The organism is Cohaesibacter intestini (assembly GCF_003324485.1).
GTDB classification, from domain to species: Bacteria; Pseudomonadota; Alphaproteobacteria; order Rhizobiales; family Cohaesibacteraceae; genus Cohaesibacter; species Cohaesibacter intestini.
Genome location: NZ_QODK01000001.1, coordinates 229,468 through 286,315, shown reverse-complemented (window position 1 = coordinate 286,315; position 56,848 = coordinate 229,468). Strand labels below are relative to the sequence as shown.

54 protein-coding genes (2 of these 54 running past the window's edge) are annotated in these 56,848 nt (G+C 57.0%); 32 read left to right on the top strand and 22 right to left on the bottom strand.

Translation table 11 applies throughout. From position 1 onward, the window contains the following. Positions 1-145 carry the start of a DUF779 domain-containing protein gene (locus DSD30_RS01300; protein ID WP_114007798.1) on the bottom strand. It extends 212 nt beyond the left edge of the window, so only the first 145 of its 357 coding nucleotides appear in the window; it begins with the start codon at positions 143-145; its stop codon lies beyond the left edge, outside the window. Between the two features lie 87 nt (positions 146-232). Then, the gene (gene adh / locus DSD30_RS01295) at positions 233-1,777 is read right to left on the bottom strand and encodes an aldehyde dehydrogenase (RefSeq protein ID WP_114007797.1); all 1,545 of its coding nucleotides are present in this window, start codon (positions 1,775-1,777) and stop codon (positions 233-235) included. Between the two features lie 298 nt (positions 1,778-2,075). Between adh and DSD30_RS01290 the strand changes: the two genes are divergently transcribed. Then, complete coding sequence (locus tag DSD30_RS01290) at positions 2,076-4,112, top strand: sigma-54-dependent Fis family transcriptional regulator (RefSeq protein ID WP_114007796.1); 2,037 nt, start codon at positions 2,076-2,078, stop codon at positions 4,110-4,112. A gap of 21 nt (positions 4,113-4,133) precedes the next feature. Here the strand turns inward: DSD30_RS01290 and trhA are convergent, their stop codons facing one another. After that, the gene (gene trhA / locus DSD30_RS01285) at positions 4,134-4,760 is read right to left on the bottom strand and encodes a PAQR family membrane homeostasis protein TrhA (protein ID WP_114007795.1); all 627 of its coding nucleotides are present in this window, start codon (positions 4,758-4,760) and stop codon (positions 4,134-4,136) included. Positions 4,761-5,265: 505 nt separating this feature from the next. Here trhA and rbsD point away from each other — a divergent pair. From rbsD to DSD30_RS01240, 9 genes are all read left to right on the top strand, one after another. Further along, positions 5,266-5,685 carry a D-ribose pyranase gene (gene rbsD, locus DSD30_RS01280; protein ID WP_114007794.1) on the top strand — a complete coding sequence of 140 codons (420 nt, stop codon included), beginning with the start codon at positions 5,266-5,268 and terminating at the stop codon, positions 5,683-5,685. A gap of 50 nt (positions 5,686-5,735) precedes the next feature. Continuing rightward, the gene (locus DSD30_RS01275) at positions 5,736-7,229 is read left to right on the top strand and encodes a sugar ABC transporter ATP-binding protein (protein WP_114007793.1); all 1,494 of its coding nucleotides are present in this window, start codon (positions 5,736-5,738) and stop codon (positions 7,227-7,229) included. A 17-nt stretch (positions 7,230-7,246) separates the two neighbouring features. Continuing rightward, positions 7,247-8,188, top strand: coding sequence for a ribose ABC transporter permease (gene rbsC, locus DSD30_RS01270; RefSeq protein ID WP_114007792.1), 942 nt, complete (start codon positions 7,247-7,249; stop codon positions 8,186-8,188). 31 nt (positions 8,189-8,219) lie between these two features. Next, on the top strand, positions 8,220-9,101 hold the full coding sequence (rbsB, locus tag DSD30_RS01265; protein WP_114007791.1) for a ribose ABC transporter substrate-binding protein RbsB: 882 nt from the start codon (positions 8,220-8,222) through the stop codon (positions 9,099-9,101). Positions 9,102-9,284: 183 nt separating this feature from the next. Then, positions 9,285-10,301 carry a LacI family DNA-binding transcriptional regulator gene (locus DSD30_RS01260; RefSeq protein WP_114007790.1) on the top strand — a complete coding sequence of 339 codons (1,017 nt, stop codon included), beginning with the start codon at positions 9,285-9,287 and terminating at the stop codon, positions 10,299-10,301. Positions 10,302-10,318: 17 nt separating this feature from the next. Next, positions 10,319-11,236 (top strand): ribokinase, encoded by a 918-nt coding sequence (rbsK, locus tag DSD30_RS01255; RefSeq protein WP_114007789.1) that lies wholly within the window; start codon positions 10,319-10,321, stop codon positions 11,234-11,236. Between the two features lie 145 nt (positions 11,237-11,381). After that, positions 11,382-12,062, top strand: a complete 681-nt coding sequence (locus DSD30_RS01250) for an HAD family hydrolase (RefSeq protein ID WP_157967507.1) — start codon at positions 11,382-11,384, stop codon at positions 12,060-12,062. A 159-nt stretch (positions 12,063-12,221) separates the two neighbouring features. Then, positions 12,222-12,929 carry an orotate phosphoribosyltransferase gene (locus DSD30_RS01245; protein ID WP_114007787.1) on the top strand — a complete coding sequence of 236 codons (708 nt, stop codon included), beginning with the start codon at positions 12,222-12,224 and terminating at the stop codon, positions 12,927-12,929. 161 nt (positions 12,930-13,090) lie between these two features. Beyond that, positions 13,091-13,939 carry an HTD2 family dehydratase gene (locus tag DSD30_RS01240; protein ID WP_114007786.1) on the top strand — a complete coding sequence of 283 codons (849 nt, stop codon included), beginning with the start codon at positions 13,091-13,093 and terminating at the stop codon, positions 13,937-13,939. Positions 13,940-13,950: 11 nt separating this feature from the next. Here the strand turns inward: DSD30_RS01240 and DSD30_RS01235 are convergent, their stop codons facing one another. The 7 genes from DSD30_RS01235 to DSD30_RS01205 all read right to left on the bottom strand — a co-directional run bounded on the left by DSD30_RS01235 (position 13,951) and on the right by DSD30_RS01205 (position 22,307). Continuing rightward, on the bottom strand, positions 13,951-15,234 hold the full coding sequence (locus DSD30_RS01235; protein WP_114007785.1) for an MFS transporter: 1,284 nt from the start codon (positions 15,232-15,234) through the stop codon (positions 13,951-13,953). A 277-nt stretch (positions 15,235-15,511) separates the two neighbouring features. Continuing rightward, positions 15,512-16,558, bottom strand: a complete 1,047-nt coding sequence (locus DSD30_RS01230; protein ID WP_114007784.1) for a dipeptidase — start codon at positions 16,556-16,558, stop codon at positions 15,512-15,514. 200 nt (positions 16,559-16,758) lie between these two features. After that, positions 16,759-17,538 (bottom strand): ABC transporter ATP-binding protein, encoded by a 780-nt coding sequence (locus tag DSD30_RS01225; protein ID WP_114007783.1) that lies wholly within the window; start codon positions 17,536-17,538, stop codon positions 16,759-16,761. Continuing rightward, positions 17,535-18,440: an ABC transporter ATP-binding protein gene (locus DSD30_RS01220; protein WP_114008556.1), complete on the bottom strand. Its 906-nt coding sequence runs from the start codon at positions 18,438-18,440 to the stop codon at positions 17,535-17,537. The genes DSD30_RS01225 and DSD30_RS01220 overlap by 4 nt, the downstream gene beginning before the upstream one ends. A 14-nt stretch (positions 18,441-18,454) precedes the next feature. Next, a complete protein-coding gene (locus DSD30_RS01215) occupies positions 18,455-19,384 on the bottom strand; it encodes an ABC transporter permease (protein ID WP_114007782.1) in 930 nt (309 codons plus the stop codon). Further along, on the bottom strand, positions 19,384-20,460 hold the full coding sequence (locus DSD30_RS01210) for an ABC transporter permease (protein WP_114007781.1): 1,077 nt from the start codon (positions 20,458-20,460) through the stop codon (positions 19,384-19,386). Before DSD30_RS01210 ends, DSD30_RS01215 begins: the two co-directional genes overlap by 1 nt. 239 nt (positions 20,461-20,699) lie before the next feature. Beyond that, complete coding sequence (locus tag DSD30_RS01205) at positions 20,700-22,307, bottom strand: ABC transporter substrate-binding protein (protein WP_157967506.1); 1,608 nt, start codon at positions 22,305-22,307, stop codon at positions 20,700-20,702. 223 nt (positions 22,308-22,530) lie between these two features. On the opposite strand from DSD30_RS01205, the gene DSD30_RS01200 reads away from it, so the two are divergent. From DSD30_RS01200 to DSD30_RS01190, 3 genes are all read left to right on the top strand, one after another. After that, a complete protein-coding gene (locus DSD30_RS01200) occupies positions 22,531-23,469 on the top strand; it encodes a LysR family transcriptional regulator (protein WP_114007779.1) in 939 nt (312 codons plus the stop codon). Positions 23,470-23,639: 170 nt separating this feature from the next. Then, positions 23,640-24,008: a hypothetical protein gene (locus DSD30_RS01195; protein ID WP_114007778.1), complete on the top strand. Its 369-nt coding sequence runs from the start codon at positions 23,640-23,642 to the stop codon at positions 24,006-24,008. A 235-nt stretch (positions 24,009-24,243) separates the two neighbouring features. Further along, on the top strand, positions 24,244-24,951 hold the full coding sequence (locus DSD30_RS01190) for a L,D-transpeptidase (protein ID WP_245418324.1): 708 nt from the start codon (positions 24,244-24,246) through the stop codon (positions 24,949-24,951). A gap of 27 nt (positions 24,952-24,978) precedes the next feature. On the opposite strand, the gene DSD30_RS01185 is transcribed toward DSD30_RS01190, so the two are convergent. Both DSD30_RS01185 and DSD30_RS01180 read right to left on the bottom strand, forming a co-directional pair. Next, positions 24,979-25,467: a MarR family winged helix-turn-helix transcriptional regulator gene (locus DSD30_RS01185; RefSeq protein ID WP_114007777.1), complete on the bottom strand. Its 489-nt coding sequence runs from the start codon at positions 25,465-25,467 to the stop codon at positions 24,979-24,981. Between the two features lie 102 nt (positions 25,468-25,569). Further along, on the bottom strand, positions 25,570-26,220 hold the full coding sequence (locus DSD30_RS01180) for an L-fuculose-phosphate aldolase (protein ID WP_114007776.1): 651 nt from the start codon (positions 26,218-26,220) through the stop codon (positions 25,570-25,572). A gap of 236 nt (positions 26,221-26,456) precedes the next feature. On the opposite strand from DSD30_RS01180, the gene DSD30_RS01175 reads away from it, so the two are divergent. Continuing rightward, on the top strand, positions 26,457-27,179 hold the full coding sequence (locus tag DSD30_RS01175) for a DeoR/GlpR family DNA-binding transcription regulator (RefSeq protein ID WP_198662766.1): 723 nt from the start codon (positions 26,457-26,459) through the stop codon (positions 27,177-27,179). 43 nt (positions 27,180-27,222) lie between these two features. Beyond that, positions 27,223-28,623, top strand: coding sequence for an L-fuculokinase (gene fucK, locus DSD30_RS01170; protein WP_157967505.1), 1,401 nt, complete (start codon positions 27,223-27,225; stop codon positions 28,621-28,623). A gap of 29 nt (positions 28,624-28,652) precedes the next feature. On the opposite strand, the gene DSD30_RS01165 is transcribed toward fucK, so the two are convergent. Next, complete coding sequence (locus DSD30_RS01165; protein WP_114007773.1) at positions 28,653-29,690, bottom strand: LacI family DNA-binding transcriptional regulator; 1,038 nt, start codon at positions 29,688-29,690, stop codon at positions 28,653-28,655. A gap of 215 nt (positions 29,691-29,905) precedes the next feature. Here DSD30_RS01165 and DSD30_RS01160 point away from each other — a divergent pair, with 215 nt between their 5' ends. The 6 genes from DSD30_RS01160 (at position 29,906) to DSD30_RS01135 (ending at position 35,973) form a co-directional block, all read left to right on the top strand. After that, complete coding sequence (locus DSD30_RS01160; RefSeq protein ID WP_114007772.1) at positions 29,906-30,895, top strand: substrate-binding domain-containing protein; 990 nt, start codon at positions 29,906-29,908, stop codon at positions 30,893-30,895. Between the two features lie 89 nt (positions 30,896-30,984). Beyond that, complete coding sequence (locus DSD30_RS01155) at positions 30,985-32,490, top strand: sugar ABC transporter ATP-binding protein (RefSeq protein WP_114007771.1); 1,506 nt, start codon at positions 30,985-30,987, stop codon at positions 32,488-32,490. Further along, positions 32,483-33,478, top strand: a complete 996-nt coding sequence (locus tag DSD30_RS01150; RefSeq protein ID WP_114007770.1) for an ABC transporter permease — start codon at positions 32,483-32,485, stop codon at positions 33,476-33,478. The genes DSD30_RS01155 and DSD30_RS01150 overlap by 8 nt, the downstream gene beginning before the upstream one ends. Further along, positions 33,475-34,470, top strand: coding sequence for an ABC transporter permease (locus tag DSD30_RS01145; protein ID WP_114007769.1), 996 nt, complete (start codon positions 33,475-33,477; stop codon positions 34,468-34,470). The genes DSD30_RS01150 and DSD30_RS01145 overlap by 4 nt, the downstream gene beginning before the upstream one ends. A gap of 2 nt (positions 34,471-34,472) precedes the next feature. Further along, positions 34,473-35,321, top strand: coding sequence for a sugar phosphate isomerase/epimerase family protein (locus DSD30_RS01140; protein WP_114007768.1), 849 nt, complete (start codon positions 34,473-34,475; stop codon positions 35,319-35,321). A 10-nt stretch (positions 35,322-35,331) separates the two neighbouring features. Next, complete coding sequence (locus DSD30_RS01135; RefSeq protein WP_114007767.1) at positions 35,332-35,973, top strand: nucleoside/nucleotide kinase family protein; 642 nt, start codon at positions 35,332-35,334, stop codon at positions 35,971-35,973. 93 nt (positions 35,974-36,066) lie between these two features. Here DSD30_RS01135 and DSD30_RS01130 read toward each other — a convergent pair whose 3' ends face one another. Together DSD30_RS01130 and DSD30_RS01125 are read right to left on the bottom strand one after the other, a co-directional pair. After that, positions 36,067-36,852, bottom strand: a complete 786-nt coding sequence (locus DSD30_RS01130; protein ID WP_114007766.1) for a DUF4198 domain-containing protein — start codon at positions 36,850-36,852, stop codon at positions 36,067-36,069. Between the two features lie 199 nt (positions 36,853-37,051). Continuing rightward, positions 37,052-37,366, bottom strand: coding sequence for a hypothetical protein (locus tag DSD30_RS01125; protein WP_114007765.1), 315 nt, complete (start codon positions 37,364-37,366; stop codon positions 37,052-37,054). Between the two features lie 252 nt (positions 37,367-37,618). On the opposite strand from DSD30_RS01125, the gene DSD30_RS01120 reads away from it, so the two are divergent. The 3 genes from DSD30_RS01120 to DSD30_RS01110 are packed head-to-tail and all read left to right on the top strand — an operon-like array spanning position 37,619 to position 40,637. Next, entirely contained in the window at positions 37,619-37,888 is a 270-nt protein-coding gene (locus tag DSD30_RS01120; protein WP_114007764.1) for a FeoA family protein, read from the top strand. Then, positions 37,885-40,380: a ferrous iron transport protein B gene (gene feoB / locus DSD30_RS01115; RefSeq protein WP_114007763.1), complete on the top strand. Its 2,496-nt coding sequence runs from the start codon at positions 37,885-37,887 to the stop codon at positions 40,378-40,380. The genes DSD30_RS01120 and feoB overlap by 4 nt, the downstream gene beginning before the upstream one ends. Then, the gene (locus DSD30_RS01110; protein WP_114007762.1) at positions 40,377-40,637 is read left to right on the top strand and encodes a hypothetical protein; all 261 of its coding nucleotides are present in this window, start codon (positions 40,377-40,379) and stop codon (positions 40,635-40,637) included. The genes feoB and DSD30_RS01110 overlap by 4 nt, the downstream gene beginning before the upstream one ends. Before the next feature lie 26 nt (positions 40,638-40,663). Here the strand turns inward: DSD30_RS01110 and DSD30_RS01105 are convergent, their stop codons facing one another. From DSD30_RS01105 to DSD30_RS01095, 3 genes are read right to left on the bottom strand one after another with little or no spacing between them, the layout of a single operon-like run. After that, entirely contained in the window at positions 40,664-42,352 is a 1,689-nt protein-coding gene (locus tag DSD30_RS01105) for an ABC transporter permease (protein ID WP_114008554.1), read from the bottom strand. Between the two features lie 14 nt (positions 42,353-42,366). After that, entirely contained in the window at positions 42,367-43,299 is a 933-nt protein-coding gene (locus tag DSD30_RS01100) for an ABC transporter substrate-binding protein (RefSeq protein ID WP_114007761.1), read from the bottom strand. 20 nt (positions 43,300-43,319) lie between these two features. Further along, positions 43,320-44,402, bottom strand: a complete 1,083-nt coding sequence (locus tag DSD30_RS01095; protein ID WP_114007760.1) for an ABC transporter ATP-binding protein — start codon at positions 44,400-44,402, stop codon at positions 43,320-43,322. A gap of 221 nt (positions 44,403-44,623) precedes the next feature. Between DSD30_RS01095 and DSD30_RS01090 the strand changes: the two genes are divergently transcribed. After that, positions 44,624-45,430, top strand: a complete 807-nt coding sequence (locus DSD30_RS01090) for a metallophosphoesterase (protein WP_114007759.1) — start codon at positions 44,624-44,626, stop codon at positions 45,428-45,430. Positions 45,431-45,460: 30 nt separating this feature from the next. Here DSD30_RS01090 and DSD30_RS01085 read toward each other — a convergent pair whose 3' ends face one another. Beyond that, positions 45,461-46,165, bottom strand: a complete 705-nt coding sequence (locus DSD30_RS01085; RefSeq protein ID WP_114007758.1) for a MurR/RpiR family transcriptional regulator — start codon at positions 46,163-46,165, stop codon at positions 45,461-45,463. A 318-nt stretch (positions 46,166-46,483) separates the two neighbouring features. Here DSD30_RS01085 and DSD30_RS01080 point away from each other — a divergent pair, with 318 nt between their 5' ends. The 6 genes from DSD30_RS01080 to DSD30_RS01050 all read left to right on the top strand — a co-directional run bounded on the left by DSD30_RS01080 (position 46,484) and on the right by DSD30_RS01050 (position 53,655). After that, positions 46,484-47,968, top strand: coding sequence for an FAD-binding oxidoreductase (locus DSD30_RS01080; protein ID WP_245418323.1), 1,485 nt, complete (start codon positions 46,484-46,486; stop codon positions 47,966-47,968). A 214-nt stretch (positions 47,969-48,182) separates the two neighbouring features. After that, entirely contained in the window at positions 48,183-49,502 is a 1,320-nt protein-coding gene (locus DSD30_RS01070) for an MFS transporter (RefSeq protein ID WP_114007755.1), read from the top strand. Further along, positions 49,502-50,314, top strand: a complete 813-nt coding sequence (locus tag DSD30_RS01065) for a hypothetical protein (RefSeq protein ID WP_114007754.1) — start codon at positions 49,502-49,504, stop codon at positions 50,312-50,314. The genes DSD30_RS01070 and DSD30_RS01065 overlap by 1 nt, the downstream gene beginning before the upstream one ends. 1 nt (position 50,315) lies before the next feature. Then, on the top strand, positions 50,316-51,269 hold the full coding sequence (locus DSD30_RS21705; protein ID WP_198662765.1) for an electron transfer flavoprotein subunit alpha/FixB family protein: 954 nt from the start codon (positions 50,316-50,318) through the stop codon (positions 51,267-51,269). Then, positions 51,256-52,035, top strand: a complete 780-nt coding sequence (locus DSD30_RS01055) for an SDR family oxidoreductase (protein ID WP_114007753.1) — start codon at positions 51,256-51,258, stop codon at positions 52,033-52,035. The genes DSD30_RS21705 and DSD30_RS01055 overlap by 14 nt, the downstream gene beginning before the upstream one ends. Positions 52,036-52,200: 165 nt before the next feature. Beyond that, a complete protein-coding gene (locus DSD30_RS01050; RefSeq protein ID WP_114007752.1) occupies positions 52,201-53,655 on the top strand; it encodes an FGGY-family carbohydrate kinase in 1,455 nt (484 codons plus the stop codon). Between the two features lie 121 nt (positions 53,656-53,776). Here the strand turns inward: DSD30_RS01050 and DSD30_RS01045 are convergent, their stop codons facing one another. Genes DSD30_RS01045 through DSD30_RS01035 form a run of 3 tightly spaced genes read right to left on the bottom strand, consistent with a single transcriptional unit; the run spans position 53,777 to position 56,177 of the window. Next, positions 53,777-54,511 (bottom strand): amino acid ABC transporter ATP-binding protein, encoded by a 735-nt coding sequence (locus DSD30_RS01045; RefSeq protein WP_114007751.1) that lies wholly within the window; start codon positions 54,509-54,511, stop codon positions 53,777-53,779. Further along, positions 54,508-55,338 carry an amino acid ABC transporter permease gene (locus DSD30_RS01040; RefSeq protein ID WP_114007750.1) on the bottom strand — a complete coding sequence of 277 codons (831 nt, stop codon included), beginning with the start codon at positions 55,336-55,338 and terminating at the stop codon, positions 54,508-54,510. The genes DSD30_RS01045 and DSD30_RS01040 overlap by 4 nt, the downstream gene beginning before the upstream one ends. Then, entirely contained in the window at positions 55,338-56,177 is an 840-nt protein-coding gene (locus tag DSD30_RS01035; protein WP_114007749.1) for an ABC transporter substrate-binding protein, read from the bottom strand. The genes DSD30_RS01040 and DSD30_RS01035 overlap by 1 nt, the downstream gene beginning before the upstream one ends. Positions 56,178-56,604: 427 nt before the next feature. On the opposite strand from DSD30_RS01035, the gene DSD30_RS01030 reads away from it, so the two are divergent. Then, a protein-coding gene (locus DSD30_RS01030; protein ID WP_114007748.1) for a PhzF family phenazine biosynthesis protein crosses the window boundary here: on the top strand, positions 56,605-56,848 show its 5' end (the start). Its footprint extends 668 nt past the window's final position; the window shows 244 of its 912 coding nt (coding positions 1-244); the start codon lies at positions 56,605-56,607; its stop codon lies off the right edge, out of view.

The window sequence follows — 56,848 nt, the reverse complement described above, 5'->3', positions numbered from 1 at the left end:
TCTGGAAGCACATCGGTGCACTGCCATCGCAGCAGCCGCCGGATTGATGAAACAGCAGATTGTCGCCGTAGCGGGTCTTGATTTCCTGCAACAGGGTAAGGGCTGCGCTGGTCGCAGCTACTGTGGGCAAGTCTGTATGAGACATGTCGGACTCCGCGAGGAGAGGAAGAGAAAGGAAGGCCCGTCTGGCTGATTTTGCCAGACGGGTACGTCTTGGGAGACGCCTTCTTGATCAGAAGAAGCCCAGAGCGTCAGTGGAGTAGCTCACCAGCATATTCTTGGTTTGACGGTAATGCTCCAGCATCATCTTGTGGTTCTCGCGCCCCACACCTGACTGCTTGTAACCGCCAAAGGCCGCATGGGCCGGATAGGCGTGGTAGCAGTTGGTCCAGACGCGCCCGGCCTGAATTTCCCGCCCGAAGCGGAAGGCACGGTTGCCATTACGGGTCCAGACGCCAGCACCAAGGCCGAAGTCTGTGTCGTTGGCAATGGCGAGAGCCTCGTCATCATCCTTGAAGGTACAGACCGAAAGGACCGGTCCGAAAATCTCTTCCTGGAAGATGCGCATATTGTTGGAGCCTTTGAAGACGGTCGGATTGATATAATTGCCGCCTTCAAGACCCGGCAGATTGGCAATCGTGCCACCCAGCAGACATTCCGCCCCTTCGCCCTTGCCAAGGTCGAGATAGGAAGAGATTTTCTCTTTCTGCTCGCCGGAGGCCTGCGCACCGATCATCGTGTCCATCTGCAGCGGGTTGCCCTGCTTGACCTTTTTGACCCGCTCAAGCGCCCGGGCGATGAAATCGTCATAGATTGATTCTTGGATCAGCGCGCGCGACGGGCAGGTGCAGACCTCACCGGAATTGAGCGCGAACATCGAGAAGCCCTCAAGGCACTTATCGAAATAGGCGTCATCGGCTTCCATGATGTCTTCAAAGAAGATGTTTGGCGACTTGCCACCCAGTTCCAGCGTCACAGGGATCAGGTTTTGCGCCGCATATTGCATGATCAGGCGACCGGTCGTGGTCTCGCCGGTAAAGGCGATCTTGGCGATGCGATTGGATGAAGCCAGCGGCTTGCCCGCTTCCAAACCAAAGCCATTGACCACATTGAGGACGCCCGCTGGCAGCAGATCACCGACCAGCTCGAGGAACACCATGATCGAGGCCGGGGTCTGCTCGGCAGGTTTAAGCACCACGCAGTTGCCAGCCGCCAAGGCAGGAGCCAGCTTCCAGACCGCCATCAGCAGCGGGAAGTTCCATGGAATGATCTGGCCAACCACGCCCAGAGGCTCCGGAATGTGATAGGCATAGGTATTGTGGTCGATTTCCGAAATATGCCCTTCTTCGGCCCGGATGCAGCCTGCGAAATAGCGGAAATGGTCAATCGCCAGTGCCACGTCGGCGGCAATGGATTCGCGGATCGGCTTGCCATTGTCGATCGTTTCGGCCACGGCCAGCAAGTTGGTGTTGGCTTCCATCCGGTCGGCCATTTTGAGCAGCATGTTGGAGCGCTCGGTCGGCGAGGTTTTACCCCATGCCGGGAAGGCCGCATGGGCCGCATCGAGCGCGGCTTCAATATCGTCAGCATTTGAGCGGGCCACTTCGCAAATCACTTCCCCGGTGATCGGTGTGACATTCTCGAAATACTGACCGGACTTCGGCTCGACAAAGGTGCCGTTGACAAAGTTGCCATAGCGGGGCTTGAACGGCCATTCGATGTTCAGATGGGACGTATCGAGTGCCGCGCTGCGGGTCTGTGGTGTAATGACGTTCATGATTTTCCTCCCAGAAATGCTGCGTCATGTGGATTGTTTGATACAGCAAGAGAAGGAAGTTTCATGCCAACTGACTAAGTGATTGAAAGATCATGATTGCTGCAACCGCACACTGTGTCATGCATGGGACAGTTTGTTGCGTCGATTGTCTCGCAGATGGTGCAGACGGGACAGCCGAGCCGCGCGACCACGTCAAAAGGCCTTGGCAAATTTGGCGATACCCCCTCAGTCATGATACATTTTGACGCACCCGAAGCCGAACCAGAAAAAGGCGGCGCGGGCACAGGGGAGGACTTTGATGGCGCATCGCGATCTGCAACGCGTGGGGCATGGCTCACGCGATCACGAAATCTTATCTGCATCCTGGAGCCGTTGCCGCGAGGATTATGGCCTCGATCAAGGGTGCCAGCGCCGGGAGGCGGTGATCCGCCGCGAGCGCGTGCGCGATTCCATCGAATCCCTTGGCTCTCTGTTCACCGCCTGCCGCTCGCAGGTTCAGCATATCTTTCAGAATATCGTAGGCTCGGGCCACGCGGTCATTCTGACCGACCGGCATGGAACGATCATTGAATTTGCGGTTCAGTCGGCCCTTGATGACCTGTTCCGCCAGTCGGGCCTCAGACGCGGTGCGGACTGGAGCGAAGCCTGCGAAGGCACCAACGGCATTGGTACGGCCATCGCCGAGAAAAAGTCACTGACCGTCTATCGCGATCAGCATTTTCACTCCCGCCATGCAGGCCTGACTTGCATCGGCGCGCCGGTTTTTGATGTTGAGGGCGATGTGCTCGCGCTGTTTGATGTTTCCAGCATTGGCCGCAAGGATGACCCGGATCTGCTCGCTCATACCCGTGCGCTGTTGGAAATGTCTGCTCGACTGATGTCGCGCCGCAATTTTCAGGATCATTTTGCCGATCAATGGATCATGCGCTTCCATCATGATGCGGACCGCGTCGGCCTGCTCGAAGAGGGGCTGATCGCCCTTGATTACAATGGTCGCATTGTCGGGCTGGACGAGCAGGCAAAGCTGCATCTCTCGGTCTCCGACCGCAGCCAGCTGATTGGCCGCGACATTGGCGATCTGGTGACCATGGAGCGGGATCGGCTGGCCAGCCATCTGGCCAATGCCGGGCGCATGCCTGCCCAGATCGGCCTGCAAGATGCGTTTGCGCCAAGCGCGACCCATTTGCATGCCCGTTTGATCGAACCCAATCGGACAGAACGGCCGACAGCCATTGCCTTGAAAGGCGGTCATCCGCTGACACCGGGCTGGCAGGTGCCACAAAATCCCGTGCGATCCCAACGATCCAAACCGGCCCAGCGACACGTGTCACACGCGCCCAAACAAAGTGAACTGGCGCAACTGATCGGCGCAGACGCGCCGCTGCAGGCCTTGGCAGCAAAGGCACAGAAGCTGTTTGACAATGACATTCCGCTGCTGATCACCGGAGAGACCGGGGTTGGCAAGGACAGCTTCGCCCGTGCCCTTCATGCCTCCTCCAACCGGGCCGAGGCCCCCTTTGTGGCGGTCAATTGCGGTGCGCTGCCGGAAAATCTCATCGAAGGGGAGTTGTTCGGCTATAAGGCGGGTGCTTTCACCGGCGCCCAGAGCGCAGGTTTCAAGGGGCAGATTTTGGCGGCCAATGGCGGCACCTTGTTGCTCGATGAAATCGGCGACATGCCCCTGTCCGCCCAGACCCGCCTGTTGCAGGTGCTAGAGCAGCGCAAGGTGACGCCGCTTGGCTGCACCAAGGGGGTTGATCTTGATATTCGCCTGTTGGCTGCCACCCACCAGCCCCTTGAACGGCTTTGCGCCGAAGGGCGCTTCCGTGAGGATCTCTATTACCGGATTTGCGGCTTTTCTCTGCCACTGCCGTCTCTGAGGCATCGTTCTGACCTCGATCATATTGTCGCGCGTCTGCTGCCAAAGGCTCGTTTGGACGATGAGGCCTTCTTTTCCCGTCAGGCGCGACAGATGATCGAGGCCCATCACTGGCCGGGCAATATCCGCCAATTGAAGCATGCGCTGAAAACCGCTTCCATTCTGGCCGATGGTGGACCGATCACCCCGGATCATCTTGGCATGCTCCATGGGCCTTCAATGGGCAAGGGCGAGCCTGCTCAGCCTGACAGCAACCAGCAATGGCAACCGTGTGACGCGACGGCTGGCACTGGCCTGCGCGCGCATCTTGATGTGTCGGATAGAGAAAAACGACTGATCGAGGCAGCTTTGTTCCAAACCCGCTGGAATATTTCGCGCTGCGCCTCAGATCTGGGCATTTCCCGCAATACCCTTTATCGCAAGATGAAGCTGCATGGCATCAAGAAGGCAGGGTGAAGAAATCCCGACTCTCGCGCCTCAGACAACGTTGAAAATGCCGACAAAGAAGCTGATCGTGCCAAGCAGCACGAAGACGTGCCAGATCGCATAGCGATAGGGCATCGACTTGCGGGCATAGAAGGGAATGCCGGAGAGATAAAAGCCTGCGCCAACAAAAATAGTGATGGCCGTGACCAGTGGCAACTCGGTGAAATTGAACACCAAGCCGACAAAGCCGATCGCCCCGAGGCCGACATAGGACAGAGTGGACCAGCGGCTCTTGACATGGCTGCCAAAAATCTTCCAGAGCATCGCCAGCAGCGTCACGGTCCAGATGATGCCGGCAAAGATGAAGACAAAGGTCGGGTCAAGGTCGCTCAGCACTGCCGTGATGGTTGCCGCGATCAGACCATAGATGGCCGCATGATCGATCCGCCGCAACGACAGGCGAACGTTATGCCACGGCCCGAAATGATAAATGGCCGAGGCCAGCGCTGATCCAAGCAAACAGACCATATAGAGAATGCTGAAAACGGTTTTCTGCAGCCCGATGCCATCGGATATCCGCATAGAGACGAGTCCGCACATGACCCCCACCGCCAAAAGCGTCGCGCCATGCACGAAGGCATCGGCTGTTCGGTGATTGATATGCATGCTTGGATACATCTTTTCTCCTGCTCAAAAGTGCCACAGTCCCGTGGGGCTAGATGGTCAGTGATATTTATCCACTGCCGATTACAATGTCGACCGGCTGTCATTACCCCATTGAAGGTTGACGCAGCCAGTAAGCCGTTCGCCCCACACACATGAGCATCAAGTCTACACCAAATCCCCAAGTCCTGAGAAGATGGTGACGTGGCGTTAATTGGTAACATTCTTACGCGCAAGAAGGAAAGTATCTGGAATATCTCGATATTTTCAGTGTTAAACAAGAGAATAGGCCACCGAAAATTGCCTAGTCAGTCCTTGGATGCGCCGGCACCTCACCCGGAAATTGCCTCGGAATAGTCCTGATCGTGTCACAGACATGGATTAATGTGCTGCTAGAATTCTCGACAAAAGGCTGAGTCAAGTATCATGAATATCGACTTTAGTGGTCAAAGCAAACGATTGCGCAATCGTTTGCTTCGTGATACTTTTTTGCCATGACTGCAAACGAGGGAGGAACTTCGTGCGTAAAGCGGTTCTTTTGAATTCCGACATCACCCGTGTTGTGTCCGAGATGGGGCATGGCAATGCCCTTTGCATCGGCGATGCTGGCTTGCCTGTTCCCGATGGTGTTGAGCGCATTGATTTGGCCGTCAGTCGCGGCTTGCCATCCTTTATGGATACCTTGTCAGCGGTGACGGCTGAACTCTTTGTTGAGCGGGTTCTGATTGCGACCGAACTGGTCAACCAACAGCCAGACTTTCACAAGCAGGTGGTTGAGTGGATCGAAAAGCTGGCTCTGACCCAAGGCAACCAGATCGAAATCCAGACGGTTGCGCATGAAAGCTTCAAGGTTGAAACCGAAACGGCGCGTGCCGTGGTTCGCACCGGCGAATGCACCCCCTACGCCAACATCATTCTCTATTCCGGTGTTTCATTCTGATCTGTGCCAACAGATCTTTTTGAAACCAGAAGAAGACAGGAGGTCCGGCTATGTCTGCATTGCTGGAACTGCGTCAGGTCAGCAAGTCTTTCTCGACAGTACAGGTGCTCAAGGATGTCGACTTTCGCGTCGATGCCGGACGCGTTGTGGCACTGGCCGGGGAAAATGGTGCTGGGAAGTCAACCCTGATGAAGATCATCACCGGCATTTACAGTCGGGACAGTGGCACCATGCATTACAAGGGCGAAGAGGTGCGATTCACCACCGCCCGTCAGGCGATTGATGCCGGGATCGCGATGATCCATCAGGAATTGAACCTGCTGCCCGAACTGAGTGTAGGTGAGAATATTTTCCTAGGTCGCGAGCCGACCGACGCCAGCGGCCGCATCCTCTGGGGCGCGATTGAAAAGGAAAGCCGCCACTGGCTGACCCACCTGAAGCAACAGATTGATCCCAACGCCAAATTGGGCACGCTTTCCATTGCCCAGCAGCAAATGGTCGAGATTGCCCGCGCTCTGACGATGAATGCAGAAGTCATCATCATGGATGAGCCGACCGACGCACTGACCGATGTTGAAACCCAAATTCTGTTCGATGTGGTCGATCAATTGCGCGCACAGGGCAAGGGGATGGTCTTCATCTCCCACCGTCTGGGTGAAATCTTCCAGATGTGTGACGATGTTGCTGTTTTGCGCGACGGCTCGATGGTCCATCAGGGTCCGGTTTCTGAGATCGACGAAGCCGATCTGATCCGCCACATGGTGGGGCGTGACCTGTCTGATCAATATCCTTACGTCAAGGCCGAGCCAAAGGCCACGGCGCTCGAGGTGCGTGGCCTCAAGGCCAAGGGCATCAAAGAGGTCTCCTTCACTGCGCAAGCTGGGGAAGTTGTCGGCTTTGCCGGGCTGGTCGGAGCAGGGCGTACCGAATTGGCCAAAGCCATCTATGGAGCCAATCCGGCCAAGGCAGGTGAGATCCTGATTGACGGCGAGGTCTGTCATATCAACACCCCGCTTGAAGGGGTCAAGGCTGGCATCGGCTATGTCACGGAAGATCGCAAGCTCGAAGGCCTCATCCAGATGCATGGCCTGAGACAAAATATGGCCCTGACGGGTCTGCGCCTCTTCTCCAACAAGATGGGCATGCTCGACAAAAAGGCCGAACGGGCCAAGGTCGGCGAATATATCAATGCCTTCTCGATCAAGACCCACGGGGTGGATGCCATCGTCTCGCAATTGTCCGGCGGCAACCAGCAAAAGGTCTCGATTGCCAAGTCGCTGGTTCCACGGCCGCGCATTCTCATTCTGGATGAGCCGACGCGCGGCGTCGATGTCGGGGCCAAGCGTGAAATCTACACTCTGATCAACAAACTCAAGGCGGAAGGCCTCTGCATCCTGCTGATGTCCTCCGACATGCCCGAACTTCTCGGTATCTCCGACCGCATCCTTGTCTTGTCTGCTGGCAAGATGACCGGTGCCTTTGACCGGGAGGATGCCGATCAGGAAAGCATCATGCACTGCATTGTTGCTGGCTTGAAGGATTAAGGGGAAGGAACCGTTCGATGACCATGAAGAGCTTCGCTACAAACAACATTCCGCTGATTGGCCTGCTGGTCCTGATGGGGCTTGTTTCCCTGATCAGCCCGTCTTTCCTGTCCGTTGACAACCTGCTCAACATCCTGCGTCAGACCTCGGTCAATGCGGTGATTGCGGCGGGCATGACCTTCGTTATCCTGACCGCCGGCATCGATCTGTCGGTCGGCTCGGTGCTGGCCCTGACCGGTGCCATTTGCGCCGCCATGATCGGGCTTGATACCCCGCTTTTCGTGGCGCTGGCAGTCACCATTGTGGTGGGTGCGGTGATGGGCGCAGCTCAGGGCTCGATTGTCAGCTTCTTTGGCGTGCAGCCTTTCATTGCCACCCTTGTCGGCATGACCATGTTTCGCGGTGCGACACTGGTTTTCACTGCAGGGCGCCCCATTTCGACCGGCGACTTCGATGTCGCTGAAAGCTTCTACCAGATCGGCGGCGGCTATGTGGCTGGTATCCCGATCCCGGTCATTCTGGCCTTCGTCGTCTTTGCCGGTTGCTGGTACATGCTCAACCACACCTGCTTTGGCCGCTATGTCTATGCCATCGGTGGCAATGAACAGGTTGCCAAGCTTGCCGGTGTCAATGTCACACGGGTCAAAATCACCGTCTACGCGCTGTCCGGTGCACTGGCAGCCCTTGCCGGGATTGTTCTAACCGCCCGCCTTGAAAGCGCCCAACCTACCGCCGGTCTTGCCTATGAGCTCGATGCCATTGCCGCCGTTGTGCTTGGTGGCACCTCATTGGCCGGTGGCAAGGGACGCATCACCGGAACCCTTATCGGTGCCCTCATCATTGGCACCCTCAACAACGCCCTCAATATTCTGGACGTGTCGTCCTACTACCAGATGATCGCCAAGGGAGGCGTCATACTTCTCGCCGTCATGCTCGACCAACGCGGGAAGAATGCGTAACTGCACTCGAAGTAACCTAGGGAGAGAACCTATGAAAAAACTGCTTGGTATGGCACTCGCCACCACCATGATGCTTGGCACCTCGGTGTCCGCTATGGCTCAGGACAGCCTCGCGCTTGTCGTCTCGACGCTGAACAACCCGTTCTTCGTCACCCTGAAGGAAGGCGCAGAAGCCAAGGCAAGCGAGCTGGGCTATAAACTGCTGGTGCTCGACAGCCAGAATGATCCTGCCAAGGAACTGGCCAATGTCGAAGATGTGCTGAACAAAAACATCAAACTGATGATGATCAACCCGACCGATTCCGACGCTGTGCGTTCTGCCATCAAGGCAGCCAACCGCAAGGATATTCCGGTTGTCACCCTCGACCGTGGTGCCAGCTCTGGCAAGGTTGTCTCGCATATCGCATCCGACAACGTGCAGGGCGGCGAAATGGCTGGCCAGTTGATCATCGACACCCTGAAAGGCAAAGGCAAGGTTGTTGAATTGCAAGGCGTTCCCGGTACGTCTGCTGCCCGTGACCGTGGTGAAGGCTTCAACAAAGCCATCAAAACCGCGACCGGCATCGAAGTGGTTGCCTCTCAGGCCGCTGACTTTGACCGCACCAAAGGCCTCAACGTGATGGAAAACATCCTGCAGGCCCAGCCGGAAATCAACGCCGTCTTCGCCCATAATGACGAAATGGCTCTGGGCGCGATCAAGGCAATCGAAGCGGCCAAACGCGACATCATCGTCGTTGGCTTTGATGGCACCGATGACGCCGTGAAATCGGTCAATGATGGCGAAATGCTGGCCACCGTTGCCCAGCAGGCTGGCATGATCGGTTCGATGGGCGTCGAAGTTGCCGACAAGATCCTCAAAGGCGAAAGCGTGCCGGAATACACCCCTGTTGCACTGCAAGTCATTACCAAGTAAGGGATTAAGGGCGGAACGTTCCGTCAACTGAACCCGGACCCGGCGCATGCGTGCCGGGTCCCTCTCCGAGCCAGACGAATGACAGACATCACTCTGATTGCTCGGGAGACCAGAGGCTTGGCATCTCTGACCTGCCCTGACAAAGGAGCTGTCGGAAGCCGCCAGAATAGGTAGCCGATACCCATGATCAGCATCAAGGATGTGGCACAGGAAGCAGGTGTCTCGGTCACCACCGTGTCCCATGTGGTCAACTCGACCCGTTTCGTAGCCCCCGCGACAAAAGAAAAGGTCGAAAAGGCCATAGAGCATCTTGGCTATCAGCCAAGCTCTCTGGCCCGTGCGCTGAAGGTCAAATCCACCAAGACCATCGGCATGCTGGTTTCCTCCTCCACCAACCCCTTCTTTGCCGAAGTGGTGCAGGGGGTCGAGGAAGGCTGCTACCAGAAGCATTACAGCCTCATCCTGTGCAATTCTGGCGACGACCACGAGCGCCATTTGTCCTATCTCCAGACATTGCTGCAAAAGCGCATTGATGCGTTGGTCGTGATGACCACATCCAGCGATGCCATTTTTAATGAAAAGCTCGCGAGTCTGAAAAAGTTACCGAAGATCCTGCTCGATTTCGAACTGAGCGTTGATGGCTGCGCCATTGCTGACGATTCCATCCTCGGTGGCAGGCTGGCAACCAATCATCTGCTCGAACAGGGCCTGTCCGAGATTGGCTGCCTCATCGGTCCGGTTGAGCACCCCCGCAGTCGTGATCGCTATCGCGGTTTCATCGAGGCGATGCAAGCCAGCGACCATGCCATCCGCTCCGACTGGGTGGTGTCCGATGAGCTGAGCGCCCCCGGCGGTTACCGTGCCATGCAAAAGGTGCTGGAAGCAGCGGAGCGCCCCCAAGCGGTCTTTGCCTGCAACGACATGATGGCCATCGGGGCCTATCGTGCCATTCAGGAAAAGGGTCTGAAGGTAGGTGAAGACATCTCGATCATCGGTTACGATGATCTCGAGTTGGCCGCCTATCTCACCCCATCTCTGACCACGGTGCATCAGCCAAGCTTCGAGCTGGGTCTGAAAGCCGCCGACATTCTGATCGACCATCTCGAAAACAAAGCCGATATGCCCAAACTGCTCCAGTTCGAACCCTCGCTGGTGGTGCGGGAATCGGTCTCTCCCCCGCGCCCCATCCGTGAGACGTAATTCCAAGAGGTACTTCCATGTCCATTGCAGTTTTTGGCAGCATTAATATCGACCTGACCACCTATGCCAAGCGGTTGCCGGCACCGGGCGAAACCCTGCATGGGGACACCTATGGCCTCGGCCTTGGGGGGAAGGGATGCAATCAGGCGGTCGCTTGCGTCAAGCTGGGAGCACAGACGGCCATGATTGGCCGCATCGGCCCGGACATGTTCGGCGAAACAGCCCTGAAAGCCCTGAACGAACTGAATGTACCGACCGATCATATCTATTCCGACCCGGACAACAAGACCGGTATCGCGGTGATTGGCGTCGATGAAAAGGCGGAAAACTGCATCACGGTGATTGGCGGTGCCAACATGGCGATTGATGAGAGCGATGTCGTGCGCTCCCAAGCCGTCTTCAAGGCCTCCGACATTCTGCTGCTGCAGCTGGAAATCCCGATGCAGGCGGGCCTCAAAGCTGCCGCCTTGGTGCGTGAAGCTGGGGGACGGGTGATTTTTGACCCCGCGCCCGCACCCGCTGAAGGGTTGGCCGATGCGGTGCTGTCGCAAATCGATATCATCACCCCGAATGAAACCGAAACCGGCCTGTTGACCGGCCTGCGTCCATCCAACCGCGCCGAGGCAGCCGAAGCTGCCACCCGATTGCGGGCCCGCGGTGTTCCGGTCGCCATCATCAAACTCGGAGCGCACGGGGTCTATTTCCAGTCCGCAACCGAGGAAGGCTTCGTTGAGCCTTTCAAGGTTGAGGCCATTGACACGGTGGCCGCTGGTGACTGCTTCAATGGTGGTCTTGCCTATGCTCTGGCCGATGGTCAGAGCCTGTCTGACGCGGTGCGGTTTGCGGCTGCCTGCGGTGCGCTTTCGACCACCAAGCGCGGGGCGTCGAGTGCTGCGCCGACGCTTGCCGAAGTCACTGCGATGCTCAATGCATAATCGACTGTAGGACTGATCGTTTTTTGACCGACCCGTCAGCCCCGATCGACCTGTCTTCGACTTTGGTCGCCATCGGGGCTTGCTATTGGTCAGCACTCATGAAAGGGTGCCGCCGGTAAAATCCAGGCGAATGAAGGGCACGGGAATGAGCAGATTTGAAGCGGTTATTTTCGATTTTGACGGCGTGATCGTCGACAGTGAAACAATCTCCCTGGACGAGTTGCAACGCTCAATGGCGATGTTTGGTATCGAGAAGAGCTGGAACGAACTGGTCGAGGGGTTTCTGGGCCATTCCAATGCCTCAACCCGCGCCTATATCGAGAAAACCGCTGGCAGGGATGCCGGAGACGAATTCCCGAATTTGTGGAATGAGCGTATCCTTGCGCGCTTCACAACAGATCTTGCCCTGATGCCCGGCACTCTGTCCCTGTTCGATCATCTCGAGGCAGAAGGCATCCGCTACTGCATCGCCACGGGCAGCAGTGAAGGCCGTCTTCAGCATGCACTGGATGTGGTCGGCATCGGCCATCGCTTCGAAGATCGCCTATACAGTACCGATCGTGTGGCCAATGGCAAACCGGCCCCCGACATCTTTCTCCATGCTCTTGAAGCCTTGGGCGCAGATCCAGCGCGTACGGCGGTGATCGAGGATGGCATTGCTGGCACCATCGGCGCACGGGCTGCCGGTATCGAGGCGGTCTTCGGCTTTGTCGGCGGCACCCATCTCAGGGAGTGCGTCGACTGGCAGGCGGGCAAATTGAGCGAAGCTGGCGCCCTTCAGGTCACCAAAGACCTGTCGGACTTTGAGGCCATCTTGCGAGCATAGCGTCCATCAACGGCCATTTCCTGCGATCTTGCCACAAGTTTGCTGTTTATAAAGCGACAACAGCCCTGTGCCCTTTCCGGTTTGACATTGTCTTGATGGGGGGAAACCATTAGGGCTTGGGCACTTTGTCCGGATGACACGAAACAGATAGGTGACCTCATGATGCCAAGCTCCTTCCCAAATCGCGAACTGATCGCCGAATTGACCGCGAAGATGCTCCTTGAGATCCAGGCGGTGCATTTTCGTGCCGATGAGCCCTTCATGCTGACATCCGGTCTGGCCAGCCCGGTTTATATCGACTGCCGCAAACTGATTTCCTATCCGCGCATCCGCAACACGCTGATGGATTTTGCCTCTTCAGTCATCCTGCAGGATATCGGCTTTGAGCAGATTGACTCGATCACTGGCGGCGAAACCGCAGGCATCCCCTTCGCTGCATGGATCGCCGACAAACTCGACCTGCCGATGCATTATGTCCGCAAGAAGCCGAAAGGCTTTGGCCGTGACGCCCAGATCGAAGGCAGCAGCATCGACGGCAAGCGCGTCTTGCTGGTCGAAGATCTGACCACCGATGGCGGCAGCAAGATCAAATTCTGCGAAGCCATCCGCAAGGCCGGTGGTGATATCAATCATACGATCGTGCTCTTCTATTATGACATCTTCCCTGAAGTGCATGACAATCTCGCCGAGATCGACATCAAGCTGCATTATCTGGCCACTTGGCGCGATGTGCTGGCGGTCTCGCGCAAGCATGGCTATTTCGATGACGAAACCCACGCGCAGGTCGAGGCCTTCCTCAATGATCCATTGGCTTGGTCCGGTGCCAATGGCGGCGTGACCGAAATCTCCAAAGCCGAGAAAGAATAGCGACTTTTCAGCACCGACGATCCATCAAAGAACCCGCGCCGGGCACGGCTGCGGGTTTTTTGTTGGCATCTGCAAACAGGCTCTTTTCGCTGACTTTTCGTCCGCCCCCGATTGGAGCTATCTTCTATGCATCACAAGACAAGCAGCAAGGAAGCCTCAGCATGGATATGCAGCATCTGGAACAATGGATCGGCAAATCGGAAAGCCTGACGGAGCGGATCGCGCCTTTCCCGTCCAATGCGCTAGCCGCCACATTGAACCGCGATGACGCGCCTTATATCGACGGCACCGAGCTGCCGCATCTCTGGCACTGGCTGCATTTCCTGCCTTTGTTCAAGCTGTCAGATGCTGGCTATGACGGGCATGCCGCCTTGGGGGGCTTTTTGCCGCCGGTGCCTTTGCCGCGCCGCATGTGGGCGGCCAGCCGCTTTTCTTTCCACGCGCCGATGCGCATCGGCCAGACCTTGCGCAAGGTCTCGACCGTCAAATCCGTCAAAGGCAAGGAAGGCCGATCTGGCAAGCTGGTTTTCGTCACGGTCGTCCATCAGATTTTCGACGGTGAGACCCTCTGCGTCGATGAGGATCACGATATCGTCTATCGCGAAATGCCAAAGGCTGACGCGCCTGTCGTCGCCCCGAAGCAAGCGCCCGTGACGTCGGATTTCAGCAGGGATGTCACGCCTGACCCTGTGCTGCTGTTCCGCTATTCAGCTCTGACCTTCAACGGCCATCGGATCCATTATGATCAACCTTTCTGCACCGGCTCGGAAGGGTATGAAGGTTTGATTGTCCACGGTCCCTTGCTCGCCACGATGCTCATGGATTTGCTGCGCCGCAACGCACCGAACGCCGAAATTGAACGCTTTGAATTCCGCGCCTTGGCCACCGTGTTCGATATCCATGATTTCACGCTTCACGGTCAAATGAGCGCCGATGGCAAGACGTGCGATTTATGGGTGCGGCGTCACGATGGGGCCACGGCTATGAAGGCCACGGCGCAGCTGCGATAGGTGCGGGTTTCTTAAGGCTGCCTTGCGCTGGTCGCCTTCTCACCCCCGTCGTCGGCCTCTGGTTCGGCCAGCTGATCGGCCATCAAAATGGTCTGTGGCGTCCGGGTGCGCATGGGAGCGATTGGAATGAAGCGGCTCTTTTCATCGCCGGGTGCTGCCTTGCGCTGGGTCAGACGCCAGATCGCATAGAGCAAAATGAGTGTGTGGGACACCAGCGTCACGATGAACAGGCCCTGTTCGTTCCAGGCGCTCATCAATGCACCGGCAATCAGCGGCCCGACAATCGAACCAACTCCGATCATCAGAAGCAAGCCGCCACTGGTCTGAAGACTGTCTTCGGGCGCCGCATGGTCATTGGCATGGGCGACCAACACCGGATAGAAAGTGAAAATTGCCGCCCCGAACACCGCCGCATGGATCACCGCCGACCATGTATCCTTGGGCGCATTGTTAAGAAAGAAGCCGTCAGAAATGATCGCCACGATGGCGATACCAATCACCACATAGCGGCGATCCATTTTGTCCGAGATGTAGCCCACCGGGATCTGGGTTGCGGCCCCTGCCAAGATCGAGGCACTGACAAACAGAGCGATACCCGCCAGATCAAGACCGATATCACGGCCATAAACCGCAGCCAGCGTGCCAAAGGTGCCGTTCGATACGCCGGTCAGGAAGACGGCCACCACCGCAATCGGCGAGTTGCGCCACAATTTGGCGACATCCAGCGTCACCCGTGCCAGAGGAGCAGGGGCTGGCGAGCGGGTCAGTGCCGTTGGTAGCAAAGCGACCACATAGAAAATCGCCGAAATGGTGAAAAGATGCACCCCTTCGGCAGGCACAACGGCAATCACCATTTGCCCCACCGTGGTGGCAAACAGGTTGACCATCGTATAGGTGCCGAAAATCACCCCGCGAACCGAGCTTGAAGAGCGTTCGGTCAACCAACTTTCCACAATCATTGCCGCGCCCGCAAAGGCAAAACCAGCCAATGCCCTGAGCACCACCCAGGCAATGGGTACCATGAGCATGGAAGTCAAGAGGATCGATATGCAGGCACAAGCTGCCATCACGCTATAGGCCCGAATATGGCCCGAGCGTGTCACGATCCGCGGCACATAAAGACAGCCTGACACATAGCCAACCGCCCAACCGGTTCCCAGCAAACCAAGCCAGAAGCTCGAAAAACCTTCGATGCCGCCGCGAACGGGCAACAGGACGCCGGTCAGACCGCCCGCAAAGAATAGAAAGGCAGATCCCAGCAAAAGCGAGGCAATGGATAAAAGGCTGCGGGGCAAGGTAGAACTCTCTTGAGTCAGTATGGTGGGCAGTTGTGATTGCAACAAAAAGGTTGAGGCCAGTCAACCATTGATGCCAATGGCGCTGCACTTACCCCTGTGTGCATCAAGCGTCAACAGCCACATGATGGCACCGCGAAATGGCCTTGTATTGGTCACATTTCGCGATTCATCCCCTTTGGGTGCCTGAATGGGCGATGGCAGCCCGATACACTGACACCCAGGGCGGCGGCAAGGGAGTGCCGCCCTGAGTGTCAGCAGGATGGATGTGATTTCGTCAGATTCCGCTGCGTTCGAGCAGGGAAATCCAGTTGCCATGGGCGATCTTTTCGATCAAAGCCTCGCCAAAGCCATGGCTGCGCATGGCATCGATAAGCTTGGGATTGCCTGCCGATGAACCAATGGCCTCTGGTACCGTGCAGCCATCAAAGTCCGACCCCAGCGCCACGCCGTCTTCACCGAGCTTGGCGAGCAGATAATCAAGATGGGTCAGCATCCGCTCAATCGGCGTATGGGCATTTTTCTGGTCGCCATCTTCGCGCAGGAAGCCGACCGCATAATTGAGGCCCACCACGCCCTTGCTTTCAGCAATCGCATCGAGTTGCTTGTCGGTCAGGTTGCGTGGGGTGTGGCTCAATGCGTGCACATTGGAATGGGTCGCCACCAGTGGTGCGCTGGATAGTTTCTGGATGTCCCAGAATCCTGCTTCATTGAGGTGGGACAGATCGAGCATGATGCCCATCTGATTGCAGCGACGCACAAGCTCGCGCCCCTTGTCAGTCAGGCCCGGCCCCTGATCTGGCGAACCGGGGAAATCAAACGGCACCCCGGTGGCAAAGATGTTGGCCCGGCTCCAGACCGGTCCGATGGAGCGCAGGCCTGCGCCGTAAAGCACCTCAAGCGCGTGAAAATCGGGATCGATGGCCTCCGCCCCTTCAATATGCAGCAACATGGCAATCACCCCGTCGCTCATCGCCTTGCGGATGTCTGCGGCCGAGCGACAGATCCGAACCGAGCCGCCGGATTCCTTCTCCAGCCGGAAGGCTGAGGATGCCAGATGCATGGTATAGTCAAGGGCATAGGTCTGCTCGACCGGGGCCAGCATCTCATGCAGCTCCAGCGCCTGATCTCCTTCCTTGACCGGCGGGACGAACATCGCAAAGAACCCGCCCGCAAAAGCACCGGCGCCCGCTTTGTGCCAATCGATATGCAGGCTCTCGTCGCCATCCATGAAGGAGATCGGCGCTCCCTTGCGTTCGGCTTCGGTCAGTTGCAGCAGGGTGTCATTATGTCCGTCAAAGACCGGGATCAATCTGTCTGCCATCGCTTATGTCCTTATCGTTGCTTGGGGGCAAAACGCACCCGTTCGTGGCCTGCAGATTGTCTTTGCAGGCCCCGCTTCGTCATTTTCAGGCGGGCAACCCGACAATCGGGCCATCAGATACTGCACGCCGGGGATCGGGAAAGCTCCCCGACATTGCCCGTTTTGGCGACAATGCCGGGGAGGGGGAAGTCTGCCTGTGGTCAGGCAAATTCCTTGAAATTTTCAAGCGCCGCACGGTCGTAGCCGTGCGAGGCGGTCCAGAGCTGGCGGGTATAGTCGTGGGAGACATCGCCGCTGCGCAGCTGATCTTCGGATATTTCCTCGATGATCTCGCCCCTGTTCATCACCGCAATCTTGCTGCACAGATGCCCAACCACCGCCAGATCATGGCTGACCATGATATAGGTGAGGCCATGGGTCTTGCGCAGCGTCGACAACAGGTTGAGAATTTCAGCCTGCACCGACACATCGAGCGCACTGGTCGGCTCATCCAGCAGGATCACTTCCGGCTCCAGAATGAGCGCCCGGGCAATGGCCACACGCTGCCGCTGACCGCCGGACAATTGGTGCGGATAGCGGAAGCGGAATTCCGGCCCCAGCCCCACCTCATTGAGGATCTTGACGATCCGGGTGTCGTGATTGTCGAGCTTGTGAATGACCAACGGTTCGAGCAGGGTGTCATTCACGGTTCGGCGTGGATGCAGCGAGCCATAAGGGTCCTGGAATACCATCTGCATATGCTTGCGCGAGGCAAGAGAGCGCTTGGCTGTCAGCTCGTGCCCATCGATGCGGATGGAGCCGGTCCAGTGGGTATAAATGCCCACCATCGCCCGCAAAACAGTCGACTTGCCCGAGCCGGACTCGCCGACAAGGCCGTAGCTGTCCCCTTCGGCGACATCAAGAGTGACGCCTTTGAGAGCCTGAATTTCATTCTTGCCCGAACCAAAGGAAATATTGAGATCACGAATGGAGATCATCATGCGTTGGACCCTCCGCCCAGGTCTTCGGTCATCCAGTTTGGATCGCGCTGCAGCACGGGCAGTTCCTCATGCTGGCCATCCATCTGAGGCAAACAGCTCAGCAGGCCCTTGGTGTAGGGATGCTGGGCCTGATCGAGATGCTTGGCATCGAGGATTTCCATGATCCGGCCGCCATACATCACCAGCACCCGGTCACAGAAGCTGGAGACCAGATGCAAATCATGGCTGATCAGAACCAACCCCATGCCGCGCTCGCGCACCATGTCGTCGAGCAAGGCCAGCACCTGCATCTGCACCGTCACATCCAGTGCCGAGGTCGGTTCGTCGGCAATCATCACTTCCGGATCTGTGATCAGCATCATGGCGATCATGATCCGCTGTCCCATGCCGCCGGAGACCTGATGCGGATAGAGGTTATAGACCTTTTCCGGCTCGCGGATTCGCACCGCCTCCAGCATGGCCAGCGCCCGCTTCTTGGCTTCGGCCTTGGAGATTTTCTCATGCTCGCGGCAGGATTCGGCGATTTGCGCCCCAACCGTCATCACCGGATTGAGCGAATATTTCGGATCCTGCATGATCATCGAAATGCGCGAGCCGCGAATGGCGCGCATGCTTTTCTCGCTGGCCTGCATCAGATCGATGCCGTCAAACATCATCTCGCTGGCCTCGATTGACCCATTGCCTGCCGTCAGGCGCAACAGGGCACGGCCGGTCTGGGACTTGCCCGAGCCACTTTCCCCGACGATGCCAAGCCGTTCGCGCTTGAGGTCAAAGCTGACGCCGCGCACCGCATGAACCGGGCCCTTGGGGGTGGTGAAGCGCACATGCAGGTCCTTGACCGAAATCAGTGTCTCATCGCTTCGGTCCGTATCCTGCGGCGGTGTAGGGACTGCTTTCTTCATTGTTCCATCCATGATCAATGGCCTCCCGAACTGCGTGGATCGAGCACGTCACGCAGGCCGTCGCCAAGCAGGTTGAAGCCAAGGGAGACCACCAGAATGGCAATGCCGGGAATGGTTGGTACCCACCACTGGTCGAGCAGAAAGTCGCGCCCCGTAGCAATCATCGCCCCCCATTCCGCCAGCGGCGGCTGAGCACCCAGCCCCAGAAAACCGAGGCCGGCAGCGGTCAGAATGATGCCCGCCATATCGAGTGTCAGGCGCACGATGGTCGAGCTGAGACACATTGGCATGATATGGGAAAAGAGAATGCGGATCTTCGAGGCACCCATGATCTCTGCGGCCATGATATATTCGCTCGAACGCACGGTCAGCGTCTCGGCCCGTGCCAGACGGGCATAGGGCGACCATGTGGTCAAAGCGATGGCCAACACGGCATTTTCCAGCCCCGGCCCCAGCACGGCCACAAAGGCCAGCGCCAGAATGAGGCGTGGGAAGGCAAGGAAAATATCGGTGATGCGCATGAGCACCTTGTCGACAATGCCTCCGAGCAGGCCCGCCGCGGTGCCAATGATCAGGCCGATTGGCATGACAATGATCGAGACAAGGAAAATGATATAAAGGGTGACGCGCGAGCCCCAGACGATGCGGTCAAACACATCGCGGCCCAACTCGTCGGTGCCAAACCAATGGGCGGCGCTGGCGGGCTGCAAACGGTTGGCGAGCTCCTGTTCATTGCCATCGGTGCCTGCAATCAGCGGCGCGAACAAAGCCACAAGGCAAAGGAAGCCAACGATGAACAGGCCGAGCATGGCAATCGGGTTGGTCTTGAAGCTGAGCCAGCCAATATAGGCGCGCTGGCAGCGAGCCTGAAAGGCGGTATCCGGGAAATCGGCGAGCAGCCAGGCACGCAATCCGGTATTTGGTTTGATGGCGCTATCAGTCATTATTTCGCCCTCGGATCAACGATGCGATACAGCATGTCGGAAATCATGTTGATGCCCACAAAGGACACACCAACCACCAGCGTGCCGCCAATCACCGCATTCATGTCGGCATTGAACAGGGAACTGGTGATATATTGCCCGATCCCCGGCCATGCAAAGACTGTCTCGGTCAGCACCGAGCCTTCGAGCAGGCTGGCATAGGTCAGGCCGATGATTGTGATCAACTGGACAAGGACGTTGCGGAAAGCGTGATGCCAGATCACGGCCCCTTCCTTGAGGCCCTTCACCCGGGCGGTCAGCACATATTCCTGATTGAGCTGGTCAAGCATGAAAGAGCGGGTCATGCGGGCAATATAGGCCAACGAATAGATAGCCAGCATCGAGGCGGGCAGGATGATATGGGAGACGGCATTCTGGAACACTTCCCACTCACCAGCAATTGCGGAATCGATCAAAATGATGCCGGTCACCGGATCGACAATGCCGTCATAGAAGAAGTCGATCCGCCCCGGACCTGCCACCCAGTCAAGCTTGGCATAGAAGATCAACAGCGAGACCATGCCGAGCCAGAAGACCGGGATCGAATGACCCAGAAGGCCGATGATGCGGACAATATGGTCAACTATCGTGCCGTGCCGCACTGCGGCCATGACACCAGCAGGGACACCGATGATGATGCCGACCAAGGTGGCCAGCGTCGCCAGCTCCAACGTTGCCGGAAAGAAGCGTTTGATATCCTCGAGCACCGGCCGGGTGGTCATCACCGAATTGCCAAAATCCCCTTGCAGCATATTGGTGACAAAGATCACATATTGCTCCCAGATCGGCTTGTCGAGGCCGAGCTGGATATACATCGCTTCATAGACTTCCTTGGAAGCCCGGTCACCGACAATGGCCACCACCGGGTCATTGGGCATGATCCGGCCAATGATGAAGGTGACGGCAGTCAGGCCGATGAAAGTAAGAATGAGCATGGCGAGGCCGCTGCCGATCTTCTTCAAGGTGCGAAGAAGCGGCGCAAAATCTGGCCCGCTGCCCTGTGACTCGGTCGTCTGTGAGATGGAATTGTCTGTCATTCAGGAAATCCCGCAAATATCCCGTAAAGGACGCGCCATGTCGGTCAGCTGTCCCGCGCTTGAAGGGGGCTGATCTTGTTGGGGGCGCGCTGTCTGGTTTGACACAGTCCGGGCCCCAATCCGCCGCGATTGGCTGTGCCCGAACTGCAAGCATGAGGGGATGCGGTTGCATCACCCCTACCATTTTGGAAACCAAAAAGAAAAACGCCCCTCAACAATAGGGAGAGGGGCGCATCAGCTTACTTGGTGACCGTCCAGTAGTAGGCCTGGTCAGAGGTCACGCCATTGACGAAGCCGTCGACGTTGGAACGCTGGCCGAAGGTGCCGATGGCCTGGAACATAATGGTGAATGGCGAATCTTCGCGCACCATTTTCTGCAGCTTGGCGTAGAGTTCTTCACGCTTGGCCGGATCGGACGCAGCCGCAGCTTCATTGGTCAACTCGGTCAGGCCTTTTGCATCCCAGGCGTTGCGCCAGGTCAGCTTGCCGGTCAGCTTGGCTTCGAAGCGATTGTCCGGGTTGTGGGCAAAGGCATCAGCGTTGGAATGCGGATCAGAATAGTCAGGACCCCAGCGGGCAATGATCAGCTCATGTTTGCGGGCGCGATATTTTGGCCACAGGGTCTTGCCGTCGGACAGGATAATCTCGGACTCGATGCCGATTTTGCCAAGAGCGGCCTGAACATTCTGCGCCACTTCCTTGAAAGGTGACTTGTTCAGGGTGTCGATCGTGATCTTGGTGCCTTCTTCCACGCCAGCTTCCGCGAGCAGGGCCTTGGCTTTGTCCAGATCGTAGCTGTAAGGGGCTTCGGTCGCCGCTGCCCACATGCCCGATGGCCAGAAATTCTGGTGGATCTTGTATTGGCCATCCAGAATCGAGCCAACCATGCCTTTATAATCGACGACATAATGCAGGGCATCGCGGACCTTTGGCTTGGACAGGATCGGATGTTCCATGTTGGTCGCGATATACATCAGATAGCCCTTCGGATAGGACTTTGCGGCCACATCCGCATTGCCTTCCAGCCCTTTGAGCTGATCCGAGGTCAGTTCCATTGCTGCATCCACATCGCCTTTTTCCAGCAGCAGACGCTGTGCAGAAGGCTCGGCCACGTGACGGATCACGACACGCTTCATTGGTGGCTCGCCATAGCGGAACTTGTCAAACGCTTCGAGCATGACCAGCTCGTTGGCCTTCCAGCTTTTCAGCTTGTAAGCGCCAGAGCCTGCGGAATGGTCTTTCAGCCATGCATAGCCCATATCACCATCAACCGCATGGGCTTCCACTTCCTTCATGTCGACGATCGAAGCGACGGAAGAAGAGAGCAGGTTCAGCACCAGCGCAGGAGACATGTCTGCCAGCACATTGATTTCAACGGTGGTGTCGTCGATTGCCTTGACGGCTTCATCAACGTTCTCCGCGGTCCAGCCGATCTGTTTGATGATGAAAGCCGGGGTCTTGTCGAGCTTGACCGCGCGGCCCAGCGAATAGGCAACGTCAGCAGCCGTAACCGGATTGCCGGAATGGAAGGTCAGGCCTGACTTCAGCTTGACGGTGATTTTCTTGCCGTCTTCGGAAAACTCATAGGAGTCCGCGATGCCGCCAACCAGCTTGGTCAGATCGCCCGGTTCGAAGAAGAACAGACGCTCATAAATGTTGGCGATGATACGACCGCCGGTAAACTCGAAGCTTTCTGCCGGATCAAGCGTGATGGCATCGGCGGTGTTGCGCGCAATCACAAAGGTGTCTTTGGGCGTCTCGGCTGAGGCCGGAGCCATCGGAATGGCGACGGATGCAGCCAGCGCAGCTGCCATGGACAGGCCTTTAAACGTCAATGGAAAATTCACGTTCAATCTCCCTCTAGGATAATCTGATCTCAATTCGCAAACCGTGGGCGATCTGCGATGGAAGAATGCCGCCCCCGCTTCATTGACCGAGCGGGGATCGCACATTCAGGTGACTCCAACAGCCTATATCCATTAACCGAAATCAACCAACAGGGTTGTTATGCAAATTTCGCATAATGTGATAGGCTGCCCATAATTTCCGCATACGGTCAAAGAGCATGCAATGGACACGAACTGGCTGACTGATTTCCTGGTTTTGAGCAAAACCGGCAGTTTTTCGCAGGCCGCTGAAGAGCGCCACATAACCCAATCCGCCTTCTCGCGCCGCATCAAGGCATTGGAAAACTGGCTTGGAACGGACCTGTTTGATCGCACCTCCTATCCGGTCAAACTGACGGCGGACGGTGCGGCCTTTCACAACACGGCTCAGAATATCCTGCGCGAGTTGCAACTGAACCGGGTTGAGTTTCAACGCCGTAACGCAAGTGCTGCCCCGGATATCCGCATTGCGGCAGCGACCACGCTGGCCTTGAGTTTTGTTCCTGAATGGCTTCAGCAGATCAAGGTGGCCTGCGGCGACTTCTCCGTTTCCATCGACACCTATGATTTCGGTGAAATGATCGAAATGCTGGCGGATTGGAAAATGGATTTGGTGGTCTTGTTTCACCATCCACAGGTGCCGACCGTGCTCGACCCCCGTGAGTTCGAATTCATCACCCTCGGGAAAGATATTATGCATCTTTGTACTGCCCTGAACGAAAAGGGTGAGCCAGCCTATGACATCAACAATCCGCCCCGTGATGGACTGGAGTATGTCGGCTACGGCCTGACGGGATATTTTTCGCGCATTGAGGACCTGATTTTCTCACGCATGACAGCGCAGGATCCGAAATTTGTCTGCGCTGCCCAGAGCGGCACCTGCGAGTTCATGAAGAAACTGGCCATCTATGAGCAGAAGATGCTCTGGCTTCCCGCCTGCAGTGCCTATGACAGCGTTCGCAGTGGCGAAATCGCCTTGGCGGACAATCGCAAATATGACACCGAGCTCGATATCTGGGTCTGCAAGAAACGCGAGGTAAAATCGCCTCTCGTGCAGTCCATTTGGTCCCACTTGCAATCTGATCCCTGCACCGGACATCTGGAGCGTTTCAAACTGGCCTGACGGGCAATGCGAGCTTGGACGTGATGTGTTTGCAACGGCAGGCCAGGAAAGTGGCGTGGGCAACGGGTTTTGGTTGTGGATAGGGTGAATAAGGGGTAACCCTTAGCTGCAATCCCGCCAGACCCTGCGCCACCCGATCCGAAGATGTGCGCTCAGACATTGACCCGTTGATGCTCGCAACCTGTTCCAAATTGCGTCTGCTGAGTGTGCTGTTGCTGCTCAGTCTGTCGATGCCCCTGCTGCTTTCCAGCACCATTCTGGTCGTCTCCAAGGCGCCCGCTGTCCATGGCGACAGCATCATGACCGGTGTCAAGAATTTGCGGGCCTTGGTCAACCAGGTGGCCGCGCCTGCCCCGTGCCGGAAATGTCCGAACGGGCAGGCTGACGGCCCCTTGCAATGCAACGGACCGATGCTGGCCATTCAGGTCGTCGTGTCGCATGTCACCGGCAGCGGTCTCAGACCCTTCCTTATCCCTTGGGACAAGACTGCCGCACGGCGTGACATAGCCCCGGACCCGCCACCTCCGCGCTTTGGGTGAGACCGAACGTCCGATCCATAAATCCGATGAAGAAGACCCATATTTTCGTGCCACTGTCGCGCTCGTTTCCAGCCGGAAGAGAGACGTGGCAAGGGGTATGAATCTCCCGTGATGACTGACAAAAAGTCATCTCTCTGTTCGCGCTGCGCCGATTTTCCAAGGCAACTGGACGCATCCGGCAGAGGTCGGCATGGACTGCAGCAAAGGTCCATGCTGCATAGATCAGGTAGAAACAATGACGAAAGACAATGAATTTCCAACGCCCAGCCGCCCGCTCCCAACGGGTTTGAGCCGTCGGCAGATGCTCCGCGCCACAGGTCTCATGTTGGCGAGCGCCACCCTTGCTGCCTGTGGGCCGCGCAAAGGCGCTGATGGGTTGAACCCGGCCACCCCTAGCCCCTATGCGACCATGTATGGCCCGTTGCCCAAGGAACGGTTTCCCCTTGATGCCATCAACCTTGGCAAGATCGACAAGCGTTTTCTGCGCCGAGAGGTGGCCTATCGCACCTCGGAGAAGGTCGGCACGCTGATCGTCGACACGCAGAATTACTATCTCTATCTGGTGCTCGAGAATGGTCGCGCCATGCGCTATGGCGTCGGACTGGGGCGGGCCGGGTTCGAATGGTCAGGACGTGCCATTGTTGCCCGCAAGGGGATCTGGCCCACCTGGACACCACCGGCAGAGATGATCAAACGTCAGCCTGAGCTGGAAAAATGGAGCTGGAAAAATGGCGGCATGCCTCCGGGGCCGGCCAATCCGCTCGGCGCGCGCGCCCTCTATATCTATCAGGATGGACGCGACACTCTCTATCGCCTGCATGGCACGGCTGAGGTCTGGTCGATTGGCAAGGCGGTGTCGTCCGGCTGCGTGCGGCTGCTCAATCACGACATCATCGATCTGCACAAGCGTGTGCCAAATCAGTCATCGATCGTGGTGATCTGACGCAGGAAACTCGTTGAGAATGAACCGTTACAATTGACTGGTCGGCACAGTGCTGCTGACCAGTTTGGCAATCTCGTCGAGTTTTTCGCTCTTGGTCAAGTCGGCGAAGGTTTCCAGAGAGTCGATCAGTTTGCGTCGCTCTTCTTCATTCAGGGCGAAATAGCGGCTGGAAAATTGCTCGCCAAGCGGCGAGGGGCTGTCAGCCAGAAGTGCCTCGCCCTGTTCGGTCAGACGAGAGACAACGACGCGGCGATTATTCTCCAGTCGTTGCCGCTCGATCAATCCCTTGGCGGTCAGCTTATCAAGGATGCCGAGCACCGTCGGCGGAGACAGATCCACCGCCTTGGCGATGGCGCTACCCGAAGGCGCGCCAAGATCCCGTACACAGTGCAAGACAATCAGTTGTGGCAGCGTCAGGCCACTTTCCTTGTTCAGGTAGCGCGAATGGATATCCAGCGCCCGCGCGATTTTGCGGATGGACATCAAGATCAGTCTGATTTCTTCGTTCGGCGTCATGCATCAATTCCTCTGTCTTGAGGGATTAATGCCCGGAATCGGATCCGTCAAACAGAAATCGGCCAAAGAGGTGCTATGTCGCCGATAAAGAGCCTTATGCGGTCAGTTCTTCTCGCGCAGGCCGTAGCTCTCGAATTTTTTCAGCACCACATCGATTTCCGCATCCGGCAGACAAGGAGGCGTATCGGTGATCTGCAGAACTTCAAGATACATCCGTGCAAGGGTTTCCACTTCCACTGCCAGCCACATGGCCTGAGCCAGCGTCGCCCCCGTGGCGATCATGCCGTGATGGCGCATCAGAATGGCTTTGCGCTGGGCAATTCCCTCGCGCACCAATGTCGCCAGTTCAGGGGTGCCATAGGTGGCATAATCGATCACCGGAATGTCATAGCCGCCCCCGGCTGCCACCATATAGTGAATGGCCGGGATGGGGCGGTTGAGGATCCCCACGCAGGTCGAATGATGCGCGTGGTTATGCACCACGGCATTGGCGTCGGAGCGGGCTTCAAGACAGGCCAGATGGAAGCGCCATTCGCTGGACGGGACCTGATTGTTGCCATAGGACCCGTCGGCGCGCACATGGACGATATCGTCCGGCGTCATCTGGTTGTAGGCAATGCCCGACGGAGTGATCAGCATGCCATCCTCGACGCGAATACTAATATTGCCGGCTGTCCCCTGATTGAGACCACTGGCATTCATTTCAAGGCAGGCATCAATGATGCTCTGACGGATTTCTGTCGTGTCAGACATGGGAATGCTCCAAATTGGGGTTGACTGTTTGTGCCCGTTTTATCATGGGAACAGGGATTCGACAATAGCTGCAAGACTCTGTGTCATTTGGCCTCATATTCAAACAATTGGGCGCAAATGGTAAAAATGACAGCAATTGTCCCGAGTTAAACGCATGCGACATAGAGCATCGCTCTTGTGGTTGGCGGAAATTTGTGACAGATTGATGACCGAATATGACCGTTTTGGAGAAGGGTATGCTGCCAGGCCGTTTGAAAGACATCGTCAATCGGGTGGATCACCTCGGATCAATCAGTGTGGCCGATTTGTCTGCACAGTTTGGTGTTGCGGTGGAAACCATTCGCCGTGACTTGCGCTTGTTGGAAGAGCAGGGCTATTTGCGCCGCACCCATGGTGGGGCCTCCTCTCTGCTTGACAGTCATGATGTGCTGGCCTTTGGCTCCCGGCAATCCCTCAATTCCGACGCCAAGGAGGCGATGGCCCGTCACGCGCTGCCTTTCATCCATGAAGAGCAGACCCTGATGCTCGATCCCAGCTCCAGCTGTTGGTATCTCGCACGTATGCTGCCTGACATGCCCCTGACGGTGATCACCAATTCCCTGCGCATTGTGTTTGATCTCGTCCACAAACCCAATATTCGGGTGATTGGTGTCGGTGGCCGATATTATGAGAAATATGGCGCCTTTCTGGGGACGATTACCGTCGACCACATCCATGAATTTCAGGCCGATCTGTGCTTTCATTCCTGCGCCGGTTTCATGGACGAGAGCGGCGCGTGGGATAGCAATGCTCTGAATGCCGGGGTCAAGCGGGCCATGCGGCGCAGCAGCCGTGACCATATATTGCTCTGCGACAAGAGCAAGGAAGGGCGCGGCGGTTTCATGCAGATCGCGAATGCAGAACGGATCCACTGCCGGATCAATGAAGACGGTGTCGTCGGTGCCATGCCACAAGGGTAATGGACACGTTGGCAGCATCGGGAGGATGTCACGGGAGGAGACTATGGGGGAAGAGGCTGTTCTGGTGCTGGATTGTGGCAGCACCAATGTGCGGGCCATTGCGGTGGGGCAAAGCGGCACGGTGCTGGCGCGGGCGGCGGAAAAGAATGTCACCATTGCCGATCCGCAGCATGAAAACTGGCATTACTGGCCGTTCGAGCAATTGTTCGACAAGTTGGTCACATGTGCCCGGCGGGTGGCCCAAGAGGTCGGGCCGGAGCGCATTCGGGCGGTCACAGTCACCACTTTTGGCGCAGATGGCACCTTTCTGGATGCCAAGGGAAGTTTGTTGCATCCGGTCATCAGTTGGAAATGCACCCGCACCCTTGAGGCACAGGAACATGTGTCAAACTACATTGATCCCGACCGCCTGATGACCCTGAGCGGGGTAGGGCGCTTCCCCTTCAACACCTTGAACAAATTTGTCTGGTTCCGCGAAAACCATCCCGATCTGCTCGCAAATGCCGAGCATTCCCTGTTCATGAGCTCGCTCTTCACCCATCGACTGACCGGACGATTGACCAACGATGCGACGATGGTCGGCACCGCTCAGATGACCGACCTGAAGGCGCAGGATTTCAGCGCCGAGATCCTTGATGCTGTCGGAGCACGACGCTCCCTGTTCCCCGAAACGGTCTTCCCTGGCGAGGTGATTGGTCCCCTGTTGCCAGAAATGGCGACCGCACTGGGAGTGGAGGCGGGGATACCGGTGGTTTCGGCCGGTCATGACACGCAATTCGCCATCTTTGGTGCCGGTGCCAGCGCTGATCAGCCGGTCCTGTCGTCCGGCACATGGGAAATCCTGATGGCCCGCTGTGCGACGATTGATCTGCCGTCCGCTGACATTTTTCAGGATGCCTTCACCTGCGAATGGGACGTCAAGCGCGGTCATTATACTCCGGGTTATCAATATGTGGCATCCGCCGTTGTCGAATGGGTGGCGCGGGTCATGTATCCCGATCTGTCCGGCAGCGAGAAATATGACATCATGATCCGCGATGCCATGGCCGCGCCAGAAGACTGTCTCGGCATGACCTTTCATCCTGACATGTTGATCGGCAAGGGGGAGATGTCCAACCTGTCCCTTGATGTGGATCGCGGCATTCTGTTCCGTGCGGCGCTCAATGGCCTTGTCAAACGCCTCCAGACCGGGCTTGCCCTGCTTGAGCAGGTGGGACGGTTCAAGGCGTCGAAGCTGACTCTGGTCGGTGGCGGCACCCGCAACCAGTTCTGGACGCAGCTCAAGGCCAACGCACTCGGCATCCCGATCTATGTGCTTGATGAGCCCGAAACCACGGTGCTTGGCGCTTCGATGTTCGCCATGCAGGGGGCGGGATTGCATGCCAGTGCGGAAGCGGCCCGAGAGGCTTATGCGTTGCAGGCCCATGTGACGATGCCGCAATAGATCTGCATCCTTCAGCGGCTGTGCGGTCCTTACTCGTCCAGACGATGCGGGGCCGCATCCATGGCTCTGTAAAGTTGCGGCTTGACCTCGATCAGAGTGCCCGGCACGGAGCCCTCGTCCAGCAGCTGAAAGGCCTGATCAATCAGTTCTTTGTGCCGCTGACGGATCATGTGAACCGGAAAGCGCAACAGGCTGCCAAAAGGTTCATAGTCAAAACAGCCAAGGGAGCAGGCACGGATTTCCTCTTCGGGGATCGTGATCAGGAAGCGCAGGATGCCTTCAAAAACGGTCAGGGAGTTGATGAACAAAGCGCTCGGCAAGCCGCCCAGCCGCTCATAGAGCCGCTTGATTTCCAGCTCGGCATTGTCCAGCTCATAGCCACAGGCATTGATCTGATCCTTCCGACAGTCCCCAAGGCGCTCGCTGACGATCCTGCAAAAACCTTCGATGCGCAGCGCCGTTGCTGGCAGATTGGCGTCGCCACCGATGAAATAGGGACGGTCCCGCTCCAACGCGCCGAGCGGAACCCGGCTACGAAGAATTTCGCGGGTCAGGGCACGGGCACCGGCCGCATGGTCCGTCACCACCGATGGCGCGAGCTTGCAGGGCTGGTCAATGAAAACGTGGCTGATATGGGCCTGCTGGCAATAATGGCTGATATCTTCGGGATTGGATGCGCCGACGACAAACAACGCGTCAATATTGTAGGAGGCGAGATTTTCAACTGTCGAGAGTTCTTCCTCGCGATCGCGGTCTGTGGAAACGATCACCGGGCATAGGCCATTTTGACGCACACGCAGGGAGAAGGACTCAGCCAGACTGGAGAAGAAGCGATTGTAGTCGGGCATCAGCAAGGCCACCAGACCGGAACGGGCCGTGCGCAGGCCGCGGGCCTGCAGATTGGCCGAGTAGCCAAATTCGCGTGCAATCGCAATGATCCGTTCGGCCGTTTCCTGCCGGATTCTGCGGTTTTTCCAGGTGCCGTTGAGGGCTGCGCTGACTGTGGAAGGCGACGCTTCAGCCTTCTCGGCAATGTCATAAATCGTGCTTTTGGGCGTGCGTTTCATGGAGAGCGGATCGTCTTTCTAATTGAGCTGGTGATGAACATATTGACAGGTTAATCCATATTTGCATTAATGTGAAATATCGATTGTGCAAAATGGGAAAAGTTCCGCATTGAGCTGCTGAATAAGCTCTGCTCGTTCGCGGTTTAGGAGTTTGCACAATCGATTGTTCAGGTTCATCTGGCATTCAGATTGAATCGATACTTGGGAGGTAGACCATGAAGAACAAACTGTTGGGCTGCATTGCCGGCCTTGCTCTGGCTGTCGGTCTTGCAACAAGTGCAAGTGCCGCAGAACCAACCATGGGTGTTGTTGTCAAGATTGGCGGCATTCCGTGGTTCAATGCCATGGAGAATGGCATCACCAAGCGTGCAGCCGAAATCGGCGTCAACGCAGAAATGATCGGTCCGGTTTCTGCCGACCCTGCTTTGCAGGTACAGGCCATCGAAGATCTGATCGCCAAGGGTGTTGACGTGATTGGCGTCGTACCAAACGACGAAGCCGCCCTGGAACCGGTGCTCAAGAAAGCGCGCGACGCTGGGATCATTGTCATTTCCCATGAAGGACCCGGTCTGACGAATGTGGACTGGAACTTTGAGCTGGCATCCGCCGCTGGCTTTGGCGAAGCCCATGCCAAGCTGTTGGCCGAGAAAGCCGATGGTCCGGGGAAATATGCTGTTTATGTTGGCTCCCTGACTGTGCCTCTGCACAATGCCTGGGCCGATGCCGCCATCGCATGGATGTCGAAAAACCATCCAGAGCTTGAACTGGTAGGCGAACGGTATGGCGTTGCAGAGAATGTTGACGACAGCCGCTCCACCGCACTCGATCTGATCGCAGCCAATCCCGACCTCAAAGGCTTCCTCGCTTTTGGCAGTCAGGGACCGATCGGCGCAGGGCGCGCTGTTGAAGAACGTCGCAAAACCGGAAAAATCCATGTGCTTGGTCCATTCTCTCCGGGGCAGGGCCGCAAGATGGTGCACAAAGGCACACTTTTGGGCGGTTACATGTGGAATCCGGCGCAAGCTGGCGAAGTCTTCGTAACCCTTGGCAAAATGCTGGTCGAGGGCAAAGAAGTGAAATCCGGCATGGACATCCCGGGTCTTGGCGTTGTCGAGCCAATGGTTGAAGAGCGTGACATCATCACCGACAACCTGCTCGAAGTGAACAAGAGCACCGTGGACGGTCTGGCCGATATGGGCCTCTGAGACTATCCTCCCAGCAGAGCGGGCGCGCGAGGCAGCAATCAAGACAACAGCTATCTCGCGCGCCCATTTTCTCACAAGGTCAAGACACAATGACGAATGGCAATCGCGAGCAATTCGCGCTGCGTCTGAAGGGCATCTCCAAGGCATTTGGTGGCTTGCAAGCACTCGACAATGTGGATTTCGAAGTTCTGGCCGGCGAGGTCCATTGTCTCGCCGGAGAAAATGGCTGCGGCAAATCTACACTTATCAAGGTCATCACCGGTGTCTATCAGCCCGAACAGGCAGACCAAATGGAGTTGTTCGGCGAACAGCTCAACTCCATTTCACCCACTCAGGCCCGCGCCAAAGGCGTGTCGGTCATCTGGCAGGATCTGGCGCTCTTCCCGCATATGAGCGTTCAGGAAAATATCGCCTTTGACGATCTGGTTGGCTTGCGACCGCGTGGCGTTCATCGTGCTCACATGCGGGCACGCGCAAAGGCAGTCCTTGAACGCCTCGGCGTAGCCCTCGACATGGATATGGCGCTGGAAGAATTACCCATCGCCCAGCGGCAGATCGTGGCCATCGCCCGCGCCCTGATGAATGACGCCAAACTGATCTTCATGGATGAGCCAACGGCCTCCCTGACCAAGTCGGAAACCGACGCCTTGCTGGCCATTGTCCGCAAGCTGTCGTCCGATGGGGTTGCCGTGGTCTTTGTCAGCCATAGGCTGGCCGAAGTGATCGACATTGCATCGCGGGTGACTGTGCTCAGGGATGGCAAACTGGTCGGTGTCTATTCCACCGACACTATGACACAGGCCAAGCTTGGTGAGTTGATGACCGGGCAGACGATCGAGCATTCTGTTGATGCCCGCACTCTGACCGATGCCGAGCCGGTGCTTGAAGTGTCCCATCTCAGCCGCATCGGTGAATTCGAGGATGTCTCGTTGACCATTCGGGCCGGTGAAGTAGTCGGTCTCACTGGTCTGATCGGTGCGGGGCGCACCGAGCTGGCCCATGTGCTGATGGGCATGACCCGATCCGATTCCGGTTCGATGGCCCTTGATGGCCAGACCTATCAACCCTCCTCCATCCGCGACGCAATTCGCATGGGCATGGCCTATGTCTCCGAGGATCGTCTGACACTGGGCTTGTTGCAAAAGCAATCCATCGCCGACAATACGGTGATCTCGGTGCTGCAAAAGTTGTTGATGAAAGTGCCGCTCATTTCCATGACCAAGAAGGAACAGCTGGTCAGCAGCTGGATCAAGGATCTCGGGGTCAAGATCGGCCATCAGGACGACCCGATTTCGTCCCTGTCCGGCGGCAACCAGCAGAAAGTGGTTCTTGCCAAGTGGCTGGCAACCGATCCGCGCTTGCTCATTCTCGATAGTCCCACGGTCGGCGTTGATGTCGGCGCTCGCGCAGGAATTTTCCGCATCGTGCGCAGGCTTGCCGAGAATGGCCTTGCCATTCTGCTCATCTCCGATGAGGTCACCGAGGTTATGTTCCATTCGGACCGGATTCTGCACATGGCCGATGGCCGCATCGTCGACGCGTATAATCCGCACGACATCACGGTGCCACAGCTGGAGGAGCGGATCTATGCATAGCTTCCTGCGTGACAACAAGATCGAAGTCCGCATGGCCGTGGTGCTTCTCGCCATCTGCCTTGCCCTGTCCCTTCTGACAGACAGCTTCTTCACTCTGGTCAATCTGACCTCACTTCTCAACAACAATGCGATTAACCTGATCTGGGCGGTCGGCCTGCTTGTGGTGCTGATAGCAGGCGGCATCGACATTTCCTTCGCCGTGGCTTCCTCGGTGGTGCAATATGTTGGCGTCCAGATCCTTTTCTCCCTTGATGGTGGCAATTGGGTCCTCGGGCTCACCATTTGTGCCATCATTGGCATCGGCCTTGGCCTGATCAACATGATCCTGATCCACACATTCCGGGTCGTCACCATTGTCATCACCATCGCCACCTACAATGCCTTTTTCGGTCTGTTGATGTTCTTCACCCGTGGTCGCAGCATCTATGACCTGCCCGATTGGCTAACCGATCGCATCTTCATCTTCGAGCATGAACTTGCCGATGGGTCATGGGCCGAGCTCAATCTCTCGGTCGGGGTGATGATCGTTTGTGTCATTGCCACATGGATCCTCATCCGCCGCACCAATCTTGGTCGCCAGCTCTATGCCTTTGGTGACAATCCCGAAGGGGCGCGACGGGCCGGGGTCAATGTGGCCGCCATGCAGGCGCTGGCCTTTGGCTGGATGGGCATGATGGCGGGCATTGCTGGTCTCATGCAGGTCAATATCGTGCAGGAAGTGGTCCCCAATGCCCTGTTTGGCCGTGAGCTTGATGTCTTGGCCGCGGTTGTTCTGGGCGGTGCCCGCCTTGGCGGCGGCAAAGGCTCGATCCTTGGCTGTGTCATTGGCGTGATGTTTGTTGCCGTCACCCAGAATGGTCTCAACCTGCTCGGCGTTTCGCCTTTCGCGTTCCAGATGATCATCGGTGCTGCCATTCTTGTGGCGATTTCAACGTCGAACCTCAATTTCTCCGATCTCTTCAAATTCAGAAGGGAGGCTGCAAAATGAGCAAGCAACCTTCAAAACGAACGTCGGTCTTCGGCTCGGACACCTCCGGCCTGCTGGTGCTACTGGTTGTCATCGCAGGGGCCTTCAGTCTGGCCGCTCCGCAATTTCTGACCGTCCCCAGCCTGTCCTCGATGGGCTATCAGCTGCCTTTGCTTGGCTTTTTGACGCTTGCCATGCTCGGGCCAGTCCTGTCCGGCGGCCTCAATCTGGCGATCATTTACACCGCCAACATTTCCGGCCTGACACTGGCTTGGGTCTTGCTGCAATTTGGTGGCCCGGACCCTGGTATCGAGGCGTTCATCATTGGCGTCATCGCAGCCATTGCAGTGGGCATGCTGGCCGGTGCCGCCATCGGAGCCATCGTCGCCTATGTCGGAGCGCACCCGATTCTGGTGTCGCTGGCCATGATGGTGTTCCTCAGAGGCTTGGGAGAGTTCCTGACTCGCGGCGGCGACATTTCCGGCTTCCCCGACTATATGCGGGTGATTGGTCATGGCAGCGTGATGGGCATTCCAGTGCCGTTCATCCTGTTCCTGCTGGTAGCGGTGGGCTGGCATATCCTGCTCAAGCGCACCCGTCACGGCTTCTCGGTCTATATGACCGGCTCCAACATCCAGGCCGCCGAATATGCGGGTCTTCATACCAAGCGGACCCTGGTGCTGATCTATGCTTTCTCGGGTCTGCTCTGCGCCATCGCTGGCATTCTGATGGCGGCGCGCTTCAACTCGGTGCGCGTTGGCCACGGCGAAGCCTTGTTGCTGATCACGGTTCTGGCCTGCTTCCTTGGCGGTGTTGATCCGTTCGGTGGGCATGGTCGGGTGGTGCCGGTGGTCATCTCGCTCTTCATTCTGCAAATCCTGTCCTCGGGCCTCAATCTGGTTGGTGCCAACCAGCATCTCGCCACCGCCGTGTGGGGGTTGTTCCTGATTGCGGTGATGATGCTCAGGTCTCATCACATCAAGATTTTAATCAGCTATTTAAGAAAGGAATGACCATGGAAGGCTTTGGCGTTCATACAAGCATGTGGACCATGAACTGGGACCGCGAAGGTGCCGAGCGTGCGGTGGCCGGTGCCAAGCAATATGGTGTCGATTTCATCGAAATTCCCATGCTCAGACCCCACGATGTAGATACAGACCATACCCGCAACCTGATCGAGAAGAACGCGCTGCGCGCCGTTTGTTCCCTCGGTCTGCCAGAAGAATGCTGGGCATCCGTCGCACCGGACAAGGCAATCGACTATCTCAAGCTGGCTGTTGACAAGACCAAGGCCCTCGGTGGAGAGGCCCTCAGCGGTGTCATCTATGGCGGCATTGGCCAACGCACCGGTGTGCCGCCCGTGCAGGCGGAATATGACAATATCGCCCGCGTGATGACTGAAATCGCCGCCTACGCCAAGAAGCTGGACCTGCAGCTTGGTATCGAGCCGGTCAACCGCTATGAGAATCATCTGATCAACACCGGTTGGCAGGCCCGCGACATGATCGAGCGGATCGGCGCGGACAATATCTTCATTCATCTCGATACCTATCACATGAATATCGAGGAGAAGGGGGCAGGCAACGGCATTCTCGACGCCCGCGATTATATCAAATATATTCATCTGAGCGAAAGCGACCGGGGGACCCCGGGCGAGGGAACCTGCGACTGGGATGAAATCTTTGCTACCTTGCGCGCCATCAACTTCAAGGGCGGGCTGGCAATGGAAAGCTTCATCAACATGCCGCCGGAAGTCGCCTATGGTTTGTCGGTCTGGCGGCCTGTTGCCAACAACCACGACGAGGTCATGTCCAAGGGCCTGTCTTTCCTGCGCAACAAGTCCGAGCAATATCATCTGATTTGATGGGATATCGATGAAACTGGATCAATTTGAAGCGCTGCTGTCCCGTGTCGACGCCTTGATGGATGGTCGACAGGGGCGGAAATTTGTTGCCATTGCCGGCGCTCCCGGCTCTGGCAAGAGCACCGCTGCCGATGCTTTGTATGAAGCGTTGGCAGCGCTGCATCCGGGCAAGGTGGCCGTCCTGCCAATGGACGGCTTCCATTATGATGACGCGGTTCTGCACGAAATGGGCAGGCGGCCATGGAAAGGCGCGCCGGATACCTTCGATGTCGGCGGTCTTCGCTCGGTGCTTCAACGCTTGAAAGATCCCTCCGAGACCCGCGTTGCGGTCCCGGTCTTTGACCGGCAATTGGAAATCTCCCGTGGCAGCGCCCGGATTATCGCGTCTGATGTGGAGCTCATTCTGGTGGAGGGCAATTATCTGCTGCTCAAGGATGAGCCATGGCGGCAACTGCATCCCTATTTCGACATGACGATCTTGATCGATGTGCCGGAAGAAGAGCTGCGTCGCCGGTTGCGCCGCCGCTGGGTGCGGTATGGCCTCAATGAGGAAGAAATCCTGCACAAGCTGGATGGCAATGACCTACCCAATGGCCGTGCCGTGATTGAGCGCAGCATAGAGGCGGACATTGCCTACCGCTCGAACCGCTGACACCGTTATCCATTGCAAACACCAACAAAGACCCGGCTTCGCAATGAAGCCGGGTCTTTGTTATTGGCCTTGTCACAGGCCGCGACGTTCCGCCTACTGGAAGGGTTTGACATCGATCCAGAGCACGGCGTCCTGCGACAGCGCTTTACCCTCATGCTCGGTCACCGGACCGGCGCCCAGACAGGCAAAGCCCCAGGTGCCAGCGCGCGGCAAGCCGAAGGTAAACAGGCCGCTGGGATCGGTAACCGCAACCATCGCACTGTCAGGGACCGGGCCTGAGGCGTCCTTGGAAAAGGCGTTCTTCTCCACATCAATGGCCGGATTGATATATTCGATCTCGCATTCAACGCCCGCCGCCGGCTTGCCTCCGGACAGCAATTGACCGGTGAAGGTGCCGCCAACAAAATTCTGATAGGGTTTGTTGAGCGGAACGATTTCGGTTGGCAGGCCAAGCGGCTCATTCCAATCGGTTGGCATCGCCTTGTTGACGTAGCTTTTGGTGATCTGCTGGATATAGATGTCTTCGCTGCCTTCATAATAGGGGGCAGGGGTCAGGGCAAAGATATAGTCTCCATTGCGCTTGACTTTGTAGCTCGTCTCGAAGGCGTGCGCTTCGTTGTGGGCGCCCGTCCACATGATCGGCTTGAGGGTGGGAAGAAGATCTTTCTTCTTGCCCTTGAAATAGACATCAAAGGCGACTGGCTTGCCCATATCCATCGCATGGCCATTTTCCATCGGATGGCCAAACATCAGTTTGAGCGGAATCTCCTGCGCCTTGTCCAGCATCACGTGCGGTGTATAGAGCAACTGAAAATGGGCGTTCGCCTGAGATGTCATGGCAATGGCAGCAATGGCCACGCCGGAAAGGAGGGATTTCATGCATTCATTCCTTGTTTGCGCCTCCATCAGACCGCGAAAAGCCAAAGGCTTCCCGTTCGCCGAACAGCAGTCTGTCGGCGTTGATCTGATTTCGGAGTGTGAAACGGGTTGGAGAAGGGAAGCGACGCGTTGGCGTGGCTGGTGGACAAATGTCAGTCAACCGGGCCATCACATCGATGGATCGTGGCTGCCTTGGCAGCTACTCGACGATTTCGCTGCCGTCAATTGTCACTTCATGGCCGGGGCCTGCGTCAAAGATGACATGATAGTCCCCATCGGGCTTGTTGAACTCGAACTCGCTGTCTTCATTCATTTTGCCTTCAAGGATCAGCTTGTCGTCGCCATCATAGACAAGCAGCCCGACGCCGGATGCCGAGGAGCCGTCGGAGAAGCCGCCTTCGCACAGGACGGTGCCGTCGCCATTGTCGTAGCAGGCGCAAACGGGGGTATGGGCGAGGGCAGGACCACCAAGTGTCATCAAGCCAAACATCGAAAGGGCGATCAGTTGTTTCATTTGCGTTTTATCCCGAATAGTAGAAATACTTATAGTAAAAGTATCCAAGGGAACGAAAGTTACTTTTAAGAATCATTCCAAAAGACATCTTCTACTTTCAGAGAGGTGTAAATTTGAACCTTCTCCTCAACTTTTACTTTATTCTCGGTTCCGTTTGTTGTAAATAGTAATCATTCGCATTCTCATACTGATCGTCCCGACCTCTCCTATCGGATGGCCATATGAGATAGCCTCTAGTGACCCGGTGCTTTCATGACCAAGATCCCAATGCAGGAAGAGCTGACTAAGCCTCTGACTTTAAACGATACCTTGCCCGGAACTCGGGTGCGTATCCGCAAGCATAATGCGGTCGGAGCGGTGCGGCAGCGGCTTCTGGATTTGGGCTTGATGCCCAACAGCTGTGTTGAGGTGGTCAGAGCGGCTCCCTTGAATGATCCCATAGAGCTGAGGTTGGACGCGACAGACATCACCTTGCGCCGCCGGGAAGCCGGGACAATAGAGGTGATCAGGGAGCTATCATGACCAAGCAAATCAAGGTCGCCCTGGCAGGCCAGCAGAATGCGGGAAAATCAACCCTGTTCAATGTCTTGACCGGTGCCAGACAGCATGTCGCCAATTATCCGGGGGTGACGGTCGACAAGAAGTATGGCTGCTACAATTTCGAAGGCCTCTCAGTCACAGCTGTGGACCTGCCGGGCACCTACAGTTTGACCTCCTTTTCGCTCGAAGAACGGGTCGCCAGAGACTTTCTGATCCGGGAGCGACCAGATGTCGCAGTCAATGTTGTGGATGCCTCCAATTTGCGCCGGTCGCTGCATTTGACGTTCCAGTTGCTGGAAATGGGGCTGAAAGCGGTGCTGGCCCTCAACATGATGGACATGGCCAAAAGGCGAGGCATTTCTGTCGATCTGGCAGGGCTCTCCAGGACACTGGGACTGGCGGTGGTGGAAACCATCGGGTCAAAAGCTGTGGGGCGGGATGCCCTGCGCGAAGCCATCTCCCACACGGCCCAAAGTGGACCACAGCCCGACTGCGCCATCGATTATGGGGCACTTGAAGCCCGGATCGAGCAGCTTGAAGAGTCTGTAGCCAGTTGTGCCACCAGTTGGAATTTGCCTGCACGCTGGCTGGCCATCAAACTCCTTGAACAGGACAGTCAGGCCCAGACTCTGTTGGCTGAAACGATTGGCACGGCCGAGGCTGCTCCGATCCTTGAAGCGGCCAGAAGCATGGCGGCGTCTTTTGAAGTGGCTGAAGGTCTCTCGGCATCCGATCATGTCATAGCGATGCGCGATCAACAGGTACAAAGGCTGCTCGATGCCCATGTGGAGGGCGGCCAGAATGCCGGGGAATCCGTTTCCAACAAGATCGACCGGGTGGTCCTCAATCGCTGGGCGGCACCGGTCTTTCTGGTCTTCACCGTTTTCATGATCTATCAGATTTCCATTGTCTGGGGATATGAGCTGACCAATCATACATGGCCATTCCTTGCCAGCTTGCGCGAAATCATGGCGGGCCTGTTGCCCGATGCGGGTTTTCTGGAAGACCCCTACAGCCGCTCCATGGGGTTGTGGCTGGTGGATTCGGCCAACACCCTACTCAATTATGTACCGATCTTCATCATCCTGTTTGCGCTGATCGCGATTCTGGAAGATTCCGGCTATATGGCCCGGATTGCCTTCATTCTGGACAAGATCCTCCATCGGTTCGGCCTGCATGGCCAGAGCACGCTGCCGCTGATCCTTGGTGGTGTATTTGCCGGGGGCTGCGCGGTGCCGGGCATCATGTCGACCAAGGGCATCCCGGACAACCGTGCCCGCATGGCGACAATCTTTGCCGTGCCCTTCATGAATTGTTTGGCCAAAGTGCCGCTTTATACCCTGCTGCTCGGCATCTTCTTCGTCGAAGACAAGTCGCTGATGATGTTCTACATCTCGACCATGACCATCATTTTTGCGCTGCTGGTTTCGAAACTGCTCACCGTTACCGTGCTCAGAGGGCAGGAAACCTCCCCCTTCGTGATGGAGTTGCCCGCCTACCATATGCCAACACTCACCGCAGTATTGCGCCGCTCTTTCGAGCGCACATGGATCTATCTCAAGAAGGTTGGCACCATCGTCGTTGCCGTTGCCGTGGTCGTCTTCACCCTGCTGCAATTTCCCGGCCTGTCGGATGAGCGCATGGATGACTTCAAGGCCCAAGGGATGGCTGCCATCGAGGCGTTTCAGGCCAAGATGAGCGGCAATGCCTATGAAGAATTTGCCGGCAACGCCCACATTGTTGGATTGGTCAATTATTACACCGACTTCAAGCGGGCCAAGCTGAATGCCTCCGGCGCTGAGGCCTCAAAGGCCGTGAATGACACCTTTCAGGCCCGCAACCCGGATTACTTCGCGTTGGTCAAAGCACCGAAAGGCGACAAGCAGGCCAAGGCAGCCGGGAAGGCTCTGAAAAAACTGGTCAAGACCCGCAAGTCGATCCGCCGGGTCATGAAAGAGGCACGGATTACCAACTCCGTTCTCGGCATGGTCGGTCGGTCGATGGAACCTGTGACGCAATTTGCCGGCTTCGACTGGAAGATCAATGTGGCTTTGTTGTCTTCTTTTGCCGCTCGCGAAAGCTCGGTTGCCACCCTGGGGGTGCTGTTCCAGCAGGATGAAGATCAGAATGCCACGCTGGAACAACGCATGGGAGCCGAGACCGAAGCTGCCGGAGCCACTGCCCTGCTGGCCGTTTCGATGATCCTGTTTTTTGCGCTTTATCCGCCTTGTCTGGCGACCACCGTCATGGTCAAGGTCCAGACCGGATCCTACAAATGGATGCTGTTTGCCATTCTGTTTCCCACCATGCTGGGGCTGACGGTTTCAAGTCTTGTCTTCACCATTGGTCACATGACCGGGGTGACCGGTATTCAGATGATGACCATGGTTTATCTGTCGGCACTGGCCTTACTGATCCTTGTGGGACTTGTCAGTGGGCGCAATGAAGCGCGACGCGGGAGGATGGGACAATGATGATGATGGCACATGCGGCTGAGAGCACCACCTCCACCTTGCTTGAGAGCAGCAGAGGCAGCCTCTGGGATCTGTTGCCCGTCGCTCTGATTGTGGCCGTGGCGCTCTTCTATCTCTATCGCAAACTCTGGGCCAAACGCGGAGCCTGTTCCGATTGCACCTCTGGCGGTCCGACCTGCTCGGCCTGCGTGCCCGGTGAGATCGAGTTCGACACCAAAACGCCCCTTAAAAGACCCGTTGGCAAAACCGACGCATAATCGCTGAGCCGGGCAACAGAAAGGTCTCAGTTGAGGCCCGCCACGTTGCCATGGGATAGCCGCTTTAATAAGGAAATCAATGCCAGCGGGATCAGGGTGGTGATGACAACCGCCGAGAAGGCCATTGCCATCCCAAGCCCCATCGACCCCTGATCAAATTGTTGCCAGATGAAAACGGCGATGGTCTGAAAACCGACCGGAGCCACCAGCAGAGACGCAACCAGTTCGCGCGAGGCCACTGCAAAGACGAGGATCATCGCGGTGATCATGCTGGGCAGGATCAGCGGCAGGATGATCCGCCAGAAGGCTCGCAAAGGCCCCGAGCCGGAGACCCGCGCTGCGGCTTCCAGATTGTCACCCAACTGATGCAATGAGGCAGTCGCATAGCGCACCGGCTGCGGCAACAGGATACAGATATAGGCCAGCAACAGAATGAACGGCGTGTTGTAAGGGGTGATTGGCAGCCATGGTTGATTCCATGCCAGAATGATGCCAACGGCCACCACGACGCCGGGCAGGGCATTGGGTGTGATCGACAACCCATCGAGAACAATGCGCAAGCGCCCACGCCCCTTGACCACCGAATAGGCGGTGATTGCCCCCAGAAGCCCCGCAAAAAGCGCCGTGACTGCGCCCAGCGCCAGCGAATTGCCAAGGGCCACCAGCCCATCACTGCCGACACCGAGCAACTGCTGGAAATTGTCAAGTCCGAGATTCGACAAGGCGAGCCCACCGGAAATGGTGCGCGACAGGGCCGTTGCCAAAATGGCAAGGATTGGCAAGCCGGTGGCGAGAAAGGCGACAAAGGCGAACCACAAGGTCACCGGCCAGCGCCAGACACCCAGATCACGCTTGTCATTGGCCTGTGGCTTGCCACCAACGATGCGATAGTCCCGCCGGGTCAAAAGCCAGCGTTGCACCATAAAGGCAGCCAGCGCCAGCAGCACAAGAACCAGAGACAGGGTTGCCGCTCCGGGCAGATCGATTGGCCATTCGGATATCCGGTTTTCAATGCCCGTCACCAGCACTTCAAAGCCGATCCGGCGACCAAGGGCGGCAGGGGTGCCATATTCCTCGATCGACATGGCAAAGACCAGCAGCAAACTTGCCGCAAGCCCCGGCATCGCCAGTGGGAAGGTGATGCGCCAGAAGGACCGCCACTGGCCCGCCCCGAACACCCGCCCCACATCGCTATAGCGTGCGCCAATGGTCTCGAAAGTCCGCGACAGCACGAAATAGACGACTGAGAAGGTATTCAGTCCCATGATGATCATGATGCCGGGCACCGAGAAGAGCAGAGGGGCCAGATTGATGCCTGTCAGTTGTTCCAGATACCCCCGCGGCTGCAAGGTCATGATCCAGCCAAGGGCAGCAATATAGGGGGGAATCATGAAGGGGATCAGCAGGATCGCGTCCCAGATCAGCGCGCCGGGAATGCGATAAAGCGCCCGCAAGGCTGCCAGTGGCACTGCCAGCAGGGCCGCGCAAAAGAGGGTGCCAACCCCCAAAAACAATGTATTGCGACCAAGCCCGATCAACTCGGGATCCGCGAGCGTCTTGAGAAAGAGCGAGAAAGGAGCGGCAAAAGAGCCGCTCCCGATGTTGGGAAAAATCGCCTGAATGACGATGAAGAGGACGGGGATGGCAACAATCACCATTAGACCGATGGTGGCGATCCATCTTAGCAGTGCACTGCCTTCGGCCCCTGTTGTCATTGCCCCCCGTGCCATCAGTTGAAGATGCCCTTGAAGCCAGCCAGAACGTCTTCACGGGATGGCGCACCATCCTTGGACAGAAGCTTCAAGTCACCGATCAGCGGGCGATCAACCTTGATGTCGGTGCGTGATGGCATCAGATAGACCTTGGCCACTTCGTTCTGACCTTCCGCAGACAGAACATAGTCGATGAATTTTTTGGCTTCTTCCTGCTGTTTGGAGGATTTGAGGATCATCATCGGCCGTGGAGCGACCACGGTGCCGGAGGTCGGGAAGATGGCTTCCACGCTCTCGCCTTTGGCCGCAGCTCCCATGGTGATGTAATCAACACCAGCGAAGACAGCCGCTTTTGCGCCCTGCAGAACCGGGTTCAGAGCTGCTTTGTTGGCACCGGCAACAATCGCGCCATTGGCTTTGAGGCCCTCGAGCACATCGGTCATGCCGTTGGCGGTGAAGGCTTCAACCAGCGTATAGGTGCCACCGGACGCTGCCGGATCCGGCAAGGTGACAAGATCCTTGTATTCTGGCTTGGCCAGATCGGACCAGTCGGCCGGTTTCGGAGTGCCGGACTTCGAGTTCCAACCAATGATGATACCGGCAACACCCTGCGCGACAGCGCCTTTGGTTTTCAGAAAGTCAGGCACGGTTTCAGCATTCGGGCTGGCATAAGGCAGCAACAGACCCTTGGCTTCAAAGTCGGTGGCGGTGCCCCAGCTGGCAGAAACAACCACGTCAGCCACCGGATTGGCGCTTTCGGCTTCCAGACGGGCCATCACCTTGCCGGTTGTTGCCTGAAACAGGTTGGCCTTGATACCGGTCTTGGCGGTGAAACCCTTGATCAGGTTTTTGGCCAGAGAACCGGGGCCTGCGGAATAAACGGTGATGTCCGCATGAGCGGCAGTGGTTGCCATCAGGCCGGCGGTCAGGGCGAGGATCAGGTTACGCATGTCAGTCTCCAATCTGTAAGTTAAGGCGCGGCCGGGAACCAGCGCAGGTCGTTCGGGGAATAGGTCAGGTCCAGCATGGCGCCGGGATTTGCTTTGGTCGGGCTGAGCAAGCGGATCAGGTGATCCGTGCCACAGATCTTCAAGGTGAGTGCGCTGCCCGTGGTCCGGGTCTGGCTGCGCACCACTTCGGCTTTCAGGCTTTGCGCGCCCGAACCGTCCAGCCGCAGGGCTTGTTCGGGCAGCAACACTTGGGCCCGCTCGCCGGTCATTGCTGCAAACCCGTTGGCGGGCAGGGTGATGTTCGATGGGTCGAGAACCCAGCCATCGACAGTCCGCCGGGCGGGCAACAGGCTACCGAGCCTCAAGAAATCAGCCACTCCGGCGGTCGCGGGCGCATGGATCAGCACATCAGGCGATGCCAGTTGTTCGATCCGTCCGTCCTGCATCACTGCGACCTTGTTTGACAGGGTCAGCGCTTCGGAATGATCATGCGTGACATAGACCGCACTGAGATTGAGATCGGCCACCAGATCACCCAGCTCATCAATCATCGTCTCGCGCAGTTCACGGTCGAGGTTTGACAAAGGCTCATCAAACAGCACCAACGGCGGTTCGGCGACAATCGCCCGGGCAATCGCCACCCTTTGTTGCTGACCGCCAGACAGATCCGACGGGCGGCGTTCGGCCATGGCGCCAAGACCAACCCGGTCAAGGGCAGCCATCACGCGTCGCTTGCAGTCGGCGGCTGGCACCTTTTGCATTTCGAGCGGAAAGGCCACATTGCGAGCGACCGAGAGATGCGGCCAGAGGGCATAATCCTGAAACACCATGCCAAGACCACGCTTTTCTGGTGGATGGGCAATGCCCCCGTTGCGGTCGGCAACAATCCGTCCGGCAATGTCGATCTGTCCGGCATCGGGCATCAGCAAACCGGCAATCAGCCGCAGCAAGGTTGTCTTGCCACAGCCGGACGGTCCCAACAGTCCCAGCACCTGCCCCGGTGCCAGATCGACATCTATGTCGAACAGCACCTGGCTTTCGCCATAGCTCATGGAAAGCGCCCGAATGCAAAGGGCCAAGGGAGAGGCGGAGGATAGGGACATGCAAAAATGGCTTGATCAAAGTTGGATTGGAAAAGAGTCAGTGCGTTCTAAAATGTGTAAATGACAATTGTGTATCCGTTTTGTGACAGGGAAATGAAGCTGTCGGCCACGGCTTGAAACCGTCAGACCGTCTGATCCGATGACAAGCCGGTTGGCTTTCAGTACCAAATCCGGTTACAAGGCTTGATCTGGCAAATACACTTCAGGCGTGGGGGAGCCACATGACAATGAGATCGTTTCTGGCAGACCAGGCCACCAATCTGGCTGAAGAGATGGGTGGGCGCGCACGCCTGTCGCTGCCCGTTGCGCCGGACCACATTTTTGCCATCGGCGATGTTCATGGCTGTCTCGATGTCCAGCAAAAAATGGAAGCGCGTATCCTTGAAATCGGTGCCGATTTGAAAGGGGCCAAGTTGATCCTTTATCTCGGGGATCTGGTGGATCGTGGGATGGACAGCAAGGGCGTGCTTGACCACTGCCTGTCAGAATTGCCCGATGGCATCGAGCGGCTCAGCCTGTGCGGCAACCATGATCAGGCTTTTCTCGATTTCATCAATCAGCCCGACGTAGATGCCCACTGGCTCGACTGGGGCGGTCGTGAAACGCTGATGTCCTATGGCATTGATGTCGAAAAGCTGGTTGCGAAGGGAGGATCCAAGGCTGACTTGAAGGCTGAATTGGAAGCGCGCATTCCGCCAGAACATATCGCCTACCTTGAAGCCTTGCCGTTGTCGCTGACCATTCCCGAAGCCCATTTCGTTCATGCCGGTTTGCGCATTGGCGTACCAATAGAAGCGCAAGATGAAACGGATATGCTCTGGATCCGGGACGCGTTTCTCGTTAAGGAGCAGGCCTCCGACCGGTTGGTCATTCATGGCCACAGCCCCGCGCCGATGCCGCGGATGGGCAAGGGTCGCATAGGCATCGACACCAAGGCGGTGGGCGGTGGTCCATTGACCTGCTTGCATTGGCATCAGGGCAAGCATCGGTTCATGACCGTGGTCACCGATCACTGCGCCCTGAGATAGGCCGCAAGATCAAACGTGAAAGGGCACGGATCAAGGCATCCGGGTCAATTTCCGGATCACTTCTTCCATGAAAATGAAAAACAGGGTGCGGTTCTTCTCATAGGGTTTGAGGCCGCGCGACTGGACCTCCCGCGTTAGGCAGAAGATCTTGTCATATTGCCGGATCAGGTTGGGAGTATACTCCTCGACGATCAGCGCAACGCTGCCTCCCTTTTCTTCGCTGTCCTTGTAGATATCGGCAAAGCTCTTGAAGCTGCCGGTGACAGTCAGGATCAGAAGCAGGCTGTTGTCATCGATCATCGTGCGGGCCGACCATTCGTCCGGCACCGCAATGGTTGCCTTGTTGCTGCAGGTCTTGAGGCGATATTCAAAATATTGGGCGCAGACATAGGACGGGCCATAGCCTAGCAACACCAGTTTGTCCTTCTCGGCAATCAGCTTGGCAACGTCGCGCACCTTCTGGCTGTCAAAGGTCTGAATGAAGCTTTCCAGCCGATCAAGTTCGGAGGAATGATCGGCGCGCAATTGGGTGCGGCCATAGAGAAAATCCAGATACTGCTTATAGTTCGTGAAGCCGAGCTTCTTGGTGAATTTCGAGATTTTTGACACCGAACAATTGCACAAAGCGGCGGCGTCGGTGATGCGGATCGTATCGACATACTTGCTCTGATCGGTCAGAGCCGCATGGATTTTCTTCTCGAGAGGATTGAGAATGCCAAAGTCGATATTGATCATACGCGCCATCCTGTCTGTATTGTCCGGCTATCGTAGCAAGTCTCGACGAGAAAGGACAGGCAAAATGGAAAATTTTCCGTGATTGTTTCGGAAAATTTTCCATAAAAGCGCCAAATAGTGCATAATAATAGAAAATATCCCAATATATTTTGAATAATTTTCCATTGAGTCCTACCCTCCAGCCAGAGCAAAGGAAACTTTTCAGTTTGCTTGAGTGACATGGCCGCTTCTCCACAGGCCAGACCTTGAGCGAGCAGGAACTGACCTCCATCCGCGCTGCAAATTTCCCGCACGGATGGTTCTAACAGGAGAATTACATTGGACGCCGCCACGCTTCTGGACCAACTTGCAACCATCATACCCGCCGAACAGATCAACACCGATCCGGATGCCTTGTATGACGCGTCTGCGGACCGCTACAAGAAATACGCCAAGGCGCGCAAGGTTCTCGACGTTCCGGCCCCCATTGCCATCGTCTATCCGGGCGATACCGAGGAAGTCGCAAAAATCCTGTCATTCTGCAACGCCAACAATATCAATGTCATTCCACGCGCCGGCATGACCGCAACCGAAGGCGGGCTGGAAAACTGGAAAGACGTCACCCTCGTGGTCGACACGTTGAAGCTCGACAAGATCATCAAGCTTGACCCTTATAACAGCCAGGCCACCGTGCAGGCCGGTGTGCCTCTGCAGCAGCTGGAAGACGAGCTGCGCAAGATTGGCTTCACCACCGGTCATTCGCCCCAATCCAAACCAGTGGCCAAATATGGCGGTCTGGTCGCCACCCGCTCGATCGGTCAGTTCTCGACCCTTTATGGCGGCATCGAGGATATGGTGGTCGGTCTGGAAGCGGTTTTTCCTGATGGCACCATTTCGCGCATCAAGAATGTCTCCCGGCGCGCTGGTGGCCCGGACATTCGTCATATCGTCATCGGCAATGAAGGCGCGCTCTGCTACATCACCGAAGTCACCATCAAGATTTTCAAATATTATCCGGACAACAACAAATTCTACGGTTATCTGGTCAAGGATGTGGAGACCGGTATCAAGATCCTGCGTGAAGTGATGGTCAACGGCTTCCGGCCCTCCGTCGCCCGCGTCTATTCCGAGGAGGATGCCGCCCAGCATTTCTATCACTTCCACGATAACAAATGCGTCCTGCTCTTCATGGCAGAAGGCCCCAAAGGCATTGTCGAGGCAACCGGCACAGGCATCGAAGCCGCCGTCGAGACCTTCAAGGATGGTATCATCAAGCAGGTGGACAGCGCGTTGATTGCCAACTGGTTCAATCGTCTCAACTGGTCGCAGCAGGATATTGACGACGAGTTTGAAGAGATGCGCAAAAGCGACAGTCATGCCGGTTACACCACCGAGATCTCGGCGGATTGGGAAACTATTCCCATCATCTACGACCGGGTCATCGCTCGCATCCGCGACGAATTCGAACGGGCCGCAGATCTCACCATGTTGGGCGGGCATTCCTCCCACTCCTACATCAACGGCACCAACATGTATTTCGTCTACAATTATGACATCCATTGTGCGCCGGAAGATGAGTTGCTTGCCTATCACCATCCGATCCAGAAGATCATCGTGGAAGAGACCATCAAGCATGGCGGCTCCATGTGCCACCATCACGGCATCGGCAAGTATCGCTCCGAGTGGACCAGAGATGAACATGGCTCGGCCTATTACATGCTCGAAAAGCTCAAACAGGCCTTTGATCCAAACGGCATCATGAACCACGGGACCATTTTCCCGCAGGATGAAGTCAACAAATACATCTATCAGGACGAAAACTAAGTCACATCAAAGGGTGGGCGTTCGGGGCGATATCCCGCACGCCTGCCCAACCGGATCGGGGGCGACGCTTCCCTGACACCGACAAGGCCATCACCTTGCCAAGGGCAGGATCCCCCGACCAAGCCAACATTGATCAAACCAACAGCGACGAGAAGAATGGGAGGCATTGCTTCGCGTCGCTTGTGTTCATTGTCTCTATGTCGGGAGGACATTCATGCCCAAGGAAAATCTACGGCGTTACTTCCAGTTCTTTCTGGTTTTGCTAGCCGCCGGTGCCATCTATCCGGTGATCTATCTGCGCACCAACTATCAGGAAACGATCCTCGAAGTCTTTAATCTGCCGCTGACCAGCCTCAATGACTTCTATTCCGTGCTTGGCACCGCCTATATCATCGGCTATCTGCCCTCGGGCTATCTGGCAGACAAATTCTCTGCCAAATGGCTGATTTCCACGTCGCTGGCCGGGGTTGCCCTGTGTGGCTTCTGGTTCGGCACAGTGCCATCGGAAGGCTCGGTCAAGATTGTCTTCTTCCTCTGGGGCTTCTTTTCGGTCTTCACCTTCTGGTCTTCCCATATGAAACTGGTCAAGATGCTGGCCAAACCGGAAGAGGTTGGCCGTTTCTTTGGGGTGCTTGATGGTGGCCGCGGCGTGGTCGAAGCCTTGATGGGCACCATCGGTCTGGCTGCTTTTGCCTGGATCCTTGGCAACAGCATCGAGATTGCCGACAAGCGCGAGGCGCTGGTCGCTGTCATCAATATCTTCTCCGTCATTGTGCTGGCAGCTGCCGTTCTGATTGCCTTCTTTGTCGAGAGCGACGAACAGCTCAAAGAGCATGCCGTTGCCTCCGGTCAACATAGCGACGATGACAAGTTCCGCCTTGCTGATTGCGGCAAGCTGCTGACCAACAAGTATGTCTATCTGATGGGCGCCATCATCTTCATGGGCTATACAGTCTTCTGGACTGTCTATTATCTGGGTGGCTTCCTGCAGACCAATGTCGGCATGGATGCGGTCAGTGTGGCAACCGTGACGGCCATCGTCCTCTGGATGCGCCCGATCGGCGGCTTCATTGGGGGCTTCATGGCGGACCGTATTGGCCGGGCCTATACCAACGCTGTGGCCATCACGGGTGCCGTGTCTCTGCTTGTGATCCTTGTCATGATGCCCACAAGCTTGTCGGCCACGCTCTTCTCGGCTCTGATCATCCTGCTGGGGGCCTTCCTCTATGCGGTGCGTGGCACCTATTGGTCACTGCTCGGCCAGTCACAGATCGAAGCCGTGATGATGGGCACCGCCATCGGCCTTATCTCGCTGATCGGCTATTTGCCGGATATCATCCTGCCGCAGCTCAACTCCTATCTCTGGACCACCTATGGCGATCAGGGCGGCTACACGGCCTACTTCCTCGTCTCGGCGGCGCTTGGGGTCATCGGCATCCTTCTGGCCATCATCTATGAACGCCTGAACAAGGTCGACGCGAAGCTCGCCACCGCTGCGGCAAAGGCTCCGAGCGGCGTGGTGGTGCAAGGCTGATGAAGCTTGTCTGTGTCGCCCGCTTTGTCCCGGATGGTGACTGGATGGATCCTTTTGGAAACAGCCACTCCACCATCCCGGGTGAGATCACCATCCGGGATGGCTGCCGCAGAAGGCTGTGTCCAGACGATGCGGCAGCCCTAGGCTTCGCTTTGTCTCTGCGCCAACAGATACCGGATCTGTCTCTTCACCTGTTGGCTCTGGCCACTCCTGCTGCGATACTCCAGATCGAGGATATCCTGCGGCTGGGGGTGGACAGGGCGACCCTGCTGCCAGAGATGATAATGGCAACAAGCGACACGGTCACTCTGGCAAAGATGGTCGGTAGCACTCTTCCCGCTGCCGACTATGACTGGATCCTCACCGGAAGTGATACCCATGGCCACGCGGCGGCCCCTTTGGCCCCGGCTCTGGCGGGCGTCCTCGGGATCGACCATCTCTCCGGCATCTGCCGGATTGATGACACCCGTTTCACCAAGCATCACGGCGAGTTGGAGCGGCGGGAAGGGCGCTTTGTGACACGTTACGCGGTGCGTGGGCCTGCCATTCTTGGCTTTGACGCACGCAGTGACTATGCCATGCCCTATCTGCGCATCAAGGATCGGGCCAAGGATGTCTCGCACAGATTGCGCTGTCCGGGCGACATGATTGAAGGGCCTGAAGAGGCAAACACACAGCCATGCGACGCTGTCATCCGTTTGACAGGTCTCATGAAACGGCAAAAACGACGCAAAAACCCACGCAAGGTTGACCTGAATGATGAAGGTATCGCGCAGGTCTATCACTATCTGTGCGAAGAGAGACTGATCTGACATGCGCCGGATACTCATCCATATGGACCCGGAACGGGATCGGGAACAACAGGAGCTGCTCGCTGCAGCCGATGCGCTGTTCCCCGATGCAGGCCGTCAGCTGCATGTCCTGCTGATCCACGGCACCTGCGATGCCCTCAAGGGCAAAGTCGATGCGATCCTCGACCTGCGTGATCACCACATCGATGGATCGGATGCACGACAAATGTGCGGGGTGATGGCGGCTTTGCACCAGACCCACGCCTATGACGCCATTCTGATGGCAGATGATCTGTTGGGTCGTGACTGCGCCCCGCGTCTCGCGGTCAGGATCGAGGCTGCAATCGTCACCTCTGTCTCGGCCATTGGCAACGAGCAGGGCAAGGCAATCATCGAGCGCCCAACCCATGATGGTCAAGCGATTGGCCGCTTTGAAGCCGATCCAGCACGCCCGTTGGTCCTGACCATCCAGCCGCGCCGGTTTGTGCCCATTGACCAAGCGGAGCGCCCAACCGCAATCCTTCGCCCCCAGCTTCCGAACCTTGCTGCCAGCGATATTCGACGGATTGCCCGGCAAGAGATCGATCGGCCCGACATCCTTGACAGTGATATCCTGATTTCCGGTGGCCGCGGCGTTGCGCGTGATTTTGCTGCCCTTCAGCCGCTGGCCGTTGCGTTGGGCGGTGCGGTTTCTGCCAGCCGTGCAATGGTTGATGCGGGCTTTGCTGATCGCAGCCAACAGGTCGGCCAGTCGGGCAAAAGGGTAAGCCCTCGTCTCTATTTGGCGCTTGGCATCAACGGTGCCATCCAGCATGTGCTGGGGCTTGCGGATGCCGAGCATATCATCTCAGTGAATACCAATGTGGATGCACCAATTTGCAGCCTTTCCGACATCGTCGTCAAAGGCGATGCACTCACATTCGTCGACAAGTTGCTCAATAAGATCAAGGAGGAGCAAAGCAATGGAACCGTCTGACTTCAATATGGATTTCTTCTCTTGCAAGGGCAAGAATGCCATTGTCACCGGCGGCAATGGTGGTCTCGGACAGGCCTTCTCGACCGCCTTGGCCAAGGCGGGCGCCAACATCATGGTGCCCAGCCTGATGGAAGATGATGGCACCACCCGTTCTCTCGTCGAGGCATGCGGAGTGGAATATCGCTTCATCGAAGCCGACATCACCAAGGAAGGCGAATGCAAGCGTGTCGTCGACGCCTGCATGGAGCAATGGGGCAGCGTCGATATTCTGATCAATTGCGCGGGCATTTCGATCAACGAAAAAGACGTCACCAAATTTTGCCGCACCCAGTGGGACAAGATGGTCTCGGTCAACCTGACCGCCGCCTTTGAAATGATCCACGAAGCCTGCATCCACATGATCGCGCAAAAAAGCGGCAAGATCATCAACATCGCCTCGCTCTTTTCCTTTTTGGGCGGGCAATGGTCTCCGGCTTATGCCTCGACCAAGCATGGCATTGTCGGCCTGACCAAGGCCATGTGCGATGAACTGGCCCAGTTCAACATTCAGGTCAATGCCATCGCTCCGGGCTATTATGCAACGCCGCTGACTGAAATGACCCGCAAGGATGAAAAGCGCAATGCAGAAATTCTCTCCCATATTCCGGCCAACCGTTGGGGCTGGACCACTGACTTGATGGGTGCGACTGTCTTTCTGGCCAGTCCGGCCTCGAACTATGTCAATGGCACGGTGCTGACCGTCGATGGTGGCTATTTGATGCGATGATGATGTCCGACCGGAAGGGCTCTTGTCCGGTCGGATCGCCCCCTGCTGGCAGGCGACTGCATGGTGGCTGCAAGCAGGGTGGCCCGCTGACAGACCTCGTCCATCCCCGAATAGCGCCCAGACGCGGGCGAGGTCTGTCCTTTCTCTTTGGGTGGAGACACAATGATGCAAAAAGACAAACAATACATCCTGTCCATTGATGGTGGCACGCAAAGCACCAAAGTGGCGATCTTCGATCTGACCGGCCATGAACTCTGCTCCCACACGGTCAAGCTGCAGCCGATCCATCTTTATGGCAACGAGCGTGCCGAGCATCCCGATGACGATCTTTGGGACAGCCTGATCGAGGCCTGTCAGGCCCTGTTCGCCAAGTTCGATGGCGACAAGGGGGCCATTGCAGGCGTCGGTCTTGGTTCGATCCGCTGCTGCCGCACTCTGATCCGCGCCGATGGGTCGCTGGCCTCGCCGGTGCAGAGCTGGATGGATTTGCGTCTCTCTCGCCCCTATCAGCACGAAGACGACACGGTGAAATATGTGACCACCACCACCGGCTATCTCACCCATCGTCTGACCGGAGAGACCAGAGACACGCGCAGCAATTATGTCGGGCCATGGCCAATTGATCCGATCACCCTTGACTGGTTCGAAGATCAGGAGACATTCGACAGCTACACCACCCCGCGCGACATGCTGTTTGATCTCGTTGACCCGGCCACCATCCTTGGCCATGTCAATGGCTTTGCTTCAGACGTCTTGGGGCTGCCGCAAGGTCTGCCGGTCGTTGCCACCGCCAATGACAAGGCCGTTGAAGGCTTGGGCGCAGGCCTCGTCAATGATGGCACCGTGTTGATTTCGCTCGGCACCTACATCACCTCGATGATGGTGGGCGATGAAAACCGTCAGGATGCGGCCAGTTTCTTTGCCAATCCCGGCGCGGTGCCCGGCGAATTTCTCTATGAAAGCGCCGGCATCCGCCGGGGCATGTCGACGGTTACCTGGATCAAGGATCTGCTCGGCGGCGACATTGTCTCTGAGGCCGAAGCGCAAGGGCTGAGCCCGGAAGCCTATCTCAACAAGCGGGCAGCCGAAGAGGTCTCCCCCGGCTGCGATGGCCTTTACACCCTGTTGCATTGGCTTGCCCGGCCCAGTCACTTGCATGAGCGCGGCGTGATGATCGGCTTTAACGGCAATCACAAAGGCCCGCATATGTTCCGCTCGGTGCTCGAAGGCATTGCGCTGACCATGAAGAACAATGTTCAGGCCATGTGCGACGAACGCGGCGTTGCCCCCACCCGGATTATTGTCAGTGGTGGCGGCTCGAACGGCGATCTCTTCATGCAGATCTTTGCCGATGTGTTTGGTGTCCCCGCCTTTCGCAACGAGGTCAATGGATCGGCCAGCATGGGCGCGGCCATCTGCACCGCTTTGGCGCTGGGCATCTATGCCGACCGACAGGAAGCCATAGACAAGATGGTCCGCCGCAAAGATACCTTTGAACCGGTGCCAAGCAATGTGGCGCTCTACCAGAGGATCAATCAGGAGGTCTATCAACATCTGGCAGCCGAGACCGATGGCTTGCTCAAGCGCTCACACGCCATTTTTCATGGCGAGGAGGAGTAAACTTGACCGAGGATCTATCCCCTCTTGTGGATCCTGATCGCCATTGACGGGCGCGAGCCAAGAAACAAGACCCCCGCCATCCGACAGGAGGGCGGGGATTTAAATGGGCAGCGGTTGGCGCTTAACTTGCGCGCAAGACACGGGCCAGAAAATCGCGCGTGCGCTCTTCTTTCGGATGGGAGAATATCTCTTCCGGCGTGCCTTGCTCCAGAATGCGCCCCTTTTCAAGGAAGCAGACCCGGTCGGCCACATCCCGTGCGAAGGCCATTTCATGGGTGGCAAGGATCATTGTCATGCCGTCCTGCTTGAGGGATTTGAGCACTTCGAGCACTTCGCCGACCAGTTCCGGATCGAGCGCCGAGGTGATCTCGTCAAACAGCATGATTTCCGGATGCATCGCCAGCGCCCGGACAATCGCCACCCTTTGCTGCTGACCGCCGGACAGCTGATCCGGATAGTGCCCCATCCGGTCTTTGAGCCCAAAGCGGTCAAACAGCGTTTCGATCTCGGGCCGAAAGGCGTCGCGGGAAGCCTTGAACACCCGCCTTGGGGCCAGCATCACATTCTCTTCCGCGGTCATATGCGGGAAGAGATTGAACGACTGGAAGACAATGCCGATCCGCTGGCGAATGGGCTGCGGGTCAAGGGCCGGATCGCCGATCTCCTCGCCCTCCAGCCAGATTTCGCCATCATCGACCGGTTCAAGCAGATTGATACAGCGCAGCAAGGTCGACTTGCCCGAGCCGGAAGCGCCGATCAGGCAGACCATCTCGCCTTCATCCACCTCCAGCGAGATGCCATTGAGCACCTTGGCCGGGCCGAAGGATTTATGCAGATTGTTCAGTCGCAATTTCATGAGCGTGCCCGATTTTGCTTGGCAATCAGATGATCGGCCAGTCGTGTAGCCGGGATTGTGACAACCAGGAAAATGGCGGCGGCCACCACATAAGGCGTGAAGTTGGCCAGCAGCGACTTAAAGACCCCCGCCTGCCGGAAAATCTCCACCGGTCCGATGAAGGACAGCAAAGCCACATCCTTTTGCAGCGCGATCAAGATATTCATCTGCGCCGGGATCACCCGTCGGATGGCTTGCGGCAACACCACATCGCGCATCACATCGGCCTTTGACAGGCCAAGGGATAGGGCAGCGCTGCGCTGGGACTGGTGGATGCTTTCAATGCCGGATCGGAAAATCTCGGCTACATAGGCAGCATAAGTCAACACCAGAGCCACCGTGCCCCAGATATAGGGCGAGTTGAACGGACGGGTCAGGCCAAGCCCGGGAATGCCAAAGCCGATCAGATAGACCACCAGCACCACCGGCACGCCGCGAAAGATGTCCGTATAAAGCGCGGCAAACATCCTGAGCGGATACAGAACCGGATCGCGCACATCGCGCGCCAGCGCAATGGCCAGCCCCAGCATGGCAATCAAGGGCACCGACCAGGCAAAGATCGCCACGTCCAGCATGAAGGCGTCCAGCAGCTTGGGAAAGCTGCGTACCACCACATCCCAATTGAAAAAGCTCTGCTTGACCCGCTCCCATCCCGGCGTCAACGGGACGAGCAGAATGATCGCGGCCAGCACGGCGAAGGTCGACAAAGCCGCAAGAAGCAACGAGCGGCGTCTGAGCTTACGTTCAAACGCCTGTCGGCGGGTCAGTCCCGAAACGGTATCTGCCATTATTTGATGACCGGCACGCCCGTGGTTTCAGCCAGCCAGGTGGCTTCCAGATTGGCCAGAGTGCCATCCTCGGTCAGTGCCTTGATGGCATCATCAAGGCAGGCCTTCAGCGGGTTGCCTTCTTCCATCAGCATGCCGAACTGATCGGGGTTGGTGCTGCGGTCTGCCGGAAACTGCCCAAGCAACAATCCGTCATTGACCACAACGGCGGAGAGATACAGCGCGGTCGGCAAATCGAACAGAGCCGCGTCGATCTGACCGGCCTGAATGGCTGCGGTCACATCCGCATTGTCATTATAAAGCAGCGGGTCGCTTTCCGGTCCAACCAGCTGTGCCAGCATCGGCACGGCGGTGGTTGTCGCATGGGCGCCCCATTGCAGCTTTTTCAGCGATTCAAGGGTTGGCTTTGCGCCTTTCTCGACCACCGGCTTGGTGGTCAGCACCGCCATGGCCGAAGTGTAATAGGGGGCGGAGAAATCGACGGTTTTGTCGCGGTCGGCAGTGATTGAATATTGCTGCATGTTGACGTCGAAATCTTTCGGTCCCGGTTGGATCGATTCATCAAAACTGGTGCGCACCCAGACCACATCTTCCCGCGCGAAGCCCATTTTGTCCGCCACCGCATAAGCGACCGCTGGCTCAAAGCCCTTGCCGCTTTCCGGCGCGTTATCAATCACCCAGGGGAAATAGGCCGGGTTGCCGGTCGCAATGGTGAGCTTGCCGTCGACGAGGGTTTTGCCGCTGGCGCACTCATTGGCGGCCAAGGCTGGCAGGCTGGCCACCGCAAAGGTGAGCGCCAGCGCAGGAACTAGAGCGGTGGAGTGCAAGGGCAAGGTCATGAAAACGTCCTTCATTCGTTGGTGAGGCAAGCCCGAAATGACTGTCGGAAGGGCTTTCTGGCCCGGTCCGCACTGTCTTGTCTGCAAGCAAGGCATGGTGACGTCCGGGGGACAAGTTTCAGCCGCTAGATGACCCAATTTTCCTGCTTCTGTCCAGCCTCGAATCCAGCTTTTGACTTGATAAGTAACCGGTACGCCGTTTGGCCGTGGTGCGAAGCAAAGATATGAACAAGCTGCGCTTTCATCAATGGCTTTGCAATCTTGGTGCAAGCAGGGACGCACCGGGGCCATCGCCCCTCGATCACGTCGCCACACCTTTGCGTGAGCTTGACCCTTCAATCCTTTTCTTCGGCACGGACCATACGCATATCGAGGCGGCAGAGAGCCAATTAATCTGAAAGCAATCTTACTGACAAGGAGCTTTTCAATGACCAATACCGCAACCAATCCCCGCGATATCGCGGTTGAAATCGTCCATGGATTTGTTGATGGCGACAAAGGCGGCAACCCGGCTGGCGTTGTTCTTGATGCTGACGACCTGACCGAGCCCGATATGCTGGCCATCGCCGCCAGTGTCGGTCTGTCAGAGACCGCCTTTGTGTCGCAATCTGCGAGCGAAGGGTTCAAGTTCGACTTCTTCACGCCAAACCGCCGCATCGCCCATTGTGGGC

Bases quoted from the DNA above. Each gene is read 5' to 3' on its own strand.
- adh (WP_114007797.1), bottom strand. From the start codon at position 1,777: ATGAACGTCATTACACCACAGACCCGCAGCGCGGCACTCGATACGTCC.
- DSD30_RS01290 (WP_114007796.1), top strand. From the start codon at position 2,076: ATGGCGCATCGCGATCTGCAACGCGTGGGGCATGGCTCACGCGATCAC.
- trhA (WP_114007795.1), bottom strand. From the start codon at position 4,760: ATGTATCCAAGCATGCATATCAATCACCGAACAGCCGATGCCTTCGTG.
- DSD30_RS01275 (WP_114007793.1), top strand. From the start codon at position 5,736: ATGTCTGCATTGCTGGAACTGCGTCAGGTCAGCAAGTCTTTCTCGACA.
- rbsC (WP_114007792.1), top strand. From the start codon at position 7,247: ATGACCATGAAGAGCTTCGCTACAAACAACATTCCGCTGATTGGCCTG.
- rbsB (WP_114007791.1), top strand. From the start codon at position 8,220: ATGAAAAAACTGCTTGGTATGGCACTCGCCACCACCATGATGCTTGGC.
- DSD30_RS01260 (WP_114007790.1), top strand. From the start codon at position 9,285: ATGATCAGCATCAAGGATGTGGCACAGGAAGCAGGTGTCTCGGTCACC.
- rbsK (WP_114007789.1), top strand. From the start codon at position 10,319: ATGTCCATTGCAGTTTTTGGCAGCATTAATATCGACCTGACCACCTAT.
- DSD30_RS01250 (WP_157967507.1), top strand. From the start codon at position 11,382: ATGAGCAGATTTGAAGCGGTTATTTTCGATTTTGACGGCGTGATCGTC.
- DSD30_RS01245 (WP_114007787.1), top strand. From the start codon at position 12,222: ATGATGCCAAGCTCCTTCCCAAATCGCGAACTGATCGCCGAATTGACC.
- DSD30_RS01240 (WP_114007786.1), top strand. From the start codon at position 13,091: ATGGATATGCAGCATCTGGAACAATGGATCGGCAAATCGGAAAGCCTG.
- DSD30_RS01230 (WP_114007784.1), bottom strand. From the start codon at position 16,558: ATGGCAGACAGATTGATCCCGGTCTTTGACGGACATAATGACACCCTG.
- DSD30_RS01225 (WP_114007783.1), bottom strand. From the start codon at position 17,538: ATGATGATCTCCATTCGTGATCTCAATATTTCCTTTGGTTCGGGCAAG.
- DSD30_RS01220 (WP_114008556.1), bottom strand. From the start codon at position 18,440: ATGAAGAAAGCAGTCCCTACACCGCCGCAGGATACGGACCGAAGCGAT.
- DSD30_RS01215 (WP_114007782.1), bottom strand. From the start codon at position 19,384: ATGACTGATAGCGCCATCAAACCAAATACCGGATTGCGTGCCTGGCTG.
- DSD30_RS01210 (WP_114007781.1), bottom strand. From the start codon at position 20,460: ATGACAGACAATTCCATCTCACAGACGACCGAGTCACAGGGCAGCGGG.
- DSD30_RS01200 (WP_114007779.1), top strand. From the start codon at position 22,531: ATGGACACGAACTGGCTGACTGATTTCCTGGTTTTGAGCAAAACCGGC.
- DSD30_RS01195 (WP_114007778.1), top strand. From the start codon at position 23,640: ATGCTCGCAACCTGTTCCAAATTGCGTCTGCTGAGTGTGCTGTTGCTG.
- DSD30_RS01190 (WP_245418324.1), top strand. From the start codon at position 24,244: ATGACGAAAGACAATGAATTTCCAACGCCCAGCCGCCCGCTCCCAACG.
- DSD30_RS01185 (WP_114007777.1), bottom strand. From the start codon at position 25,467: ATGACGCCGAACGAAGAAATCAGACTGATCTTGATGTCCATCCGCAAA.
- DSD30_RS01180 (WP_114007776.1), bottom strand. From the start codon at position 26,220: ATGTCTGACACGACAGAAATCCGTCAGAGCATCATTGATGCCTGCCTT.
- DSD30_RS01175 (WP_198662766.1), top strand. From the start codon at position 26,457: ATGCTGCCAGGCCGTTTGAAAGACATCGTCAATCGGGTGGATCACCTC.
- fucK (WP_157967505.1), top strand. From the start codon at position 27,223: ATGGGGGAAGAGGCTGTTCTGGTGCTGGATTGTGGCAGCACCAATGTG.
- DSD30_RS01165 (WP_114007773.1), bottom strand. From the start codon at position 29,690: ATGAAACGCACGCCCAAAAGCACGATTTATGACATTGCCGAGAAGGCT.
- DSD30_RS01160 (WP_114007772.1), top strand. From the start codon at position 29,906: ATGAAGAACAAACTGTTGGGCTGCATTGCCGGCCTTGCTCTGGCTGTC.
- DSD30_RS01155 (WP_114007771.1), top strand. From the start codon at position 30,985: ATGACGAATGGCAATCGCGAGCAATTCGCGCTGCGTCTGAAGGGCATC.
- DSD30_RS01150 (WP_114007770.1), top strand. From the start codon at position 32,483: ATGCATAGCTTCCTGCGTGACAACAAGATCGAAGTCCGCATGGCCGTG.
- DSD30_RS01145 (WP_114007769.1), top strand. From the start codon at position 33,475: ATGAGCAAGCAACCTTCAAAACGAACGTCGGTCTTCGGCTCGGACACC.
- DSD30_RS01140 (WP_114007768.1), top strand. From the start codon at position 34,473: ATGGAAGGCTTTGGCGTTCATACAAGCATGTGGACCATGAACTGGGAC.
- DSD30_RS01135 (WP_114007767.1), top strand. From the start codon at position 35,332: ATGAAACTGGATCAATTTGAAGCGCTGCTGTCCCGTGTCGACGCCTTG.
- DSD30_RS01130 (WP_114007766.1), bottom strand. From the start codon at position 36,852: ATGAAATCCCTCCTTTCCGGCGTGGCCATTGCTGCCATTGCCATGACA.
- DSD30_RS01125 (WP_114007765.1), bottom strand. From the start codon at position 37,366: ATGAAACAACTGATCGCCCTTTCGATGTTTGGCTTGATGACACTTGGT.
- DSD30_RS01120 (WP_114007764.1), top strand. From the start codon at position 37,619: ATGACCAAGATCCCAATGCAGGAAGAGCTGACTAAGCCTCTGACTTTA.
- feoB (WP_114007763.1), top strand. From the start codon at position 37,885: ATGACCAAGCAAATCAAGGTCGCCCTGGCAGGCCAGCAGAATGCGGGA.
- DSD30_RS01110 (WP_114007762.1), top strand. From the start codon at position 40,377: ATGATGATGATGGCACATGCGGCTGAGAGCACCACCTCCACCTTGCTT.
- DSD30_RS01105 (WP_114008554.1), bottom strand. From the start codon at position 42,352: ATGACAACAGGGGCCGAAGGCAGTGCACTGCTAAGATGGATCGCCACC.
- DSD30_RS01100 (WP_114007761.1), bottom strand. From the start codon at position 43,299: ATGCGTAACCTGATCCTCGCCCTGACCGCCGGCCTGATGGCAACCACT.
- DSD30_RS01095 (WP_114007760.1), bottom strand. From the start codon at position 44,402: ATGTCCCTATCCTCCGCCTCTCCCTTGGCCCTTTGCATTCGGGCGCTT.
- DSD30_RS01090 (WP_114007759.1), top strand. From the start codon at position 44,624: ATGACAATGAGATCGTTTCTGGCAGACCAGGCCACCAATCTGGCTGAA.
- DSD30_RS01085 (WP_114007758.1), bottom strand. From the start codon at position 46,165: ATGATCAATATCGACTTTGGCATTCTCAATCCTCTCGAGAAGAAAATC.
- DSD30_RS01070 (WP_114007755.1), top strand. From the start codon at position 48,183: ATGCCCAAGGAAAATCTACGGCGTTACTTCCAGTTCTTTCTGGTTTTG.
- DSD30_RS01065 (WP_114007754.1), top strand. From the start codon at position 49,502: ATGAAGCTTGTCTGTGTCGCCCGCTTTGTCCCGGATGGTGACTGGATG.
- DSD30_RS21705 (WP_198662765.1), top strand. From the start codon at position 50,316: ATGCGCCGGATACTCATCCATATGGACCCGGAACGGGATCGGGAACAA.
- DSD30_RS01055 (WP_114007753.1), top strand. From the start codon at position 51,256: ATGGAACCGTCTGACTTCAATATGGATTTCTTCTCTTGCAAGGGCAAG.
- DSD30_RS01050 (WP_114007752.1), top strand. From the start codon at position 52,201: ATGCAAAAAGACAAACAATACATCCTGTCCATTGATGGTGGCACGCAA.
- DSD30_RS01045 (WP_114007751.1), bottom strand. From the start codon at position 54,511: ATGAAATTGCGACTGAACAATCTGCATAAATCCTTCGGCCCGGCCAAG.
- DSD30_RS01040 (WP_114007750.1), bottom strand. From the start codon at position 55,338: ATGGCAGATACCGTTTCGGGACTGACCCGCCGACAGGCGTTTGAACGT.
- DSD30_RS01035 (WP_114007749.1), bottom strand. From the start codon at position 56,177: ATGACCTTGCCCTTGCACTCCACCGCTCTAGTTCCTGCGCTGGCGCTC.